The sequence below is a fragment of the Streptomyces sp. NPDC043853 genome (assembly GCF_056436025.1).
The window spans coordinates 439,076-494,971 of sequence record NZ_JBWKDJ010000003.1 but is presented as its reverse complement, the minus strand read 5'-3'; the positions used below and the strand labels follow the sequence as shown (position 1 = coordinate 494,971).

Below are 55,896 nucleotides of genomic sequence, written 5' to 3'. Positions count from 1 at the left end.
GTTCCTGCCGGAGGAGGGCGCCGGGGGCGCCCCGCAGGCCGGTGTGGACTCGGGCGACCGCTCCTACGAGGAGTGTGCGGCGACCGCGGCACTGGACATGGTGCGGCAGTCTGCGCTGCCGGCCCGCCCGATCGTGCTCGATGTCCGGGGCATCGGCACCCGGGCCACGATGAACCGCTTCACCGAGGCCGGCCTGCCCGTGCTCGCCCGGATCGAACCCGGCACCCGGCTGCTGGTCACCGACCCGGCGCTGCCCGGGCACGGCGCCGGCACCCTGGCCGCGCGGGACGTGCTGCGCAACGTACGGGGGCTGCGGCTGCCGGTGAAGTGGGCCGATCCGCTGAGTCAGGGGCGGTGGCGGACCTCCTGGGTGTCCGCCGTGCGCGTGATGATGCCGGACCCGTCCCCGGCCCGGCGCCGCCACCTGATGCTGGTCGGCGACTGGGTGGACCCGACGCATCCGCCCACCGAGCTGTGGCTCACCGACATGCTGCGGCCGCCGGCGGCCGCGCTGCTGCGCATGACCAAGCAGACCCGCCGGGTCACGGCCGCGTCCCGGCACAGCGCGCAGGAGATCGGTCTGCGGGACTTCTCCGGGCGTTCGCTGCCCGGCTGGCACCGGCACGTGACGATGGCCTCGGTGGCGCACGCGGCCCGGATGCTGGCCGAGATCGAGTAGGCCGTTCCGGGGATCAGAAGGACGGCCGGCCCGCCCGGCTGCGGTGCAGGGCCTCCCGGGTGCGCCGGAGCCGTAGCGCCATCTGGATCTCCAGGGCGCGGGCCGGTTTCTGCCAGTCCTCGCCGAGGAGCTCCGCGATCCGTTCCAGCCGCCGCGAGACGGTGTTGGGATGGACGTGGAGCGCGTCGGCCGAGTGCATGGGGCTGCCGCCGGACTGGAAGTAGGCCTCCAGCGTGCGGGTCAGCTCGGTGAGGCGGGCCGCGTCGTACTCCAGCACCGGCCCGATGGCCGAGCGGACGAACGCGTCCACGTCGTGGTCGGCGGAGAGCAGCAGGCCGACGAAGCCGAGGTCGCGCATGGACGCCGTGCCGCCCGCCCCGTCGAGCGCGGTCAGTACCTCCAGGCAGCGCACGGCTTCCTCGTAGACCCGGGCCACCGAGGTGATCCCGGCGCCCGGTCCGGCCGCCCCGGCGGAGACGGGGTGGCCGAGCAGCGGGGACAGCTCCGCCGAGGCCCGGCGGGCGACGGCGGAGGCGTCGGTGCCGGGCAGCAGCAGCACCACGCAGCCGCGGCGGACCGCCCGCAGGCCGCCCATCCGGTACGCGTAGGACCCGGCCCAGGCCACCGCCTTGCCGAGGTCCCCGCCCTCGGGGCGGGCCACCACGACCACGTGGGGCGCGTCCGGGTCCATGCCGAGCCGCACGGTGAGGTCTCGCAGGTGGGTGTCCGCGTGCTCGGCGTAGCCGGAGTGGTCGAGCAGCTCCTGCAGCAGTTCGTCGCGTACGGGGCGTTCCACGGCGGCCGTACCGCGCTGGATCAGGGTCAGCGAGGCCACCGACAGCGCGGCCAGCTCCAGCAGCCGTACGTCCTCGTCGGTGAGCGGCGCGGACGCGCACAGCACCAGGACCCCGAGGTCCTCGGCTCCGGCGGTCACGGCGGCCACCCACACGTCGCCGGGCAGTCCGACGGGCCGACCGCCGGTGTGCGCGCGGAGCACGGCACGGGCGACGGCCTTCTCGTCCAGGTCGGGGAGGTCACCGGTGGCGGTGAGCGGCCGGCCGCCGGGATCCCGCACCTGCAGTACGCCGTCCAGCGCGTCGGCGGCGGCCCTGGCCAGGGTGCCCAGTCCGGCCCCGTCGATGACCAGCCGGGCCAGTCCGGCCTGGCAGTCCCACAGGTGGCGGATCCGGGTGAGGGCGGTGCCGGCGGTGGAGCCGAACCGCTCCAGTTCGGCAGCCTCGGCCCGGCCCCGCTCGGCCCGGGCCGCCTTGTCGATGGCGACGGCGGCGAGGTCGGCCAGCGGGAGCAGGGCCGCGATCTGGTCGGGGGTGAAGCGGCGGACGGTCCGGCCGGCGCCGTGGAGCACGCCGAGCACGGCGTCGCCGTGGCGGATCGGGACCGCGACCACGGCGCGGAGCCGCTCGTCCCGCACCAGCTGGTCGAGGCCGGGGCTGCGCGGGACGGCCGGGTCGGCGGTGTAGTCGGCGGTCCAGGCGGGGGCGCCACCGCCGTGGCCGGTGCCGAGGTCGAGGCCCAGGCGGTAGGGGACGGTCTCGCCCTCGCTGACGCGGAGGTACGAGCCGCCGTCGGGGCGGGCGCAGCCGACCCAGACCATGTCGAGGTCCAGCAGGCGGCGGGCCCGGCGGGCGATCACCCGCAGCAGGGTGTCGAGTTCACAGGGGGCGGCCAGGTCGTGCACCGTGTCGGTGAGCGCGCCCAGGGCGGCCTCGCGGTCGGCCAGCAGGGTGCGGGCGTGTTCCAGGGCTCGGGCCAGCCTGTCCCGTTCGGCCTCGGCTGCGGGCCCGTTCCCGTCCCCGTACCCGCCGTGGTCCCCGTACCCGCCGTGGTCCCCGTCCCCGCACCCGTCCTGGTTGCCTGCCGCGGCTGCCGGTGCCCCTGCCGGTGCCCGTGCGGGCTCCGCCGCCGGCACCTCCGTGCTTCCGGCCCGTCCCCCGGCCGTGGTGTCCGTACCGCAGGCCGGATGCGCCGTCGCCATGCCCCCGCTCCCCGTTTCCCGTCCCCCCGTTCCATGGCAAAGCCACGGAAAATCAGTCCGTTGAACGTAGGTTGCTCACGCGGCGTGGTCAAGTGGGGACTCAGCGGGGGCGGATGGCCGGTTCGGGGCGCAGGTCGGCGCGTGCCGGCGGGCCTCCCGGGGCGTCCCGGAGGGCCAGCGCGACGAGGGCGCCGAGGCGGCGGACGGAGTCAAGGGCGTCCTCGTTGGCGCAGGACGAGTACCAGCCGGGCAGCGGGCCGGGGCGGATCCGGCGCATGCCGAGCCGGCGTACGGTGGCGGCCGCGGCGGGCGCTCCGTCGAGGAAGACCGTGGCGGGCTTGCCCTCCCAGGCCGCGCGCCGGGCCTCCGCGGCGTCCGGGAGGGGCGCCCCCAGGACGTAGCCGTCGGCCGACTCCAGCGCCGCCCACTGCGCCTCGGCGATGCCCTCGGCGCCGATCAGGACGCTGCGCACACCGCTCTCGGCGACCCCGTCGCGGGCCGCGAAGGCCAGCGGAGAGGCGCTGCCCTGCGGGCCGTTGTGGACCACCGCGATCAGCGGCGTCTTCCGTGCCATCCGTTCCGTTCCTCGCCGCCTCGGCCGGAGCCGGCCGGCCACCGGCCGGAGGCGTCCCCGACGCCGCCCATACCGCATGTAGCTCACTTCGCATAGAAAGATATCCGCCGAATTTTCGGAGCTCCAGCCCTGCGGCGCCCCTTGTCAACTCACCCTGTGGATCGGCAACCGATCACGTGTCACTCGACATTGACACTGCGTCACGCCCACGGCCCGGCCACACCCTTCGGGCCTGCGGGTACGAGCGGGCGGCGGCTCAGACGGCCACCCCGCGCAGCAGGACGCGCCGCACTTCCCGGGCCACGTCGGCGCCGACCGGTCCGGATGCCCCGCCGACACGGCCCCCGCCGCCCGCCGCGGAGCCGGCGCCGAGCGCGTCGGCGAGTTCCCGGTACGTTTCGAGCGCGCTGCCGATACCGCCCGTACGCAGCTCGGCGCGGAGCTCCCGGTGCCGGCCCAGCGCCAGTTGGCACTCCACCCACTGGGTCAGCACCGCGCGCCGGGTGCGGTCCAGCCCTTCGATCCGCTCGGTGAGCCGGGGGCCGGCCGTGATGCCGTCGAAGGCCGGCCCCCGCCACAGCCCGAGCGCGTCGCGCAGTCGTCCGGCCGCGGCCTCGAAGTCGCCCCGGGCCATGGCGCGGTAGCCGGCCCCGGCGTCCCGGGCGAACTCGTCCAGGTCGCTCCGGCCCCCTCCGGTGTCGAGCAGGTATCCGCCGGGGCGGGAGACCAGTACGGCCTCGGGGGTGCGCCGGCCGCGCGGGTCCGCGGCCCCGGCCAGCAGGTCGCGCAACTGGCGTACGCAGGTGTGGAGAACGGCGCGGGCGCGCTCGGCCGGTGTGTGGACGGCGAGTTCCGCGGCCAGCACGGAGGCGGGTACGAGCTGGTCGGCGTAGGCGGCGAGCACCGCGAGGACCTGTCTCGCGTGTGGGGTGGCCGGGGCCAGCGGCAGGCCGTTCTCCCGGACCCGCAGCCCTCCGAGCACTTCGATGTCCACGGCTCTCCCCCCGTACGCGCCCTCGGACACGCTCGCCGACAAAAAAGATACCGCTATCCTTTTTCCCAGAACATACCCATCGTCCGGATTTCGGACATCGGGGACGATCCAGGCGGTCATTCCCCGGCCGGCCGTACCAGCCGATCTCCTCCACAGGCGCACGACCGTGCCCCGTCCGGCCCGTACGACCCGCCCCCGGGCCCGTACGACCCGCCCTCCGGTCCGTGCAGGGCGCGCGAGCCGCGGTCGGGCGCGGTGTCCAGCCGGACCGCCACCGCCGGGAGCACCAGGCTGGGCACGACCGAGGAGTAGAGCGCCGACACCTCCCGGTCCAGGTCGAGCCCGAGGGTGTGCGACATGACGTTGAGTCCCGCGAAGGAGCCGACGACCATCCGCGAGGGCTGCGCCGGATCCACGTGCGGGAGCAGCTCGCCACGGGCCTTGGCCTCGGTCAGCAGCCGGGTGTGCAGGTCGATCCAGCCCTGGTAGGGGGCGGCCCGGTCCAGTCCGGGACCGGCGTTCTCCAGGGTGAGCCGCGCACTGCCGCGCAGCAGCACGTCGCGCCGGAGCCGGTGCGAGAAGATCATGCCGACGTCGACGAACTCCTGGACCCTGAACTCCTGCGGCACGTACACCGGCTCGATGGACACCTGGGCCTCGATGACGGCCTGGGCGAGCTCCTCCTTCGAGTCGAAGTGGAAGTACAGCGCTCCCTTGGTGACCCGGGCTAGGGCAACGATGTCCGAGAGCTTCGCCGCGTCGTAACCGCGCTCCTCGAAGACCACGGCGGCCGCCTCCAGGACGGCCTGCCGGGTCCGTACTGCCCGGTCCTGCCTGGCCTGGGGCCGTTCCGTACTCATGTGCCGCGTGGCCCCTCTCCGCACCCCGCCGAATAGATACCCGCAGGTATGATTCCACACGCTCCGAAGCCGCGATCCCATGACCGCCGACGCACACGCGACTCCGAAATGGCCTTACGGCCCGCAGATGAGACGTGAACCTTTCGCCCCGGGTGCTCGGCAAACCCCGAAGTATGTTTCACTACGATCATGAACGCGTAAGGGCCCTGTCCCGCCCGTCGGGGGACAGGCGGGCCAAGGCCCTTACGCGAACGACCCGGCAGGGTGGCTGACGCCGCCCCCCCCCAGTCGGTTACTTCAGCTTGGTGCCCGTGGAGCGCAGGTTCGCGCAGGCCTCGGTGACACGCCGGGCCATGCTCGCCTCGGCCAGCTTGCCCCAGGTGCGCGGGTCGTAGGTGGACTTCTTGCCGACCTCGCCGTCGACCTTCAGCACGCCGTCGTAGTTCTTGAGCATGTGGTCCGCGACGGGGCGGGTGAAGGCGTACTGGGTGTCGGTGTCCAGGTTCATCTTCACGACGCCGTTCTCCAGCGCGGTGGCGATCTCCTGCTCGGTGGAACCGGAGCCGCCGTGGAAGACGAAGTCGAACGGGCTGGTCTTGCCGTACTTCTCGCCGACGCCCTGCTGCAGGTCCTTCAGGAGCTCCGGACGCAGGACCACGTTGCCCGGCTTGTACACGCCGTGCACGTTGCCGAAGGAGGCGGCCAGCAGGTAGCGGCCCTTCTCGCCCAGGCCCAGGGCCTCGGCGGTACGGAGCGCGTCCTCGACGGTGGTGTACAGCTCGTCGTTGATCTCGTGGGTGACGCCGTCCTCCTCGCCGCCGGTCGGGGTGATCTCGACCTCAAGGATGATCTTGGCGGCGGCGGCGCGGGGCAGTAGCTCCGCGGCGATGGCCAGGTTGTCGGCCAGGGTCTCGGCGGAGCCGTCCCACATGTGCGACTGGAACAGCGGGTTGCGGCCGGCCTTGACGCGCTCCTCGGAGACCGCGATCAGCGGGCGGACGTAACCGTCCAGCTTGTCCTTGGGGCAGTGGTCGGTGTGCAGCGCGATGTTGACGTCGTACTTGGCCGCGACGATGTGCGCGAACTCGGCGAGGGCGACCGCGCCGGTGACCATGTCCTTGCTGTGCTGGCCACCCAGGAACTCCGCACCACCGGTGGAGATCTGGATGATGCCGTCGCTCTCGGCCTCCGCGAAGCCGCGCAGTGCAGCGTGCAGGGTCTGGGAGGAGGTCACATTGATGGCCGGGTAGGCGAACTTGCCTGCCTTCGCCCGGTCGAGCATCTCGTTGTAGACCTCGGGAGTTGCGATGGGCATCTGTCCGCTCCTTGGATGTGCGGGAGTGTCTGGTTACTGGCCCTGACCTGGGGGCGACGTCGCCGTCGGGGCTATCTTTCCAGACTCCGCCAGGCAGTCGACCCCGCCTGGGCGGAGTGTTTCACGTGAAACACTCCGCCCCTCAAGCAAAGGAGCAGGTCAGCACGGACCAGCGGCGGCTCAGGCCAGGCCGAGGTCTTCCAGCTGGTAGCCGGTGAGGTACGACAGGCCCGCCTCGGCGATCGCACCGGCGGCACCGCGATCCACGATCGTGGCGACGGCGACGACCTCGCCGCCGGCCTCGCGGACCGCCTCGACGGCGGTCAGCGGGGAACCGCCGGTGGTGGAGGTGTCCTCGACGACCAGGCAGCGGCGGCCCTTGACGTCGGTGCCCTCGATGCGGCGCTGCATGCCGTGGGCCTTCTGCGCCTTGCGGACGACGAAGGCGTCCAGGCGGGAGCCGCGCGCGGCGGAGGCGTGCAGCATGGAGGTCGCGACCGGGTCGGCGCCGAGGGTCAGACCGCCGACGCAGTCGTAGTCGAGGTCCTTGGTCAGATCCAGCATGACCTGGCCGACCAGCGGGGCCGCCTCGCCGTCGAGGGTGATCCGACGGAGGTCGATGTAGTAGTCGGCCTCGCGTCCCGACGAGAGAATCACCTTGCCGTGGACCACGGCCTTGTCCTTGATCTGCTGGAGCAGCTCACCACGCACGTCACTCATGGTTATGAGCTTAGGCCCTACCTGTCCCCGTCGAGTCGGCGCCAGGTCCAGGTGGCCGAGATCTCCAGCGGGTCGACCGGTGTGACGAGCCGCGGCAGGGTGTTCAGCCCGTTGGGCGGGCCGCTCTGCGGCTCCACGCACACGGCCTCCGGCTGCTCGTCGTACACGACCACCCATTCGGCGCGGCTGGTGATCCGCAGCTCCAGGAGGGCCGGCCAGGTGAGGGTGACGTCCACCCCGTAGGGCATGCCGAAGCAGTCGTCCCAGGGGCCGGGAAGCGGGTCGATCCGGCGGCCGGTGGGGAGGTGGTCGTCGCCGCGCTCCTCCTGCCACTGGGGGTCGAAGTCGAGGCGTACGTCCTCCCCCTCGCCGAGGTTGCGGCGGAACCAGGGGTGCCAGCCGGCCTGGGCCGGGAAGGAGTCCCCGTAGGTCTCGACGCCCATGCCCAGGGTGAGCGAGGACTCGGTGAGCTGGAAGGTCTGCGTGACCCGGCCGGGGTAGGGCCACGGCTCGGCCAGGTCGTAGAAGAAGGCGGCCTCCGCCTTGTCCACCCGGGCCGGCTTCCATGAGGCGTCGCGGCCGAAGCCGTGGATGGCGTGGGGCGGCGCGTTCACCGGCATCTGGTGGCGCACCCCGCCGTTGCGGAACTGCCCCAGCTCGATGCGGCCGCACCAGGGGACCATCGGGAACGCACCGTACTTCTCACCCTGGCGCAGCAGCTCCGTGCCGTCGATGCGGAGGCTGCTGACGCGGCAGCCGTTTTCCTGGTCGACGGTCACTTCGGCACCGCCGGCGCTGAGTTGCGTAGTCATGCGGTCGAGCCTAGGGGGTGAGCCGACGATCGGGCCGGATCAGCGGGCCGCGTGCGTACTGGTCACGCGGGTGCCGGGGACGGCGGCGGGTTCGCCGGGCGGGCGTGTACCGGGCACGTGTGTGCCGGGCACCTGTGCCGGGCACGTGTGTGCCGGGCACCTGTGCCGGGCACGTGTGCCGGGCGGGCGTGCTCGCCCGGTCAGGCGCGGCGGCGCAGGGCGCGGCCCACGACGACGGCACCGGCGAGTGCGAGTGCGGCGGCCGGAGCGAGCCAGCGGAGGTTCCCGCCGGGCACGGAGGTGTCGGGCGCGGGGACCGGGGCGTAGCGGCCGCGCGGGGGTGCGTGGTCGACCTCCTCGGCGCTCCGGCCGATCATCGTGCGGCGGGCGTGGGCGGCTTCGGCGGGGGGACGGGTGGATTCGCCGAACTCACCGGGGAACTCGTCGTCGCGGAAAGGATCGTGAGAGGCGTCGAGGGAGGGGTCCAGGGAAGGGGGCGGGACCTCGGCGTCGAAGACCGACCCCCGGCCGCCGGTTCCGGTGCGCCCCTCGGACCCGGCCTCGCCGGCCGTCCGGTCCGTGTCGTCTCCCTTACGGCCGTCCTCCCGGTCCGTGGTGCCGTGGCCCTCCGCCGGGGCCGTCGCGGCGGCGGCCAGCTTGGCCGAGGCCCGGTCCAGGAGCCGCTGCACCGCCGTGACCAGGGCCTCCGGATCGAAGGCGGCGGCGCGGCCGTCGGCGGTCGCGGTGGCGGTGAACTCCAGGCGGGTGCCGTCCTCGGCGGGAGCCAGCCGGAGGGTGAGGCGGAACTTCACCGTGCCGGTGCCGCGGGCCTCGGTGCCTTCGCCGTCGACGGCGAACGTGTCCTCGTCCTGTTCGGTGACGATCAGGGCGCCCCGGTAGGTCACGGTGTTGCCGCCGACCCGCAGGCGGAGGCGGCCGGCGAGGGGGCCGTCGGGCTCCGATCCGGCGTCGTGCTGGAGGCCGGGGACACAGCGGGCGAGGTGTGCGGGGGCGCGCAGCACGGTGCGGAGGGCGGAGGCTTGGACCGGGACGAAGACCTGATGCTCCATGGGGTCGAGGGTAGCGGGGTGGGGGCGGGTTGCGCCTTGTGCTGCGCACTGCTGGGGGGTACGGGGCTCCCGGGGCCGGGGGCCGGAGCTGGATGGCTGGCTGCGACCACTCGCGCGGGGCTGGGGGCGAGGCCCTGGCGGGGGCTCGGTGTGGGGAGGCTGCGCGAGCGACGCGGGGCCGGTGCCGTGTGCCCACCCGTGCCGCCCTGCGGCACGCCTGCCCACACGGCGGGTGGGTGGGTGGGTGGGGGGGGTGGGCGGGATGCCTGCCCACACGGCCGGGTGGGTGGGCGGGTGGGTGCGGGACGCCTGCCCACACGGCCGGGTGGGTGGGCGGGTGGGTGCGGGGCGCCTGCCTGCGCGGTGGGTGGGTGTGGGGCGCTTGTCGGCGCGAGCCCGCGGCGGGGCAGGTCACGAGTACGTGCCGTAGCGGGGGTGGGGGAGGGTGGACGGGGGGAGGTTGGGGATGCGCAGGCGGGCGGTGTCCTGGGCGGCGGCGCGGAGGGCCGGGGTGGTGAGGGAGCGGAGGCTCGCTTCGGGGCCGACGCGGAGTTCCGGGGTGCGCCCGGAGGCCGCCAGGACGAAGCCCCAGTCCTGCGGGGAGGGGGCGGAGGGGCCGGGCCTGCGGTCCGGGCCCGCGGGGAAGCCGGACAGCCGGCCGCCGGCCGCGTACGGGGCGGTGCGCAGCCCCGCGGCGCGGAGCGTGGCGTCGACCGTCCAGTAGGTGCGGGGCCGGGCGGAAGGGGATCCGGCGTGGACGGCGATCCGGCCGCCGGGGCGCAGCGCCCGTGCGGCCAGCCCGTAGAACTCCTGCGAGTACAGCTTGGTGCTGGGGGTGATGCCCGGGTCCGGCAGGTCCGAGACGATCACGTCGTAGCGGCCGTGGGCGCCGGCTCCGCGGAGGAAGCGGAACGCGTCCGAGTTGCTCACCCGGACGCGCGGATCGGCGTACACCCGGCCGTTGAGGGCGGACAGCATCGGGTCGGTGCGGGCCAGCCGGACCACCCCCGGGTCGAGCTCGACCACGGTGACCGTCTCGACGTCCCGGTACCGCAGCACCTCCCGCGCGGCCAGACCGTCGCCGCCGCCGAGGACGAGGACCCGGGCGTGCCGCCCCTGCATCGCCGGGTGCACGAGCGCCTCGTGGTAGCGGTACTCGTCGTAGCCGCTGACCCGCAGCCGGCCGTCGAGGTACAGGTCGAGCGAGCGCGGTGAGCCGCTGCCCGGCCCGGTCACCACCAGTTCCTGGACGCCGGTCTGCACCGCCACCCGCACCTCGCCGCCGTAGACCGCGTTCCGTGCGATCCGCTCGAAGTCCTCGGCGAGGACGGCGGCCGAGGCGAGGACGGCCAGGACGGTCGCGTTCACCACCACCAGCAGCCAGCAGGTCCGCCGGCTCAGGTCGCGGCGGAAGAGCCACAGCACCAGCGCCCCGCCGGCGGCCGCGTTGACCATGCCGGTGAGCATCGCCCCGGTCAGCTGGCCGAGCACGGGCAGCAGCAGGAAGGGAAAGGCCAGGCCGCCGACGAGCGCGCCGACGTAGTCCGCCGCGAAGAGGTCCGCGACCGCCCCGCCCGCGTCCTGCCGGCGGATCCGCTGGATCAGGGTCATCAGCAGCGGGATCTCCGCGCCGATGAGCACGCCGATGGTCAGGGAGAAGGCCACCAGGGCCGGGCGGGACTCCCCCAGCCAGGCGAAACTCGCGTACAGGGCGGTGGCCGACATACCGCCGACCAGGGCCAGGGCGGCCTCGACCGCGACGAAACCGGCGGCGGGCGCGCCCCGCAGGCGTTTGGCGAGCAGCGAGCCGACGCCCATGGCGAAGACCATGACGGACAGGACGACGGACGCCTGGGTGACCGAGTCACCGATCAGGTAGGAGGCGAGCGCGAGCAGCTCCAGTTCGTACACCAGCCCGCAGGCGGCACAGACGAACACGGTGGCCAGGACGAGCAGTCGGCCGGTCCGGGGCCGTACGGGCAGGGCGGCCGGACGCGCTGCCGCACTCCGCGGCTCCGGCGCCGGGAGCACCCCGCCGGAGGTGGAACGGTCGATCATGCAGCGAACCGTACGTCACGCCGCGCGCACATCCCGTCACCCACATGGGTGCAACTGGGGTGCCCGTACGGGCAGTTGGAGTAACCGTGCAGAAACGATCGCGCACTACAGCGCCGGGGCCGCCATCCGTACGCCCACCCTGGTGCGGGTGGCCACCAGCTGGCCCTCCTGCGGGTACGCGTGCCAGGTGCGCCACCGCACCTGCCCGTCGTGGCGCTGGGCGAGCATCGCGGTGAACGCGTGCGGACTGCCCGGAAAGGTGCCGGCCAACCCGTTCGGGTGATCCGCCACCAGGGCGAGCAGTTCCTGGGCCCGGCCGGCGAACGACCCCCGCGAGAGGGTCTCCACACGGGCGGCGAACTCGTACTCCCAGTCGCCCACGCGCTTGGCGACCCCGAGCGGCAGCGGGGTACTGCTGCCGGGGATGCAGGCGACCGTCTCCGAGCAGAGCACCTCACCCTCCTCCAACAACACCTGGTGGGAGGCTCCGAGCAGGCGCAACTCCACTTTCGCGCCCACCAGTTCGAGGTTCAGTACGGCCAGGGCGGGCAGCCTGTCCCGGCCCAGCGCCCAGGCGAGATCGGCGGCACGCGTGTCGGTGTAGGTGGTCTGGAGGGTCGTGAGCATGAGTCGGCTCCGCAAACGCGCGAGGGAGAGGGCCGGTCACCCGCCCCGGCCGGATCGCGTGTGTGGGGGGCGGGCCACCGGCTCGGGTCCACAGGAAGTCCCGGCAGGTCCGGGGACTGGTCTACTCAACCGAGGGAATCATGAAGGGCACGGCACTCACAGCGTTTTTACCCAACTTGCTGGGGTTTACATCCCTCCGGGGGCTACCCAGTTCACGTGTTCAACAGGAAGGCCCAACGCGAGGGCGCCCGACGGAAGTTGCCCCCCGCCGGGCACCCTGTCCCGGCGGCGCCGGCTGCCCCGTGTCAGCCGCCGCCGGCCACCCGCGCGTCAGCTTCCGCCTCCGCCGCCGCAGCCGCCCCCTCCGCCCCCTCCGCCCCCGCAGGAGGACGAGGACGACCCGCAGGACGAGGAGGTGCCGCCACAGCTGCTGCCTCCCGTGGACCACCAGCTGGACTCCGACCCGCTGGAACCGCTCCGCGAGCTCCGGCGCACCGAGTGGACCCGGTCGTGACGCCCGGCGGTCCTGACGGCCACGCTCAGAACGCCGCCGATGACGAGCACGGTGAAGATGACGATGGAAATGACGGCGCCGTCTGACATGTGCGTCGCCCCTTTCGCTCTGCCCCGGTTCTCCCGGGTGCGGGACCCCCCGTCCCGCGTGACATGGGGATGCCCGCCGCCCGCCCGGGCCAAAGCGCACTTGAGCAAGTCCAGAGGTTCGCCGGAGGATGGCCGTCATGAGCGCACCCGTGGGCGGCAGCCGCCCCTACCTCAACCGCCGCCTGGCCGCCTTCGGTACGACCATCTTCGCGGAGATGTCCCAGCTGGCGACCCGGACCGGGTCGATCAACCTGGGCCAGGGCTTCCCGGACACCGACGGCCCCGCCGAGATCGCCGAGGCGGCGGCCCGCGCGGTCCGCGAGGGCCTCGGCAACCAGTACCCCCCGGGCCCCGGCATCCCGGAGCTCCGCACCGCGATCGCCGCCCACCAGCGGCGCTTCTACGGGCTCGCCCCCGACCCGGACACCGAGGTGCTGGTCACCGCCGGCGCGACCGAGGCCATCGCCGCCTCCCTGCTCGCCCTCCTCGAACCGGGTGACGAGGTCATCGCCCTCGAACCGTTCTACGACTCCTACGCGGCCTGTATCGCGATGGCCGGCGCCACCCGGGTCCCGGTCACGCTCCGGCCCCGCGACGGAGCCTTCGCCCTCGACCTCGACGAACTCCGCGCCGCCGTCACCCCGCGCACCCGCCTGCTGCTCCTGAACACCCCGCACAACCCGACCGGCGCCGTCCTCGGCCCCGCCGAGCTCGCCGCGATCGCCGCGCTCGCCGTCGAACGCGACCTGCTGGTGGTCACCGACGAGGTGTACGAGCACCTGGTCTTCGAGGGCGCCCACACCCCGCTCGCCGGCCTGCCCGGCATGCGCGAACGCACCGTCACCATCTCCTCCGCCGGCAAGACCTTCTCCTTCACCGGCTGGAAGGTCGGCTGGCTGACCGCCTCCCCCGCCCTGGTCTCGGCGGTCCGCTCGGCCAAGCAGTTCCTCACCTACGTCTCCTCGGGCCCCTTCCAGTACGCCATCGCCGAGGCCCTGGCCCTCCCCGACGACTACTACGACGGCTTCCGCGCCGATCTCGCGCACAAGCGGGACCTCCTCGCGGACGGACTGCGGGCGGCCGGGTTCGAGGTCTACCGCCCCCAGGGCACGTACTTCATCACCACCGACATCGCCCCGCTCGGCGAGAAGGACGGTCTCGCCTTCTGCCGGGCCCTCCCGGAGCGCTGCGGGGTCGTGGCCATCCCCAACGCGGTCTTCTACGACGACCCGGACGCGGGCCGCACGCAGGTCCGCTGGGCCTTCTGCAAGCGCGCGGACGTACTGGAGGAGGCGGTCGACCGCCTGCGCCGGCTGTGACCGCGACGGGGGAGATATCCGGCGCCGTCCCGACCGGACGGCGCCGTGGGGGGAACGGGAACGGGAACGGGAACAGGACCGGGGCCGGGACCGGGACCGGCATCGGGAACGGGGGCGGCACCGGGAGCAAGGACGGCACGGGCGTCGCGGTGCCCGCGGCACTGTTCGCCGTGGCGGTGTTCGTCGCGGTGCGCGCCCTCGGGGTGCTGGTGGTGGCCGTGTCGGCCTGGTGGGCCGGGAAGGACCCGGTGGCGGTGCTCGGTGCGTCCTGGGACTCGGTCTGGTACATCGGGATCGCCGAGCACGGGTACGGCCGGACCCAGGTGTGGGTGGACATCGGATCGGTGCAGAGCGATCTGGCGTTCTTCCCGCTCTACCCGGGGCTGATGCGGGCCCTGGACGTGCTGCTGCCGGGGGTGGGCCCGGCGGGGGCCGGACTGCTGGTGGCCTGGGCGGCCGCGGTCGCCGGTGCCGTCGGGGTGTACCGGGTCGGGGAGCTGGTGGCCGGGGCCCGGGCCGCGGTGCTGATGGTGGTGATGTGGGGGGTGCTGCCGCACTCGGTGGTCCTCGGCATCGCGTACACCGAGGCGCTGCTGGCGGCGCTGGCCGCCTGGGCGCTGTACGCCGTGCTGCGCGGGCGCTGGCTGTGGGCGGCCGGGCTGGCGGTGCTGGCCGGGGTGACCCGGCCGAACGGCATCGCGGTGGCCGCCGCCGTGTCGGTGGCGGCGGGGTACGAGCTGCTGCTGAAGCCGGACGCCCCGGTCCGGGTGTGGGCGGCGGGACTGCTGGCGCCCGCGGGCTGGACGGCGTACCTGCTGGCCGTGGGGGTGCGCCGGGGAGATCCGCTGGGCGGCTATTTCGCGGTGCAGCGCAGCTGGGGGTCGTACTTCGACTTCGGGTGGGGCGTCGCGGGGTCCGTGCGGCGGGTGCTGACCAAGGGGACTCCGCTGGTCACTACCGTGGTGCCGCTGGTGATCCTGATCGCGCTGGTGCTCGCGGTGCTGCTGGTGCGGGGCTGGGCGCCACTGCCGCTGCTGGTCTACACCGGGACGCTGCTGGTGATCACGCTGGGCGGGGCCGGGTTCTTCGAGTCCAAACCCCGGTTCCTGCTGCCCGCGTTCCCGCTGCTGCTGCCCGCGGCGGCCGCACTGGCGCGAGCCCGGCCGCGGACGGCGGTCCTGGTGACCACCGCCCTGGCCGGGCTCTCCTACGGCTACGGGACGTATCTGGTGCTCGCCGCCCCACTGCCGCTGTGAGGTGCCGGGGGACGCCGGGAGGCGCCGCGGGGACCGCGACGCCGCGGCCGACCGTGGGGCCGGCTACTCGGCGTCGTCGCCCTTGTCCTCGCCGTCGGCGGAGTCGATCTCCTTCTCCAGGCCGAGCTGCTCCACGAGCCAGTTGTCGAACTCGATGGAGGCACGGACCCAGCTGACCGTGGAGGAGACGAAGTGCTCCAGGGAGACGCCGGTGCCGATCAGCATCTGCGCCTCACCGATCAGGCGGACGGAGCCGTCGTCGTGGGTGTGGGTGTAGACCTTGGGCCACAGGGTGCGGCGGTTCCAGTCGTCGATGGACTCGAGCAGCTGGGGCTTCTCCTCCAGGCCGTGCGGGCGGTCGTAGAACGTCCGCACCGAGAAGACCTGCTGCTCGCCCTCGCCGCGGAACATGAAGTAGGTCCGGAACTCCTCCCACGGCGCCGCGAGGTCACCCTCGTCGTCGAGGACGTACTTGAGCTCCATCTGGTCCAGCAGCTGCTTGACCAGGTCCTGGTCGGGGACGACGGGGCCCGCCGGTCCTGTGGGCTGCGGTTCGGGCTGCCCCCCGAAGTTCGGAATCGAGGCCGGGTCGATGCTCACCGTGTTTTTCCCTTCGTGCGGATGCAGCCATCCTCTCCCATCGCTCCTACCCCGTGGCAACCCCCGCACCGGTCGATCAGCTCCGGGCGGACACGATCCACCCGGAGCCGGTCGTACGAACCTCTTACATGGCCTTCCCGACCAGCAGGTCGTCGCCCGCGACGTCGACCCGGACGGTGTCCCCGTCCCTGACCTCGCCGGCCAGGATCTCCCGGGCCAGCCGGTCGCCCACGGCCGTCTGGATCAGGCGGCGCAGCGGGCGGGCGCCGTAGGCCGGGTCGTTGCCCTTCTCCGCCAGCCAGGCCAGCGCCTCGGGGGTGACGTCCAGGGTGAGCCGGCGGTCGGCCAGCCGCTTCGCGAGCCGCCCGACCTGCAGCTCGGCGATGTGGGCCAGCTCGTCCTGGCTCAGGGCGGAGAACACCACGATGTCGTCGAGGCGGTTGAGGAACTCCGGCTTGAAAGTGCCGCGGACCACGTCGAGGACCTGGTTCCGCTTGAGTTCCTCGCTCGTGGTGGGGTCGATGAGGAACTGGCTGCCCAGGTTCGAGGTCAGGATGAGGATGGTGTTGCGGAAGTCCACCGTCCGGCCCTGGCCGTCGGTGAGCCGACCGTCGTCCAGCACCTGGAGCAGGATGTCGAAGACCTCCGGGTGGGCCTTCTCCACCTCGTCCAGCAGGATCACCGAGTACGGGCGCCGGCGGACGGCCTCGGTCAGCTGGCCGCCCTCCTCGTAGCCGACGTAGCCGGGCGGGGCGCCGACCAGCCGGGCCACGCTGTGCTTCTCGGCGTACTCCGACATGTCGATCCGGACCATGGCCCGCTCGTCGTCGAAGAGGAAGTCCGCGAGTGCCTTGGCCAGCTCGGTCTTGCCGACACCGGTCGGGCCGAGGAAGAGGAAGGAGCCCGTCGGGCGGTCGGGGTCGGCGATGCCCGCACGGGTGCGGCGGACCGCCTCGGAGACCGCGCGCACGGCCTCGCCCTGGCCGATCAGGCGGCGGCCCAGCTCCTGCTCCATGCGCAGCAGCTTCTGGGTCTCGCCCTCCAGCAGCCGGCCGGCCGGGATGCCGGTCCAGGCGGCGACCACCTCGGCGATGTCGTCCGGGCCGACCTCCTCCTTGACCATGCTGCTCTTGGAGTCGGCGGTCTTGGCGGCCTCCTCCTCGGCCTCGGTGGCCTCGGCCAGCTCCCGCTCCAGCGCGGGGATCTCCCCGTACAGCAGCTTGGAGGCGGTGTCGAAGTCGCCGTCGCGCTGGGCCCGCTCGGCCTGGCCGCGCAGCGCGTCCAGGCGTTCCTTGAGCTCGCCGACCCGGTTGAGGGACTGCTTCTCCTTCTCCCAGCGGGCGGTCAGGCCGCGCAGCTCCTCCTCCTTGTCCGCGAGGTCCTTGCGCAGCTTTTCCAGCCGTTCGACGGAGGCCGGGTCGGACTCGTTCTTGAGGGCCAGCTCTTCCATGCGCAGCCGGTCCACCGCGCGCTGCAGCTCGTCGATCTCCAGCGGAGAGGAGTCGATCTCCATGCGCAGCCGGGAGGCCGCCTCGTCGACGAGGTCGATCGCCTTGTCGGGGAGGAAGCGGGAGGTGATGTACCGGTCGGAGAGGCCGGCCGCGGCGACCAGCGCGCTGTCGTTGATCTGCACCTTGTGGTGCGCCTCGTAGCGGCCCTTGAGACCGCGGAGGATCGCGATGGTGTCCTCCACGGTGGGCTCGGCGACCAGCACCTGCTGGAAGCGCCGTTCCAGCGCCGGGTCCTTCTCGATCCGCTCGCGGTACTCGTCGAGGGTGGTCGCGCCGACCATCCGCAGTTCGCCGCGGGCCAGCATCGGCTTGAGCATGTTGCCCGCGTCCATGGCCGAGTCGCCGCCGGCGCCCGCGCCGACGACCGTGTGCAGCTCGTCGATGAAGGTGATGATCTGGCCGTCGCTGGACTTGATCTCGGCGAGGACGGTCTTGAGCCGCTCCTCGAACTCGCCCCGGTACTTGGCGCCGGCCACCATGGCGCCGAGGTCGAGGGCGACCAGGCGCTTGTTCTTCAGGGACTCCGGGACGTCGCCCTTGACGATCCGCTGGGCGAGGCCCTCGACGACGGCGGTCTTGCCGACGCCGGGCTCGCCGATCAGCACCGGGTTGTTCTTCGTACGGCGCGAGAGGACCTGTACGACCCGGCGGATCTCGTGGTCGCGGCCGATCACGGGGTCGAGCTTGCCCTCGCGGGCCGCGGCGGTGAAGTCGGTGCCGAACTTCTCCAGGGCCTTGTACTGGCCCTCGGGGTCGGGGGTGGTCACCCGCCGTCCTCCTCGTACGTTCTCGAAGGCGTCGAGCAGCTTCTTCGCGGTCGCGCCCTGCTGCGACAGGACCTCACCGGCGGCGCCGCCCTTGGCGGCGGTCGCGATGAGGAGGTGCTCGGTGGACAGGTACTCGTCGCCGAGCTTGCCGGCCTGCGCGTCGGCCTCGGCCAGTACGGCGAGCAGGTCGCGGCTGGGCTGCGGCGGGGCCACGGTGGACCCGGTGACGCTGGGCAGGCCGGCGAGGATCCGTTCGGCGCCGGTGCGGACGACGGCCTGGTCGGCCTCGACGGCGGCCAGCAGGTCGATGATGTTCTCGTTGTCCTGGCCGGTGAGCAGGGCCAGCAGCAGGTGGGCCGGGGTCAGGTCGGGGTGGCCGTCCTTGACGGCCCTGCTGGTGGCGGCGTTGAGTGCGTCCCGGCTCTTGTTGGTCAGCTCGGCGTCCACGTGCGGCTTCTCCTCTCCGTCTCCGTACAGGTACTGACAAGGTCAACGTGCACAAAGTTGAGTCTATTCCACTCAAGATGCTTTCGGGGCCGTCACGTACGCTTCGCCGCATGGCCCATGACGTACTCAACCCGACGCCGGAGTACCTCGCCTTCTGGCGGGAACGGCACGTGTGCACCCTGACCACCCTGCGGCCGGACGGCACCCCCCACGTGGTGCCCGTGGGCGTGACGTACGACCCGGAGGCGGGGGTGGCCCGGGTGATCAGCAACAAGCACAGCAAGAAGGTCCGCAACGTGCTGGCGGCGCAGCCGGGCGGGGCCAGGGCCGCGGTCTGCCAGATGGAGGGGCGCCGCTGGGCCACGCTGGAGGGCCACGCGGCGGTCCGTACGGACGAGGCGTCGGTCGCCGACGCGGTGGCCCGCTACGCGGAGCGCTACCAGCGGACCCCGTCGCCGAATCCGGACCGGGTGGTCATCGAGATCGCACTGGACCGCGCGATGGGGCGGGCCTGAGAAAAGGCAGCGGCAATGTCCGGTTCGGGTATGGACGCGGACATCACAGCGGCGCCATCGTGTTCAGGTCCACGATGGCGCCGCTGTGTGGGGGAAGCACCTGAGCGATCTGCAACGACGGGGGGATCGCGTCAGGCACTGCGGGGGGTGGCGGTGGTGATATCGGGCTCGAAGAGCTGGTGGTCACGCTGATCCAGATTGACGAAGACCATGCCGTACCGGACCTCGCAACGAACGGGCTGCGGGGCGCCCCGGGGGCGGCGCAGGCAACGGTAGGCGCGGACGTCCTCGTCCTCCTCGCGCACGATGACGATGGGCTGGCCGAAAAGGGTGACCATCAGGGAGTCGCCGGCGTGGGGGATCGCCGTCGCCAGGTCGATGAACTGCCACCCGGAGCGGTAGGCGGAGGCCATTTCCCGCCGGAAGTCGCGGTCGTCGGGGGTCACGCGGCAGCCCTCGCAGGGGTGTTGGTCCAGCCGCTGTCCGCCGGCGCGTTCGTCCAGCCACTGTCCACCGGGCTGCTGGTCCAGCCGCTGTCGTCCGCCGGTATCGCCGTCCGGCCACCGTCCTCGGGAGCACTGGTCCAGCCGCTGTCCACCGGGGCCGACGTCCAACCACTGTCCAGTGACACCGAGTTCCATCCGCTGTCGGCGGGTGTACTCGTCCAGCCACTGTCCTCGGGTACGCCCCCGGCGTGAGCCAGGCCACCGCCCGCCACCCCGTAAGCCACAACGCCGGAGAGAGCAACGGCAACCACCGAGCGAAGCAGTTTCTTATACATGGTCGACTTCGTCCTCACTGGATGGATTCCTCTCCCCCGCATCACAGACGATGACTTATCGAGCCACACCGATGCCACCGTGGCGGTGCATCATGTTCCTGAAGATGCAAGACCCTGGGGGTGGGAGCAATGGTGAATAAAGGTGCAGAACAGACACATCCCCACCCAGTGACGGAGCTCTGCAGCCCAGGCGCGGAGCTCTACGCCACCGCTCTCAGCTCCGGGCGGATCGCCCGCACAGAGGTCGAATACACCCCCTGCCTGCTGGAATTCGCACTGCTCCATCCGGACCCTGATGACGCGAACTGGCTCCGCCCGGTTCCCCCCACCGTGGCACTCGCACAGAGACTGCACCCCATCGAGAGAGAGATCCTGCAACGTCGCAGGGCTTCCATCGAGCTGGCCGAAGCATTCGAGCCATTCATGGCAATAAGTGCGCTCACCCCTCCGCCGACCCACGCCATCACCGTTTTGGAGGGGTTCGACCGGATCAACGCGGCACTGAACCTCGCGACCGCCGAATGCCATACGGAGATGCTGACCATCCAGCCCGGCGGCGCCCGCCCCATCGACGCCCTCACCCAGGCCCTCGAACGGGACCAGCCGCTGACCGACCGCGGCGTCACCATCCGCACGCTCTACCAGCACACCGCACGGCACAGCCAGGGCACCCTGGCGTACGTCGACCGGATATCGGCGGGCAAGGTGGAGATCCGCACCCTGGAGGAGCTCATCGAGCGCCTCATCATCTTCGACCGCGCGGTGGCCTTCATCCCGGCCAGTGACGACCGGAGCGTGGCCCTGGAGCTGCGCCACCCCGGACTGGTCGAATACCTCATCAAGGTGTTCGAGCAGCTGTGGCACCGGGCCACGCCGCTGCAGGAGGAGATCCCGTACGATCCGATGCCCTCCGGCATCTCCGGAGTCCAGCGGTCCATCGCCCAACTCCTCATCGAGGGGCACGTGGACGAGGCCATCGCCCGCCGGCTGGGCATGAACGTACGGACCTGCCGGGCGCACATCGCCAAGCTGGCCGGAACCCTCGGCAGCGGCAGCCGGGCTCAACTGGGCTACCTCATCGCACAGTCGGGGATCCTGGACCACCCCGAGGGGTGACTCGCGCGCGAGAGGCCCCCGCCCGTTCCCGGGCGAGGGCCTCTCGCGTCATCGGCTGGCTGCTGCGGCCGGCCAGTCCTGCGACTCGCCGTCCTGCTACCGGTCAGTCCTGCGGCCGCTTGGGCCGCCACACGACCAGCGCGCCGGTCTGCTGGACGTCCTGGTACGGAACCAGGTCGCGCCGGTACGAGGCGTGGACCTGCGCCTCGCGCTGCTGCATGGCCAGGGCCGCGCCGTCGACCGCGGCCGCCAGCTCGGCGACGCGCTGCTGGAGCGCGGCCACCTGGTTCTGCAGTTCGATGATCCGCTTGATGCCGGCCAGGTTGACGCCCTCGTCCTGGGACAGCGCCTGCACCGTACGGAGCAGCTCGATGTCCCGGGCCGAGTAGCGGCGGCCCCGCCCGGCCGTGCGGTCCGGGGAGACCAGCCCGAGCCGGTCGTACTGGCGGAGGGTCTGCGGATGCAGGCCGGAGAGCTGAGCGGCGACCGAGATCACGTAGACCGGAGTCTCATCGTTAAGCTCGTAGGGACTGCGTCGTCGGCCGTCCATCTCATGCTCCCTTCGCTGCCTCGAACAGGGCGGACCTGGGGTCCTCGTCCGCCGTGGCTTCCCGGTAGGTCTCCAGGGCCTCGCGCGCCTTGTCGGACAGTTCCGCCGGAACCGCCACCTCCACCGTGACCAGCAGGTCGCCGCGGGTGCCGTCCTTGCGGACCGCTCCCTTGCCGCGGGCCCGCATCGTACGCCCGTTCGGGGTCCCCTGGGGGAGTTTCAGCGTGACCGGCGGGCCGCCCAGGGTGGGCACCCGCACCTCGCCGCCGAGCGTGGCCTCCACGAAGGACACCGGAACGGTCACCGTCAGGTTGTCGCCCTTGCGGCCAAACACCGGGTGGGCGTCCACGTGCACGACCACGTACAGGTCGCCGGCCGGGCCGCCGCGCTCGCCCGGGGCGCCCTTGCCGCGCAGCCGGATCTTCTGGCCGTCGGTGACGCCCGCCGGGATCCGGACCTGCATGGTGCGGGAGGAACGGGCCCGGCCGCTGCCCTTGCAGACCTCGCAGGGGGTCTCGGCGATCAGGCCGCGCCCCTTGCAGTCGGCGCAGGGGTCGGTGAGCGAGAACCCGCCGCCGCTGCCCCGGGAGACCTGGCCGGTGCCCACGCAGGTCGGGCACACGCGGGGCGTGCCGTTCGCGTCGCCGGTGCCGGAACACGCCTTGCAGGGGGCCTGGGAGGACATCCGGAGCGGGACCGTGGCCCCGTCCACCGCCTCGGTGAAGCTGAGCGTCACCTCGGACTCGATGTCCTGGCCGCGGCGCGGCTGGGTACGCGTACCCGGGCCGGGACCGCCGCGGTTGAACAGCCCGCCGAACATGTCGCCGAGGCCGCCGCCACCGAAGCCGCCGCCCGCTCCCGCGCCCTGGCCGCCCCCGAAGAGGTCGCCCAGGTCGAAGTTGAACGAGCCGCCGCCGGCACCCGGACCGGGACGGAAGCCACCGTTGCCGAAGAGGGCGCGCGCCTCGTCGTACTCCTGGCGCTTCTTGGCGTCGCCGAGGACGTCGTTCGCCTCGGAGATCTCCTTGAAGCGCTCCTCGGCCGCGGCGTCGCCCTTGTTGGCGTCCGGGTGGAACTCGCGGGCGAGCTTCCGGTACGCCTTCTTGATCTCGGCCTCGGTGGCGTCCTTGGGGACGCCGAGAACCTTGTAGTAGTCCTTCTCCACGAAGTCCTTCGTGCTCACCGGCGTCCCTCCTCCCAGGTCCTGCTGCGGGTGTTACTCACTGTCCTTCTTGTTGTCGGACGACTCCTCGGAGTCCTCCGACTTGGGGGCCGACGCCCCCGGCTGGGGCTCGGCCACGGCGACCCGCGCGGGGCGGATCGTGCGCTCCCCGATCCGGTACCCCGGCTGCAGGATCGCCACGCAGGTCGTCTCGGTGACGTCCGGCGCGTACGAGTGCATCAGGGCCTCGTGGATCGTCGGGTCGAAGGGCTCGCCCTCCTTGCCGAACTGCTGCAGCCCCATCTTGGCGGCGACCGTCTCCAGCGATTCGGCCACCGACTTGAAGCCGCCGACGAGCTCGCCGTGCTCACGGGCCCGGCCGACGTCGTCGAGGACGGGCAGGAGCTCGGTCAGGAGGCTCGCGACGGCGATCTCCTTGACCGTGACCCGGTCCCGGTCGACCCGGCGGCGGTAGTTCTGGTACTCGGCCTGGAGCCGCTGGAGGTCACCGGTGCGCTCGGCGAGCGCCGTACGGGCCTGGTCCAGCTGCGCCAGCAGAGCGACATCCTGTGCGGTGTCGTCCCCGGCCGGGGCCGCCTCCTCCGCCTTGTCGGCGGAGTCGGCGGCCTTCGGCTCCTCGGGCGTGCCGTCGGCGGGGACGTCCGGCTTCTCCTCGAAGCCCGGGGTCTCCTCCGACATCAGACAGCGCCGCCCTTCGGCTTGTCCTCGTCGACGATCTCGGCGTCGACGACGTCGTCGTCGGCCGCCTTGGCACCGGCGTCACCGGCGGGACCGCCGGCGGCCTGGGCACCCTGCGCGTCGGCGTAGATCGCCTGGCCCAGCTTCTGGGAGACGGCCGCGACCTTCTCCGTGGCGGTGCGGATCTCGGCGGCGTCCTCGCCCTTGAGCTTCTCCTTCAGCTCGGCGACGGCGGCCTCGACCTCGGACTTGACCTCGGCCGGAACCTTGTCCTCGTTGTCCTTGACGAACTTCTCCGTCTGGTAGACGAGCTGCTCGGCCTGGTTGCGGGTCTCGGCGGACTCGCGGCGGCGCTGGTCCTCCTCCGCGTACTGCTCGGCCTCCTGGCGCATCCGGTCGACCTCGTCCTTGGCGAGCGAGGAGCCGCCGGTGACGGTCATCTTCTGCTCCTTGCCCGTGCCGAGGTCCTTGGCCGTGACGTGCATGATGCCGTTGGCGTCGATGTCGAAGGAGACCTCGATCTGCGGGACACCGCGCGGGGCCGGCGGCAGGCCGGTCAGCTCGAACATGCCGAGCTTCTTGTTGTACGCCGCGATCTCGCGCTCGCCCTGGTAAACCTGGATCTGCACGGACGGCTGGTTGTCCTCGGCCGTGGTGAAGATCTCCGAGCGCTTGGTCGGGATCGTGGTGTTGCGCTCGATCAGCTTGGTCATGATGCCGCCCTTGGTCTCGATACCGAGGGACAGCGGGGTGACGTCGAGGAGCAGGACGTCCTTGACCTCGCCCTTGAGGACACCGGCCTGCAGGGTGGCGCCGATCGCCACGACCTCGTCCGGGTTCACACCCTTGTTGGCCTCCTTGCCGCCGGTCAGCTCCTTGACGAGCTCGGCGACGGCGGGCATACGGGTCGAACCACCGACGAGCACGACGTGGTCGATGTCGGCCAGGGCGATGCCGGCGTCCTTGATCACGTTGTGGAAGGGGGTCTTGCAGCGCTGCAGGAGGTCCTCGGTCAGCTGCTGGAACTGAGCGCGGGTGAGCTTCTCGTCCAGGTGCAGCGGGCCCTCGGCGGAGGCCGTGATGTACGGCAGGTTGATCGTGGTCTCCGTGGAGGAGGACAGCTCGATCTTCGCCTTCTCGGCGGCCTCGCGCAGGCGCTGGAGCGCCATCTTGTCCTTGGACAGGTCCACGCCGTGGCCGTTGGCGAACTGCTTCACCAGGTAGTCGACGACGCGCTGGTCCCAGTCGTCACCACCGAGGTGGTTGTCACCGTTGGTGGCCTTCACCTCGACGACGCCGTCACCGATCTCCAGGAGGGACACGTCGAAGGTGCCGCCACCGAGGTCGAAGACGAGGATGGTCTGGTCGTCCTTGTCGAGGCCGTAGGCCAGGGCGGCCGCGGTCGGCTCGTTGACGATGCGCAGGACGTTGAGGCCCGCGATCTCGCCGGCTTCCTTCGTCGCCTGGCGCTCGGAGTCGTTGAAGTACGCGGGAACGGTGATGACCGCGTCGGTGACCTTCTCACCCAGGTAGGCCTCGGCGTCGCGCTTCAGCTTCTGCAGGATGAAGGCGCTCATCTGCTGCGGGTTGAAGTCCTTGCCGTCCAGGTTGATCTTCCAGTCAGTGCCCATGTGGCGCTTGACCGAGCGGATCGTCCGGTCGACGTTGGTGACGGCCTGCCGCTTGGCGACCTCACCGACGAGGACCTCGCCGTTCTTGGCGAAGGCGACGACGGACGGCGTGGTCCTGGCGCCCTCGGCGTTGGTGATGACGGTGGGCTCGCCGCCTTCGAGAACGCTGACGACGGAGTTGGTGGTGCCCAGGTCGATGCCGACCGCACGAGCCATTTTGATTCCTCCATTGGACTTGAGTGGAACAGACTCAACCATGCCATTCCGCTGCGCGCGCGTCAACAGACCTGAGTCGAGTGGGCTCAACTCTTACGCGGCCCTTACGCGCAACCCGGATCCGCGAAGGTGTGTGCCCGCCCGCAGCGGGGCGGGGCCGCCCGGGGGACCCTGCAGCGCGGCACCACGCGGCGCGGGCGCGGCGGAGGCAGAGTGGCGCCATGCGTCTGCCGCAGCTCAGCCCGCCACCGGCCAAGCGGGTGTTCGACCTGCTCGGCGCGGCCGCGCTGCTGGCCGTGCTCGCGCTGCCGCTGCTGGCGGTCGCCGCAGCCCTGCACATGACGCGCCTCGACGGGGCCATCCTGCGCGAGCCCGCGCTCGGGCTCGGCGGACGGCCGTACCGGACCTGGAGGTTCCGTGCGGCCCCGGGCGGGCGCCTGGCGCGCCGCCGTCTGGACCGGCTACCCCAGCTGCTCAACGTCCTGCGCGGCGAGATGTCCCTGGTCGGCCCCCGCCCCGAGCCGCGCACGGACCACCCGGAGCGTCTTTTCGTGCGCCCCGGAATGACCGGACTCTGGCAGGTCAGCACCCGCTCGGGGCTCCCCTGGGAAGACATGGACCTGCTCGACCGGCACTATGTCGGGGAGCACTGGCTGGGCATGGACCTGGCCGTGCTGGCCCGCACCCCGCGGGCCGCCTTCCGGCCCCGCACGGCGCCCGGAGGCGGCGAACGTGGAGGTGAGGGGGGCCTGAGCGACACAGATCACCGCGTACGCGGCTACAGTGCGGCCGTATAAGTGGGTAACCTCAGGCTTGACTGAATAAGTTACCGCTTAGTAACGGCCCGCCCGAGGAGCCCGTCATGCAACTCGCCGCGATCATTGTGTCGCTGACCCTGACCGTGGTCGGCGTTGCTCTCTTCGCCCGAGCCATCGCCCAGATCTACCGGTTCGTGAAGATCGGCCAGCCCGTTCCCGCGGGCAGCCGCACCGACAACTGGAAGGCCCGCACGGTCACGCTGACCAGGGAATTCCTCGGCCACAGCCGGATGAACCGGTGGGGCATCGTCGGCTTCGCGCACTGGTTCGTGGCGATCGGCTTCCTGACGCTGCCGCCGACGCTGGCGCAGGCGTACGGCCAGCTCTTCCAGGCGGACTGGACGCTGCCGGTGATCGGCGGCTTCCTGCCGTTCGAGCTGTACATCGAGTTCATCGGCGTGATGACGATCCTGGGCATCCTCGCCCTGATCGTGATCCGCCTGCTGAGCCTGCCGTCCAGGGCCGGCCGCAAGTCGCGCTTCGCGGGCTCGAAGGCCTGGCAGGCGTACTTCGTCGAGTACGTCATCCTCACCATCGGCCTCGCCATCTACGTGCTGCGCGGCCTGGAAGGAGCCATCCACCACGTGGACTCCTACGAGGCCGCGTACTTCGCCTCGTACCCGCTGGTCCTGGCCTTCGACGGACTGTCGACGGACACCCTGCAGAACCTGCTCTACTTCACCGCCATGGTGAAGATCAGCGTCTCCCTGATCTGGATGATCACGGTCTCGCTCAACACCAACATGGGTGTCGCCTGGCACCGCTTCCTCGGCTTCCCGAACATCTGGTTCAAGCGGAACGCCACCGGCGAGACCGCCCTCGGCGCGCTCCAGCCGATGACCTCGGGCGGCAAGGAGATCGACTTCGAGGACCCGGGCGAGGACGACGTCTTCGGCGTCTCCCAGGTCGAGCAGTTCTCCTGGAAGGGCATCCTCGACTTCTCCACGTGCACCGAGTGCGGCCGCTGCCAGTCGCAGTGCCCCGCCTGGAACACCGGCAAGCCGCTCTCCCCCAAGCTCCTGATCATGTCGCTGCGCGACCACGCGCACGCCAAGGCCCCGTACCTGCTGGCCGGCGGCGGCAAGACCATGGAGGGCGAGGAGAAGGCCTCCGAGGAGCAGCTGAAGGACGTCCCGGCCGAGGCGATGGCGGAGGCCGAGCGCCCGCTGATCGGCACGGTCGAGGAGAACGGCGTCATCGACCCGGACGTGCTGTGGTCCTGCACCACCTGCGGTGCGTGCGTGGAGCAGTGCCCGGTCGACATCGAGCACATCGACCACATCGTCGACATGCGCCGCTACCAGGTGATGATCGAGTCCGCGTTCCCGTCCGAGGCGGGCACGATGCTCAAGAACCTGGAGAAGAAGGGCAACCCCTGGGGCCTGGCCAAGAAGCAGCGGGTCGAGTGGACCAAGGAGGTCGACTTCGAGGTCCCGATCGTCGGCAAGGACGTCGAGGACCTCACCGAGGTCGACTACCTGTACTGGGTCGGCTGCGCCGGCGCCCTGGAGGACCGGGCGAAGAAGACCACCAAGGCCTTCGCCGAGCTGCTGCACATGGCGGGCGTCAAGTTCGCGATCATGGGCGGCGAGGAGAAGTGCACGGGTGACTCCCCGCGCCGTCTGGGCAACGAGCCGCTGTTCCAGCAGCTCGGCCAGGAGAACGTCGCGATGCTGAACATGGCGTTCGGCGAGGACGACGAGGACCCGGAGACCAAGAAGCCGAAGTCGGCGAAGAAGATCGTCTCCACCTGCCCGCACTGCTTCAACACCATCGCCAACGAGTACCCGCAGCTCGGCGGCGAGTACGAGGTCATCCACCACACCCAGCTGCTCCAGCACCTCATCGACGAGGGCAAGCTGGTCCCGGTGACCCCGGTGGACGGCCTGATCACCTACCACGACCCCTGCTACCTGGGCCGGCACAACAAGGTCTACACGCCGCCGCGCGAGATCATGGACGCCGTCCCCGGCCTGCGCCAGCAGGAGATGCACCGCCACAAGGAGCGCGGCTTCTGCTGCGGCGCCGGCGGCGCGCGGATGTGGATGGAGGAGCGGATCGGCAAGCGCATCAACAACGAGCGCGTCGACGAGGCCCTGTCCCTGAACCCGGACATCGTCTCCACCGCCTGCCCGTTCTGCCTGGTCATGCTGACCGACTCGGTCAACGGCAAGAAGAACGACGGCCAGGCGAAGGAGTCGGTGCAGGTCGTGGACGTCGCCCAGCTGCTGCTGGAGTCGGTGAAGAAGCCGGTGACGGAGCTCGTGGCGGAGCCCGCCGAGTAGCCGTACGCGCCCGACGGCCGGAGGCCGGTCCCCTCGTGGAGGGGGCCGGCCTCCGGCTTTGTGCAGGTGCCTGCGGCGGGCACTCGCCGTCGACAATCGGACATCCGGCTGGTTCCCGCCCTGAGGACAACCCCACCGGGAACCCCTAGGGGATGTCACAGCTCAGCCGCAAAGGGGGGCACTTCGGGCCGCGTGTCCCCGACTCCCCACGGGACCAGGTACGTTCGATCACGTGGCTGGATTCAGGAACGGACGCGGCCGGGACAACAACCGAGGCCCGCAACAACCCCCGCGGCAACAGCCGTACGGTCAGCAGCACCCGCAGGCGCCGTACGGCGGTCAGCCGTACCCGCACGCGGCCCCACCGCCGCACCAGCAGGCGTGGCCGCAGCAGACCGGGGGGCAGGGCGAGCCGGAGTACTTCGACCCGCACGGCTACCCCGGACCGGGCGGCCACGGCGGCCACGGCGGCCACGGCGGCCACGGCGGCCAGGGATACGGCTACCCGCAGCAGCAGGGTCCGGGCCCGTCCTCGTACGCGAACGACCCGGGGCACACCCAGGCGTTCGCCATCGGCGAGGAGCCGTACGCCCGCGACCCGTACGGTCACGACCCGTACGGCCACGGTACGGCCTACCAGGCCGGCGGCCAGGCTGCCGTGCCCACGGGGCCCCGGCTGCCCTGGAAGGCGCTGCTCCGGGGCATCGTGGTCCAGCCGGGCCAGACCTTCCTGCAGATGCGGGACCACGCGGTCTGGGGTCCGGCGCTGATCGTCACCTTCCTCTACGGCCTGCTGGCGGTCTTCGGGCTGGACGAAGCCCGCGAGGACGCGCTCAACGCGACGCTCACCAACGCCGTCCCGATCGTCCTGTCGGCCGGCGTGGCCTTCGTCATCTGCGGCCTGATCCTGGGCGGCGTCACCCACACCCTGGCCCGGCAGCTGGGCGGCGACGGCGTCTGGCAGCCCACGGTGGGCCTGTCCATGCTGGTCATGTCGCTGACGGACGCCCCGCGCCTGCTCGTCGCCGTGTTCCTCAGCGGCGACAACACGGTGGTGCAGATCCTGGGCTGGGCGACCTGGGTGGCGGCCGGCTTCCTCTTCACCAGCCTGATCAGCAAGTCGCACGACCTGCCCTGGCCGAAGGCGCTGGGCGCGTCCGCGATCCAGCTGATCGCCCTGCTGTCGATCATCAAGCTGGGCACGCTGTAGCACGGTGGCGCCGTAGCGCTGTTGCGCCGTTGCGAGGCGACACGAGAAGAGGGCCCGTGCTCGGCACGGGCCCTCTTCTCGTCACATCCCCCTCGCGCCAGCGCGTTCAGGCGTCGAGGACCTGGCCCTCACGCTGAACGACGGGGCGCTCCGTGCTCCACGGGAATTCGATCCAGTCGTCGGTCTTCTTCCACACGTACTCGCACTTCACGAGCGAGTGCGACTTCTCGTAGATCACGGCCGACCGGACCTCCGCCACATGCCCCAGGCAGAAGTCGTGCACCAGCTTCAGCGTCTTGCCGGTGTCGGCGACGTCGTCGGCGATCAGCACCTTCTTCTCGGAGAAGTCGATCGCGTCCGGAACCGGCGCCAGCATGACCGGCATTTCCAGGGTGGTGCCCACTCCGGTGTAGAACTCCACGTTCACCAGGTGGATGTTCTTGCAGTCGAGCGCATAGGCGAGCCCGCCGGCGACGAAAACACCGCCGCGGGCGATGCTCAGGATGATGTCGGGCTCGTATCCGTCATCGGCGATGGTCTGCGCCAGCTCGCGCACGGCGCGCCCGAAGCCCTCGTAGTCGAGGTTCTCGCGTACCACGTCACTCATTCCGGTCGCCTACCTGCGTGCGGTGGAAGTTCTGGAAGGACCGCGAAGCGGTGGGGCCGCGCTGGCCCTGGTACCGGGATCCGTACCGCTCACTGCCGTACGGAAACTCGGCGGGCGAGCTGAGCCGGAACATGCACAGCTGCCCGATCTTCATCCCGGGCCACAGCTTGATCGGCAGCGTCGCGAGGTTCGACAGCTCCAGGGTCACGTGACCGGAGAACCCCGGGTCGATGAATCCGGCGGTCGAGTGGGTCACGAGCCCCAGGCGCCCGAGACTGGACTTCCCCTCCAGTCTGGAGGCAATGTCCTCGGGCAGCGAGATGACCTCGTACGTCGAGGCGAGGACGAACTCACCGGGGTGCAGGATGAACGCCTCGTCCCCTTCCGGCTCGACCATCCTGGTCAGATCGGGCTGCTCGATGGCGGGGTCGATATGGGCGTAGCGGTGATTCTCGAACACCCGGAAATACCGGTCGAGCCGCACGTCGATGCTGGAGGGCTGCACCATCGACTCGTCGAACGGGTCGATGCGCACCCGTCCGCTGTCGATCTCGGCCCGGATGTCCTTGTCTGAGAGAAGCACGTCCCGAGGATACGCAGAGCGCGCGGGCCGCCCCAATCGAGCACCCGCGCGTCCCGCTCCGTCGCTGCGGCTATCGCTTGATCGCCATCACGGGCACGGCGTGCCGCAGCCGCGCGCACCGCGGACACCGGATGAGCCGCCCGGGCCCGATCCGACCGGCACCGAGGTGCCGCATCGGAAACGAAGCGGTACTGAAAACGTGCCCTTCGGCACAGCGGACGACGGTGTGCTCCATCGAGTCCCTTTCCCCAACGAGCCGTACTGCGACGAATCGCCACATTAGGGGATGATCGGGACCCGCCCAAGCCGCCGCTCCGCCCACACGGTACGCCCCAACTCCCGTCCGCACACGCGCAACTGCGACGCACACACGACGACGGCCCCACGGCTCGTACACCGGGGGCCGATCATGGGGTACAGTGTGCAACGATGCGGAATCCAGACAACTGGACCGCCGCGCGGATGTAGTTTAATGGTAGAACATGAGCTTCCCAAGCTTATAGCGCGGGTTCGATTCCCGTCATCCGCTCCATGACAAAGCCCCAGGTCAGCGACCTGGGGCTTGTTCGTTGTCTAGACCTCCCGGGTCTCATGTGCATTCGCGTGCCACAACTGCCTTCACAGAGCTTCGGATTAGGCACCGGGTCGCCACTCGCGGACACTCCGCGCCGAGCCGTCCCGAATACCGAGACCGCCGGTCAGGGCTTGACGTGGTGGTTGAGCCGGAACAGGTCGTCCGGGTCCCAGTGCCGCTTCAGGGAGACCAGACGGTCGTAGTTCTGCCGGTAGTTGGCCCGTACGCGGGCCTGGTCGTCGGCGTCCATGAAGTTGACGTACGCGCCCCCGGCCGAGTGGGGGACGAGCGCGGCTTCGAAGGCGCGCGCCCAGCCGACCGCCGCCTCGCAGTCCTCACGTGTCGCCAGGGCCGGGCTGATCGCGGTCGCGAAGCCGGCATCGCGGTAGGCGAAGGCCGTCGCGTCGGCTGCGACCCGGTGCACAGCGCCGTCGATCGGGAAGACCACGGTCGCGCTCTGGATCGAAGGGGTCGTCTCGCCGTACTCGACGTACGCGTCGATCGCTCCGTCGGGAAGGTCACGGCTGAAGGTGCCTTTCCAGTAATGGAAGAGGCCCGCGGGCAGCAGCTCGTCGAACAGCGTGTTGATCACCGGGTACGGCATGCGCCCGACGTGCCTGCCGATGACCGGCCCGAGGGTGTCGAGGCGGGCACGGATCCGCTCGTCCTGGTCCTCGGGGCCGGTCCAGCAGACGATGACCCCGCACAGCGGCCGCCCGTGCCAGCGCTCGGGCAGGAAGGGCACGGGCGGGCCGAGCCCGACGACCAGCACCGCGCCGAACTCCTCGGGGGAGTCGGCGATCAGTTCGCGGTAGCGGCGCAGGACGTCCGGGTCGAGCGGATAGAAGGTCGGTCCGCCGAGGACGTCGGCGATCGGGTGAAGCCGGTACTCGAGGGACGCGAGGACACCGAAGTTGCCGCCGCCGCCGCGTACGGCCCACAGCAGGTCGGCGTCCTGCTCGGCCGAGCAGGACACGAGCGAGCCGTCGACCGTGATCACGTCGGCCGAGATGAGGTTGTCGCAGGCCAGGCCGCATCGGCGGGCCAGGTAGCCCAGACCGCCGCCCGTGGTCAGGCCGCCGATGCCGGTGGTGGAGACCATGCCGCCGGTGGTGGCCAGGCCGAACGCGTGGGTGGCGTGGTTGACGTCGGCCCAGGTGCAGCCACCCTCGGCGCGGGCGGTGCGGGTGCGGGGGTCGACGCGGATGCCGCGCATCCGGCCGAGGTCGAGGACGACTCCGCCGTCGCAGGTCCCGTAACCGGCAACGCTGTGGCTGCCGCCGCGGACGGCCAGGGACAGGCCCTCGTCACGCGCGAGGCCGACGGTGGCGATGATGTCGCCGACGTCGACGGCGCGGACGACCACGGCCGGGTACCGGTCGTGCATGGCGTTGTACACCGCGCGGGCGGCGTCGTAGCCCGGGTCGGAGGGGCGGACGATCTCGCCGTGGACGGCGGCACGCAGCCGCTCGGTCTGCCGGCCGTCCAGGGTGAAGGGTGTGGCCGTGGTCATGGCTTCCACCGCCTTTGAGTGCTGGTTCCCCCGAGTCCGTACGGGTCCGTTGTACGGCGCTGGCCTTCCTCAGCTCGTCGCCTGAATCAGCCATTGCGCGGTGTGGGCCGTTCTGCCCATGCCTCCGGACGCGTCCTATGCCAGCCCGTGCCGGTACGCGTACGCCGTGGCGGCCGTCCGCGACGAGACATCGAGCTTGGCGAAGATGTTGTTCAAGTGCCGGGCCACGGTGTGCTCGCTGATGAAGAGCTCGGCGGCGATCGCCCGGTTGGTACGGCCGACGGCCACCAGCCGCAGCACCTGGATCTCCCTCCCGGTGAGGGGGCCGGAGGCCCGGGCCGCGGGCGGCCGGACGTGGGCGGCCAGCAGCGCCGCGGCCCGGCGGGCATCCGGTACGGCGCCCAGCCGCTCGAAGACGGCCACCGCCGCCCGCAGCTCCAGCCGGGCACCTTCCGCGTCCCCGACCGCACGGTCCGTGGCGGCCAGGGTCATCCGTGTCTGCGCGGCCTCGTAGGGGATGCCCAGCTCCAGCCACAGCGCCAGCGCCCGGTGGAGCAGCGGCAGCGCGGCGGCCGGGTCGTGGCGGGCGTACGCGACGGCGCCCCGGGCGCCCGCCGCCGTCGCGTGCAGGACGGTGGCATCGGAGCCACAGCACCCCTGCCACGCCCGCGCCAGCTCCTCCAGGCCCGCCGCCGCGGCCTTGGCCTGGTCGATGTCCCCCAGCGCGAGGGCGACCTCGACCTGTGCGGCGAGCAGCCGACTCCGCTCCAGGAGCCCGGCTCCGGCTCCGGCCGGCTCCCCGCCGCCCCCTTCGGCTTCCGCCGCCAGGGCGCGCCGCAGGCCGGCCGCGCCGGCTTCGGCCTTGCCCTCCGCCAGGTGGAGCAGGGCCAGGCCCGGCTGCGGGTCACGGCCGAGGGCGTGGGCGCGGGCGTAGGAGGCACGGGCCGCCGCAAGTTCACCGCGCCGGCGTTGGATGCCGGCGGTCAGGTAGACCGCCTCCGCCGCGATCCGGGATTCGTACGGCAACAGCTCGGCGCAGGTCAGCACGGCCTCGTCGGCCGCGCGCCGCCAGTCCCCGGACAGTTCCGCGACCTCGACCCGGTGGACCCGGCACAGCCCCCGGTAGTTGTTCTCCTCCGGCATCGACGCGCACCAGGCCATGGCCGCGTCCGTCCACTCGCCCGCCCGGCGCAGGTCGGCGCACGCCATGCAGGCCTGCAGCCCGAGGCAGTACACCCACCCGGTGAAGAACGAGCCGAGCTCACCCGCCATCGCCGCGCACATGGCCTCGTCCAGCCGGGCGAGCCCGTCGGGGACGCGGCCTTCGGCCAGCAGTACGCCCGAGCGGGCCAGGGTGCTGAGCGCCAGCAGGTCGGCGCTGCCGCAGCGCCGGGCGATGGCGGCCATCCGGTCGGCGCAGGCCATGGCCTCGTCGAAGGCCCCGCGCGCCTGGGCCTCCTCGGCATCGGCCCAGGCCAGGTAGCAGTGCTCGACGCATTCCGGCTGTCCGTCCAGGTGCCGGCGGGCCCGGGCCAGCCATCCGGCGGCCGCGCCGGTCCGGCCGGCGAGCTGGTACTCGTAAGAGAGCATCCACGCACTGAATCCGGCCTCCCGGTCGGCGCCGGCGGCCGCGTACCCGGTGTACGCCCTGGTACGGGCGGCGACGGATTCCTCGACCCTGCTGGTCCACCACGCGGCGTCGGCGAGCACGGCGAAGTCGGCGGCGGTCAGGCCGTCCGGGAAGAGCGGGTGGAGGAGGGCGTATGCCTGAGCCCACGCCTCACCCTCGGCGGCGGCCCGGGCCTGGTGGATGGCCCGTTCAGCACCGGCGATCACACATCTCACGATACGCCGGCCACGGCAGCGGGGCTTTCAACAGCCTCCCCCGCCCCCGCGCGCTCAGGCCGGCCGGGGGACCGGGACGGACACCGTCGTCACCGGGAACGACACCAGCCAGGTCAGGGATGTCGCGTTCGTGCTCACCGTTCCGTAGGGACATGCCACAACGTGCCAGTAGGGGCGGTAAACAGCGGTCAACACGGGCTCCGAGAGCCAGCGAGAACAGGGCCACCAATGGACATTTCAGCAGGTCAGTCGCTATGCGCCTACCCAAGTGTCGGGTGATTCCCAAGCTTATAGCGCGGGTTCGATTCCCGTCATCCGCTCCATGACAAAGCCCCAGGTCAGCGACCTGGGGCTTCTGTGTTGTCTAGAGCCCGAAGGCCACCACCACTGGCGGCGGCCATGCTCCTCCGGGGGCACAGCAGCGATTCGTCACTGGGCTCGACGCCGCCGCCCGGGAGGACCCAGTACTCGGGGACGCCGGGCTTGGTCGGCGGATGACCAGCATCGTGTCGTCAGCGGTGACGAGGACGGCGCGGATTCGTTCGGGTCTGCCGCACGACGGGTGACGTCTGAACTGGCTTGCCCTGTGGGGCAGGTGGGAAGGATGTCGCTGCGCCCAAGCCTTATCCGGAGGAGTTCCGCCAGGACGTCGTGCGGGTCGCGCGGAACCGCGGCCCGGGTGTGACGGTCGAGCAGGTCGCCACCGACTTCGGGGTCCACCCGATGACGTTGTGGAAATGGATGCTCAAGCTCGCCAGACAGCCCTACTACCGCTGGCTCGACCAGCCGGTGGCCGACGCCGTCCTCGCTGAGGCGTATCGCGCGAACGCTCTGTTCGACGCCCACCGCGAGGACCCGGAGTTCGGCTACCGGTTCCCGGCCGACGAAGCACGCGATGCCGGGGCCCGGGTGGCGGACCGGGCCGCGTGGCGGATCTGCCGGGAGAACCGCTGGTGGAGCGTGTTCGGCAAGAAACGCGGCCGGGGTAAGAAGGCCGGCCCGCCGGTGCACGACGATCTCGTGAGCCGCAGCGTCACCGCGAGCGGCCCGAACCAGCTGTGGCTCACCGGCATCACCGAGCACGCCACCGGCGACGGCAAGCTGTACCTCTGCGCTGTCCACGGAGCTGCGCTCGGACCGTTGCGGTGGTGCGAGGGCAGCTCCGTCATGAATACCTGTGCTCGCGGCCTGAGGTTTTGACGACTATCGCAGAGAGGCTTTTTGCTGGCGACACCCGGGGAAAATATTCGACGCACAAATAATACGGGGACGTGCTACTGTCTGTCTCAGTTGCAGTTTTGGTACCCAAAGACTTCGAGCACTCCCGTCGGCCGCGTGCCGCACGGAGGTGCTCTGTATTTTCCGGTCATTTTCCGGGCAGGGCATCATCGCGGCGACACGGCGTCCGTACGGTACGGATGCCGGTGTACTGCCCCAAGGAGATACGACATGGCTACTGGCACCGTGAAGTGGTTCAACGCAGAAAAGGGTTTCGGCTTCATCGAGCAGGACGGTGGCGGCGCTGACGTGTTCGCCCACTTCTCGAACATCGCCGCCTCTGGCTTCCGCGAGCTGCAGGAGGGCCAGAAGGTCACCTTCGACATCGCGCAGGGCCAGAAGGGCCCGACGGCCGAGAACATCGTCACCGTCTGACGCTGACGCGCATCTTGCAGCTGGGGCCCGCATCCCTCGGGGTGCGGGCCCCAGCTGCATTCATTTCCGCAGTGATTTCCCCTGCGGGAACACCGCCTCAAGGTACGCCACCCCCTCTTCGGATCCGTACCCCTTGACGCCTCGGATTCGCTTTCACGCGCATCCCTTTTCCGCCTGCGTCTCCACAAATTTACCGTGAGCCACGTTCGCCGTAGCTTCTCGAATTCAATTCGGCCCGTACCCGCGATTCCGCATACTGCTCTCGTGCTGCGGAACTCCTCGATACGTGCCGTATCAAGGAAGGTTCTTTATGAACCGCACACGTACGAACAGCCGCTCCTCCCACGCCCGCCGCAGCAGCCCTCCCGCCTTCGGCGCCCCCTCCGGTTCGACCCGCGGCGGTCGCTTCGGTGGGTCGTCCGCCCCGAGCCGTTCGGGTGCTCCCCGCCCCTCGGGAGGTCAGGGCCGACGGCCCGCCCCGGTGCAGGGCGAGTTCGCCCTGCCGAAGACGATCACTCCGCCGCTGCCCGCCGTCGAGGCGTTCGCCGATCTCGACATGCCGAGGCCCCTGCTGGCCGCGCTCACCGCGCAGGGCGTGTCCGTACCGTTCCCCATCCAGGGGGCGACACTGCCCAACTCCCTGGCCGGCCGTGACGTCCTCGGCCGCGGCCGGACCGGCTCCGGAAAGACCCTCGCTTTCGGCCTGGCACTGCTTGCCCGCACCTCCGGACAGTTCGCCGAGCCCCGACAGCCGCTGGCCCTGGTCCTGGTCCCGACGCGGGAGCTCGCCCAGCAGGTCACGGATGCCCTCACCCCGTACGCCCGCGCCGTGAAGCTGCGCCTGGCCACCGTCGTCGGGGGCATGCCGATCAGCAGGCAGGCGAAGGCGCTGCGGAACGGCGTCGAGGTCGTCGTGGCCACCCCGGGGCGCCTCAAGGACCTCATCGAGCGCGGCGACTGCCAGCTGAACCAGGTCGGGATCACCGTCCTGGACGAGGCCGACCAGATGGCCGACATGGGCTTCATGCCGCAGGTCACCGCGCTGCTCAACCAGGTCAGGCCCGAGGGCCAGCGGATGCTGTTCTCCGCGACCCTGGACCGCAACGTCGACCTCCTGGTCCGCCGCTACCTCACCGACCCCGTCGTCCACTCCGTGGACCCCTCCCGGGGCGCGGTCACGACGATGGAGCACCACGTCCTGCACGTACACGACACCGACAAGCAGCGACTGACCACGGAGATCGCGGCGCGCGACGGCCGGGTGATCATGTTCCTGGACACCAAGCACGCCGTGGACCGCCTCACCGCGGACCTCCTCGGCAGCGGCGTGCGGGCCGCCGCCCTGCACGGCGGGAAGACGCAGCCGCAGCGCGCCCGCACCCTGGACTGGTTCAAGACCGGGCACGTCACCGTGCTGGTCGCCACGAACGTCGCGGCCCGCGGCATCCACGTCGACAACCTCGACCTCGTCGTCAACGTGGATCCGCCGACCGACCACAAGGACTATCTCCACCGCGGCGGCCGCACCGCCCGGGCCGGCGAGTCCGGCAGCGTCGTCACCCTCGTCACACCCCAGCAGCGCCGTGGCACGAACCGTCTCATGCAGGACGCAGGCATCGTCCCCAAGACCAGCCGGGTCCGCTCGGGTGAGGCGGAGCTGACCCGGATCACCGGTGCCCAAGCCCCCTCCGGCATCCCGGTCACCCTCACGGCACCGGCGCCCGAGCGCCCCAAGCGCAGCACGTCCTCCTCCCGCGGCCGCCGCGGCCCCGCCCCGGCCGCCCGGCGCGCCGGCGCCCGTCGGCCCGCCTTCGCCGCGGCGGCGGCCTGAGAACCACGTGATCCGGAGATTCGCCCATCTGTGCAGGAGGCAAATTGTGACGCTGGTCCGGATGCAGTCCGACTCGACGAGCACCAGTACGGGACCCCAGACGGTCAACGACGTCATGGAGGTGGCCGGACCACAGGTCTGCGATGACATGACGGTGGAAGTCGCCCTGGCCGTGATGGCCAGTGCGCGCACCGACCATCTCCTCGTCTGCGACGAGCACGGCCTGTGCACCGGGCTGGTCACCCGGGCCCAGCTCATCTCTGTCCGCGACAGCGCCGCCTACAGCGACCAGATCCGGCTGCGTGCTGTCCCTGGGGACCGCGGGTTCTTCACCTCGCCCCTGACCACGACGGACGAAGCCGAACGCGCGATGCGCCACCGCCGGCTCGACGTGCTGCCCGTCATCGACGAACAAGGCAGCGCGCTGGGCGTCCTCGCCCTGGCGCGCTGAACCGCCTCACCACCGCAGAACCCGCCCTCCCTCTTCCTGTGAGGCATCATGCGCTGTGTCATCGCCCGCTTCCCCTTCGACCTCACCAAGAGCGGCGTCCTGCAGTCCATGCGGGGTGTCAAGCCCGAGCCGGCCGTCGGCGAGATCGTGATCATCGGCCGCCGCACGTACCCCGCCAAGCAGGTCGGCCAGGTCATCACCGGCCAGGACCGCCGTGACTTCAGCGCCGGTGAAGTCCTCCGCGCCATGGCCAAGCTCGGCTTCAGCTGCCGCACCCTCCCCCTGAACACCGGGCCCGCCCGCGGCCTCGGCCCCCTCCGGCATGCTTCCGCGGTGCTCGGCTCCCCGGCCGTCTGACCGGGAATCGGCAGGCGCCGGTACCGGCGTGACGAGGGAGGGGCCCGACCGGCGCGTATGCCGGTCGGGCCCCTCCCTCGTTGCATGGGGTTTCAGGAACGGTCCCGGGTCGGGTGGCGAGCTCTCCTGCCGGGTGGAGCGGGGGCACGGTGCGGACCGTCCCCGGCATCACCGTTCGGCATCGATTACCTCGTCGCGAGACGCACAAAAATCTACATCGGCCGGAGTAGACATTAGACGGTGGTCTCGTTATGGTTTCTCACGTAGCCGAGAAGGACAGCAGGGCCTGGCAGAGACGAACTGCCGGCAAGCAGTGCAGTTGGTTGCAGTTCGAAGGACGGTGCGGCGGTGGAGTTTCGAAGCCAGGGTTGTTGCAGGACGGCGACGGGACTGGCGGCCGGACCGGGCGGCCCGCAGTGATCAGGGGACGCCACACCGGAATCGCGGTCATGGCAGATGCGGTACCGGTAAGTGCAGTGCGCGGTACACCGCAGTGAAGTCATCGAGCAGTGCCCCTGGTGAAGGCGTCGGCTGCGGACGCGCGCACCGGGAAGTTCGGCAGTGAGCAGTACCCCGAAGTAGGTAGTTGATCACCGAGGGAAGAACGGAGGAACGGAGCACCATCAGGATCGCCTGGACGGAAGTCTCAGGTCCGGGTACCGCAGGACATCGATAGTGGGGTGGTCTCCGGTCAAGCAACCGCGATCCCCGCACACCCGGCAGCAAGCAGGCCGGGTACGCGGACACAGAAGGCCGACGTGTTATCAGGGTCGGCACGTGGTGTAGAAGTTCCTTCGGGGCCCTGGTGCCGTACGGCACCAGGGCCCCTCCGCGTGTTCCAGAGAGAGGTGCAGATGACAGCAGACGACTCCTACGGCCGTCTCGACGACGACGACTACCCCGCCTACACGATGGGCCGGGCCGCCGAGATGCTCGGGACCACCCCCGCCTTCCTGCGAGCCCTGGGCGAACACCGTCTGATCACCCCGCTGCGTTCCGAGGGCGGCCATCGCCGCTACTCCCGCTACCAGCTGCGCATCGCCGCACGAGCCCGTGAAATGGTCGACCAGGGCACCCCCATCGAAGCCGCCTGCCGCATCATCGTCCTCGAAGACCAGCTCGAGGAAGCCCAGCGCATCCACGCCGAGTACCGCCGCGCCGCCGAAACGCCCCGCCCGCCGACCGTGGCCTGAGGCGGTTCCGACCGCCGCCGGCATCGACCGGCGGTTGCGACTCGAGGTCATGGCAGAGGGTCGACCCACCTGCTCCGGGTGTTGCCCGGGCTTACGGCGAGGGTTCGATCCCCGACGTCCGTTCTACAGCGAAGCCCCAGGTCAGCAGCCTGGGGCTGTTGTCTGAACGAAACCTTCCAGCTGCTGCGCCGCGGACGTGAACGGCGCAGTGAAGATATGGGGGCGCATACTGGCAGCAATGACAAAGCCCAGTGCACCGAAGCGCTATTTGCCCACCAGCCCCTTCAAGGCCCCGGTCACGCTGCCTCCCAAGCAGTTCGCCGTCGGCGACCAGGTCACACACGACGTGCACGGCCTCGGCCGGGTCACCGGAATCGAGGACGGGATAGCGGTGATCGTGGATTTCGGCTCGACACAGCAACGGATCCTGAGCCCGTACGCCAAGATGAGCAAGCTGTAGGACCACCGCACCCGGTCACGGCACACCGGATCCGTTCACGGACCGCCGGGAAGAGGACCCCTCTCATCGACTTGACCGCCTGGAAGGGCTGGGTGGTCGGATACGGGGATGCTGCGGCGGCGCAGGGTAATACCTCTCCCGGAGCGGAGAAAGGCGAGGCGGCCCCAGGTCAGAGACCTGGGCCTTCGTCGTCGTCCCGGGTGCTGCCGACCAACGGGAGCGCGGGGTGGGGGAGTTCGGCGAGGAGGATCTCGGCGGCCTGGGTGACGTTGTCGGCGTGGACGGCGCGGGCCATGGCCGCGCGGGCGGCCTCGGGTGTCGTTGCCGGCGGGACCACCATGAGGGAGAAGTGGTCGTTGTCGCCTCGGGTGATCAGAACGGTGTCGTCGCCGACGGGGAAGGAGTCGAGGTGCACGACCCGGTCGTCGACGACCAGGCGGGTCGGGATGCCGTTCCAGCCGGAGGCGTCCAGGCCGACCCGGGTGATGGGCCCGAGGTGCTTGGACAGGGCCGTGATCAGGGGCGGGATCTCCCGCTCGACGTCACGCGAGCGGGGCCACCAGGCGCCGTCGAGGAGGCTCTGCCGGGACCCCGTCGTCTCCAGTCGGAGCAGCGCGGTGCCCGGTCCGACGGCTTGGTGGACCTTGTCCGGCAGGAGGCCCGGGGGCGTGGGGACCTGGTGGGGGGAAATGCCTGCGTCGGTCATGGTCGGTCCGCCCGTCCACGGGTGGTGCCGCTGCCGCCCGGACCGGTGCCGCGGCGGACGCCGGGCCGGCGGGCGGGGCGACGGCCCCGTTCCTTCACCGTACTCCGGGAGGACCCGCGGACGTGCCGCTTTCGCCGGGAAACAGATCGGTGCCGGGCTTCGGACGTACCGTGGACGTACGGAGAGCTGACCAGTCCGGCCTCCGACAGGTAAGGACGGTGGCGCCTTGGACCGCAACGAGCCGGGGGCGGAAGCCCTGCCGCCGCCGGGATACGCCGAGGTCCGCATCGTCGCGGCCACCCCGGACGCCGCCCGGAGGGTGGCCGATGTCCTCCGTCGCTGCTTCGCCGGTGGCGAGCAGCGCAGCTATCCCGCCCCGGGCGGGGGTACCCGCCTCCACCTCACCCTCGACACCGCCCACCCGGCCGGGCCGGCACGGTCCTGGCTGGCCACCAGCAGGCCACCGAGCGGCACCGGGCCCCACTCCCAGGAACCCTGACCAGCGGCGGAGCCTACGGTGCGCGGCGCCGCGCCCAGGCGTGCCACAACGTGCCGGTAGGAGGGGTGAACACCGGTCAAGACCGGCTCGGAGAAGGCACCCCAGAAGCCCCCTGCCGACACACGTTTACGCAGGTCAGAGGCCATCGGCCCAGGTGCCGGGTGATTCCCAAGCTTATAGCGCGGGTTCGATTCCCGTCATCCGCTCCACGACAAAGCCCCAGGTCAGCGACCTGGGGCTTTGCTTTCGGCTATTCCGGCCGCGGTCGGTGTCGTGCGGGGTCTCAGTCCTGATCTTCACTGTCGGGGTGTTCCTGTTCCGTGGTGGTGGTGGTGGTCGTGGTCGGGTGCTGCCGTGGGCGGGGCGCGGGTGCGGGTGTGCCCCGCCGGAGGCCGCCGCGGCCGGGTCCCAGGCTGAGCAGGGCGCGGCCGGCGTGCTCGGGGTCGGCGAGGGGTCTGAGGGCGAGGCGGATCAGGGCGAGCGGGTTGTCGTCGCCGGCGATGCGGTTGGCGCTGAGCTCGCCGCAGGAGGCGCACTGGTGGATGATCATCCACTCGCCGTCGGTGCGGACGGACAAGCCCAGTGCCTCCATCCGGCCGCGGCAGTCCGCGTCGTGGTCGCCGGGGATCTTCCGGTCGACGTGCAGGCTGGCCCGGCAGTTGGGGCAGTGGTTGCGGTGCGCGGTGCCGGGCGCGTCCAGGGACACGTCGAGCCGGCAGGAGGTGCAGCGGAAGTCGTTCGCCCGGTGTCCGTCCCGGGTGTGCAGGACGTCCCTGTGCCGCTGTGGACGGCGCCGTCGCCCGCGACCGCTGCGGTTGTTGCGTGACATGGCGGCGCTCCTTCCCTGTCGGGCGGTCAGAGGTTTCCGAACGCTTCGAGAGGGAAGGGCGGTTGGGCCAGTGGGCGGACCGCCATGCGCATCAGGATGAGCTGGTTGTCATCGGCGCGGACCGGGTTCGAGGTGAGCTCGTCGCAGCGCACGCAGCGGTGGATCACCATCCAGTCACCGGTGCGGAGCACGGCGATGGCGATCGGGGACATCCGGCCCTCACAGTCGCTCCGACCGCCCTGGACGTGGTCGAGGACGTGCCGGGAGTGCAGGCAGGAACGGGAGTGCAGGCAGGAAGGGCAGTGGTCGCGCGGGAACGACCCCGGCAGGCTAACAGGACGCCTTCCGGGGGCGTCAACGCATTATTCGACGCACCCGGACGTGGTCGGCACGTCATCCGGACCGGTTCCGAGTCGGAGTTCGCGCCGCAGGTCGCGTCAGAAGCGGAACACTCCGAGGTCCCGCACCGTGTCGGCCAGAGCGCGGATGAGGTCGTTCTCGGCTTCGGTCCGCCAGACCAGGGCGAAGGTCATGGTCGTCAGGTCGGGGATGGGGAGCCATCGGATGTGCGACATGCCCCAGTACCTCGTGACATGGCCCGGGAAGGTGTGGATGATCTCGCCCATGCCGACCATGCCGATCAGCTCATCGGCGTTGTCCGCGGCCGCGATGCGCTCGATCGGCCGCCCCCGTGGGGTGTGGAAGGGCAGGTAGCTGTCCTCCCAGTAGTCCGGCAGTCCGAGAGCAGTGGCGTGCGGGAACTCGGCGAGCAATTCCACCGGCACGGAGTCCAGTCCCGCGAGCCCGTGGTCGGCGGCCACGGCGAGGATCCGGGAGTCGGTGCACAGGCTCGGGCCGACCGTGAAGTCCGGCTCCTCCACGGGCAGCCAGGCGACCACGACGTCCATGGCACCGCTGCGGAGCTGACCGAACACGTCGGTGAAGGTCGCCTGGCGGATCTGGAGTCCCCACTGCGGGTGGCGCGCGCGGAACGCCTTCCAGTAGGGGTGCAGATCGGCCATGTTGAAGGGCATCAGGCTGACGCGGAGCTGGGCCGTGATGCCGCGGGCCGCCAGCCGGGCGCGTTCCAGGGACTCGTGGAGGCCCACGTACACCGGCTGCAGGTCGTCACGGAATTGCCGGCCGACCTCCGTCAGGCACACCGAACGGCTGGTACGGGTGAAGAGCTCGGCACCGATGCGCCGCTCCTGCTTCTTGATGGCCTGGCTGACGCGCGCCTGGGAGACGTTCAGCCGCTGTGCCGTCCGGCCGAAATGCAGTTCCTCCGCCAGCACCAGGAATATCTCTATGTCCCGCAGCTCCACAGGCTCCCCAGCCCCCATCGATAACCCTGCGGTTATCGAACCGCGCGGAAGTTTACATTGATCATGATTGCGATCCGCACGAAGGTTGAGGGCATGCAATCAGGCGTGAAGGACCCGGCGCTCGTACTTCCGGACGAGCTCTGGACATGTTCGACTGCCGCCCCACTGCGGCCCGTGAACCGGCCGGAACGTCCTGGAGCCGACGCCGACCATGAGCGATGACATCGACCTGACCGCCCTGTACGCGATGCACGACGCCCTGCGCCGGGAGCTGGCCCATCTGGACCGGATGACCACCGGCGCGGACCGAGACCCCCGGCAGTTACCGGCCACGGCCGGATGGACCCTTTTCAAGAAGGCTCTGCGCGCCCACCACACTGCCGAGGACGACGCGCTGTGGCCGGCGCTGCGCCTACGTCTGGCCGGCCGGCCGAAGGACCTGGCACTTCTGGCGGCGATGGAGGCCGAACACGCCGCCATCCACCCGCTGATCGAGGCCATCGACGCGGCGCTCGCCGACCCCGAGGTCGACCGGCTGCGGTTGGGCGTGCTGACCGACGCGCTGGTCACCGGTCTGGCCGGGCACCTCAAGCACGAGGAGGACGCTGCCCTGCCGCTGATCCGGCGGGCGTTGACGGCCGCGCAGTGGGGCCACTTCGGCCGGCTCCACGCCCAGCTGATCGGCCCGGACGCACCACTGCTGCTGCCGTGGCTGCTGGACGGCGCCGACGAGCCGACGGTGGAGAAGCTGCTCGCTCCCCTGCCCGCGTCCGTTCGCGCCGCCTACGCCGCCGAGTGGGCCCCGGCCTACACCGCTCTGGACCGCTGGAGTCCCGGCGCTGTTCCGACGCTCTGACACCGGCAGGCGTACGCGACGTCCGGAGCCCGGACCTATGTTCCCCTCAGAAGATCCCTGGAGTCATCGCTTGTCCGAGCACATCCGCCTCACTCCGCTCCACGACATCTCGGCCACCGACGCCGCCGCCTGGCACCGGGTCGTCGCCGCCTCGATGGCCCGCGACCTGCCCGGAGTACCACCACCCGGCCCCGAGCAGATCCAGGCCCGGCTCACCAAGCCCACCCTGGACAGCCGCCGGCTGACCTGGCTGGCCACCGGGGCGGACGGCACCCCGGTCGGAGTCGCGGGCCTGCGCCTGTTCACCTCCCCGGGGCGAGATCACCTGGCCGAACTGGAACTCCACGTCGACCCCGCGCACCGGCGCCTGGGCACCGGCTCCCTCCTGCTGTCGGCGGTCGTGGCGGCCTGCCGCGCCGAGGACCGGCGCAGCCTGATCGTCGAAGCGGCGGCCGACAGCCCGGGCGAAGCCTTCTGCGAACAGCGCGACTTCCGCCAGGCACTGGCCCTGGACCATCTGGTCCTGGACCTCGACCAGTTGGACGAGGTCGCGGTCCGCCGGGTCGCCGAGGCCGAACACCCCGGCTATCGGCTGACGGGGTGGACCGGTACGGTGCCCGACGGCCTCGCCGCCGCCTTCGCCGCCGCCAAGAACGCCATGAACGACATGCCCGTCGGAGACCTGGACTACGGCATCGAGAACTGGGACGCCGACCGCGTACGGACCATGGCGCAGGTGGTCGCCGACCGCGGCGACACCCTGCTGACGCTCGCCGCCGTCCACGCCGACGGCACCATGGCCGGATACACCGAGATCCTGCTCCCGCAGGGCACCGCGCCCCGGGCGCAGCAGTACGACACGGCCGTCGTGCCCGTGCACCGCGGACGCGGGCTGGGGTTGTGGGTCAAGGCCGCCATGGTGTGCCGGCTGCGCGTCGAGCACCCCGGTGTCGTCGAGATCGAGACGGACTGCGCCGAGGACAACGTCCACATGCTGGCGGTCAATCACGCTCTGGGCTTCCGCTCCTACCGGCGCACCCGCGAGTTCCAGCTCGACGTGCCCTCGGCTTGATCACCGCCTCCGTGCCCGGCACCGAGGGCACCCGCGAGCTTCCGTGGGCCCGGTGACCGCGACGGCCGCACCCGAGCTTGTCCCCCCTCGACGGCTTCCGGACCCCAGTGAACGATCCGGAACCGTCCGGCACCATCGCCGGCCGAGGCCGGAATCCACAGAAACGAGAATGACGAAATGCGTGTGCTGATCATGGCCTACGGGTCACGCGGCGACGTCATGCCCCCGGCCGCACTCGGGGCACAGCTGCGGAAACTCGGCGCGGACGTACGGGTGTGCGCACCGCCGGACGAGGAGTTCGCCCAGCTGCTGGCCGGTGTCGGCGTGGAACACGTGCCGTTCGGCCGCCCGGTGCGCCCGCTGGTGACCGGCGCGCCACCGTCCCCCGACTTCGCCACCGGGTTCGCGGCCGAGCTGGTCGCAGAGCACTTCACCACCATCGCCAAGGCGGCCGAGGGATGCGACGTGCTGGTGGCGAGCGGCCTGATGCCGGCCGGCGTACGGTCGGTGGCCGAGAAGCTGGGCATCCGCTACGTGTACGCCTGCTTCCACCCGTTCGAGATGCCGTCGACGTCCTACCTCCCGTCGCCGCGGCCGGGCCCGGGGATCTCCGCCGACGGGATCGACCCGACCGACAACCGTGCCCTGTGGGACCTGGACGTCCAGAAGATCAACGCCCTGTACCTCGCGCCGCTCAACGCCCACCGGACGGAGATCGGGCTGCCTCCGGTGGACAACGTCCGTGACCACGTCTTCGGCGACCGGCCGTGGCTGGCGGCGGACCCGGTCCTGGGGCCGTGGCAGGAACTGACGGACCTCGAACTCGTACAGACCGGCGCGTGGATCCTGCCGGACGAACGCCCGCTGCCGGCCGACCTGGAGGAGTTCCTGGACGCCGGCACGCCGCCGGTGTTCGTGGGCTTCGGCAGCATGCCCATGCGCACGGCGACGGACGTCGCCAAGGTGACCGTCGAGGCGGTCCGCGCGCAGGGCCGCCGCGTACTCGTCTCGCGCGGCTGGGCCGAGCTCGGTCTGGTCGACGACGCGGACGACTGCTTCGCCGTCGGTGATGTCAACCACCAGGCGCTCTTCCGCCGGGTGGCAGCGGTCGTGCACCACGGCGGCGCGGGCACGACGACGACGGCCGCCAGGGCCGGTGCGCCTCAGGTCGTGGTGCCGCAGTTCGTGGACCAGCCGCACTGGGCCACCCGCGTCGCCGAACTGGGCATCGGCGCCGCCCACGACGGCCCGGTCCCGACCTTCGAGTCCCTGTCGGCCGCGCTCGGCACGGCACTGACTTCCGAGACCGCGGCCCGCGCGAAGGCCGTCGCGGGCACGGTCCGGGACGACGGGACCGCGGTGGCCGCGAAGCTGCTCCTCGACACGAGCGAGCCGCTCCGGTGAACCGCGAACAGATCTCCGGCACTGCCCATGCCGACCACCCGACGCAGTGGCCGCACGGGGACCGGAACGGCTTCGGCTTCGGCTTCGGCTTCCTCTGCCTGGCCCTGCGTCAGACGCCCCAGACCTCCGGAAAGTGAGTACACAGATGCAACCGACGTTCGTACTGGTCCACGGAGCCTTCGCGAACTCCTTCTCCTTCGCGCCCCTCCAGGCCGAACTCGGCCTCCTCGGGTACCGTTCGGTCGCCGTCGACCTGCCCGGCCACGGGTTCCAGGCGACCTTCACCCCCGCCTACCAGTCGCCGCAGGACCCCGCGGGGCTTGCCACCGCTCCCGGCTCGATCAAGGGCGTCACGCTCGCCGACAACGTCGCGCACCTGATCGGGATCCTCGAACGGGCCAAGCGGAACGGCCCCGTGATCCTCGTCGCCCACAGCCGCGGCGGCATCACCGTCACGGCCGCAGCCAACGCCCGCCCCGACCTGATCGACCGCGTCGTCTACGTCGCGGCCTGGTGCCCGGTCGAGCTCGACGTCAACGACTACTACGCCGAGCCGGAGATGGCCACGGTCGATCCCGGCGCGTTCGCCTCGGCGCTGGCCGGAAACCCCGCGGAGCTCGGCCTGCTCCGCGTCAACTTCCGTACCGCGGACCCGGACACGCTCGGCGCGTTCAAGGCCGCCTTCCTCGCCGACGGCACCGGCGAGCAGTTCCTCACCTTCCTGAACACCTTCCAGCCCGACGAGAACCTGGACGTCGGAGGCTACGCCGACCGGGCACAGGCCGCGACCTGGGGCCGCGTCCCCAAGACCTACATCCGCCTGGCCGACGACGCGAGCCTGCCCCTCGCCGCGCAGGACCGGCTGATCCGAGAGGGCAACGACCTGACGCCGGACAACCCGTACGACGTCCACACGCTGGCGGGCAGCCACCTGAAGTGGCTGGTCGACCCGGCACCGGCGGCCCGCATCCTGGGCGGACTCGCCACCCTCCCGGCCCCGTCCACAGCGGTCGGCACAGGGTGACGACCGTCAGCCGGAGGCGGTGAACTGGCCGGTGCCCACCACCTTCAGGAGGGCGAGGCGTTCGGCGGTGTCGCTGCCGACGGGCGGGGTGTACAGGACCACCCGCTGGTCCCCCTCCGGAGCCAGCAGGACCTGGCAGTCCAGTTCGACCGGTCCGATCAGCGGGTGGAGGACGCGCATGCGCGAGGCCCGGCGTACGGAGACCTCGTGCAGCTCCCACAGGGAAGCGAACTCCTCCCCGAGCCCGAGGAGCCGCTCCACCAGGCGCGCCGCCGCCGGGTCGCCGGCCCGTCGGCCCACGGCCGCCCGCAGGTCCGCCACGTGCAGCCGGCTGTAGTACGCGTGCTCCTCCGCCGGGTACGCGGCCCGCTGGGCCGGGTCGGCGAACCAGCGCCAGACCACGTTGCGGCCGTGCTCGGACACCGAGCACACCCCGCCCAGCAGGGCCTCGGCCATCGCGTTCTGGGCCAGGACGTCACCGAGGTCGCCGAGCACCTGGACCGGCGTGCCCGGCAGCTGGTCCAGCAGGTGCAGCAGCCCCGGGGCGACGTGGTCGCCCGAGGTCCGGGCGGCCGGCGGGCGGCGGCCGGCGAGGAGGTGGAGGTGGTCGCGTTCGTCGTCGGACAGGCGCAGGGCGCGGGCCAGGGCGGCGAGCATCTCCGGCGAGGGCTGCGGACCGCGGGCCTGTTCGAGGCGGATGTAGTAGTCGGCCGACATGCCCGCGAGTTGGGCGACCTCCTCGCGGCGCAGGCCCGGCGTGCGCCGCCGGGGCCCGACGGGCAGACCCGCGTCCTGGGGCCGTACCCGCTCGCGCGAGCGGCGCAGGAAGTCGGCGAGGGCCTCACGGTCGATCTTCATAGGGTCATCCTGCCGGACCGTCCACGGCCCAGCCAGGGACTGCGGATCCCAGGGTAAGGAGGTCTCTCCCCGCCGCTGCCGAGCACCGGCACCGTTGGTCCGGCCGGAGCACGAACGCCCCGGCCGACCACGGGAACCGGGGAGCATTCGATGGCCATCGTCAACGTCAACGGCGCGCAGGTGCACTACGAGAAGACCGGCTCGGGCCCCGCCCTGGTCCTGGTGCACGGCACCGGATCGGCCGGTGCGGCTGTCAACTGGGGGCAGACCACGCCCCGGTTCACCCCGCACCGCACGGTGATCACCCCTGACCTGTCCGGCACCGAGGCCACCCTCGACGACGGCGCCCCGCTGACCGCCGAGGGCCTGGCCGCGCAGGTCATCGCCGTCATCGAGGACGCGGTGGACGCCGCGGACGGGCCGGTGGACCTGCTGGGCTTCTCCATGGGCTCCACCGTCGCCGCCACCGTCGCGGCCCTGCGCCCCGACCTGGTGCGGCGCCTGATCCTGGTGGCCGGCTGGGCCCACACCGACAGCGACGAGTACCTGCGCAGCCTCTTCACCCTCTGGCAGGGCCTCGGCACGAGCGACCCCGCCTCCTTCGGCCGCGCCGTGGCGATGACCGGCTTCAGCCGCGGCTTCCTCAACTCCATCGGCCGCGAGGCCTTCGAAGCCCTCATCCCCAACATGCCGCCCACTCCCGGCACCCTGCGCCACATCGCCTATGACCTGCGGGTGGACATCCGCCCCCTGCTCCCCCGCATCCAGGCACCCACCCTGGTGATCGGGGGCACCCAGGACATCACCGTCCCGGTCGAGCACAGCCGCGCCCTGCACGCCGCGATCGCGGACAGCTCGTACGCCGAGATCGACGCGGGCCACGTGATGTTCTTCGAGCAGGAGGACACCTTCGTCAAGCTCGTGACCGAGTTCGTCGAGGCGCCCTCCACCCCCGGCGTGCGCACCGCCCGGTGACCGGGCGCCGCCGCGGTCAGCCGATGAAGGACTCGGGGCCGAACCGGCCCCAGGCCACGAAACCGGCCAGGACGAGGTAGACCAGGTCCACCACCAGGAAGGTGGTCTCGCGGCGCCGTAGGCGCGTGATCGCCGCACCGGTCATCATCAGCCCCAGGCCGAGGGCGGCCAGCGGCACCAGAACCGGCGCGACGTCGAGTACGGCCGGCAGGACCAGACCCACCGCGGCCAGGACCTCCAACGCCCCGATGGCCTTGACGGTGCCGACGCCGAAATCTTCGACCCATCGGGCGCTGGACCCACTGGCGGCGATCTTCTCCTTCGGCGTGATCACCTTGAAGGCGCCGCCGAGCAGGTAGGCGACGGCGAGCAGTCCGGTGACGATCCACAGAGCGAGGTTCATGGCTGCCTTTACAGGGTTGGAGGGCTGTCAGGTCGTGCGGCCGACGGGGCGATCGGGTTATCCGTGCTGACCGGTCCGGTAGTCGCCGGCGGGCTGCCGGGTGACGACGTTGGCGCGGTTGAAGGCGTTGATGACGGCGAGCTGGACCACCAGTTCGGCGAGCTGGTCCTCGTCGTAGTGCTTGGCGGCGTTCGCCCAGACTTCGTCGCTGACACCGCCGGCCGCGTCAGCGATGCGCGTGCCCTCCTCGGTCAGTTCCAGGGCGGCGCGCTCGGCCTCGGTGAAGACCGTGGCCTCCCGCCAGGCCGCAACCAGGTGGAGGCGTACGGCAGTCTCACCTGCTGCGGCGGCGTCCTTGGTGTGCATGTCGATGCATCCGGCGCAGCCGTTGATCTGGCTGGCGCGGAGCATCATCAGTTCCCGCGTCGCGGCCGGCACGGTCGACTCCGCGAGTGCCTGGTGAGCGGCGACGATGTGCTTCATCGCCTTGGCTGCGACGGGGCTGGCCATGAAGTTAAGACGGGCGTTCATCGTGCGCTCCTTGTCGTTGTCTGCTTTCGCCCCTCTCAGACAAGGCACCCGAACGATCTGTGACGCCGGCGGATGTGACGCGCGTCACTGCGCCGGGCGCCGGGTCGCCCACGGCGGGCCGAGGCCGGGCCGGGCGCCTCGGATACGCGCCCACGCCTTGGGGATCATGAAACGAGCAGAGCAGGCGGCAAGCCGAACTGTCCGCCGCAATAAGAGAGTCGGGGGAAATTCCATGTCCGGATCGACAGGTGTGACCAATGAGGCCGGATACCGGCCGCTGATGTTCTCCATCGCCTACGGGATGACCGGATCGGTGGGCGACGCCGAGGACATCGTGCAGGACGCCTTCCTCGGCCTGACCCGTGCGCAGCAGGCGGGCACCGCGATCGCCGCGCCGAAGGCGTACCTGACCACGGCGGTGACGAGGCTGGGCATCAACCACCTGAGTTCGGCACGGGTACGGCGGGAGACCTACGTGGGGAACTGGCTGCCCGAGCCGGTCGTCGTGACCGCCGACCGGCCGGGCCCGGCCGAGCACGCCGAGCTGGCGGACTCGCTCTCGCTGGCGTTCCTCGTCCTGCTGGAAGCCCTCTCCCCGATGGAGCGGGCGGTCTTCATCCTGCGGGAGGTCTTCGGGTACGGATACCCGGACGTGGCGAGGACCACCGGCAAGTCCGAGGCGAACTGTCGGCAGATCTTCGCCCGCGCCAAGAAGCACATCGCCGCCGGCAGACAGGACGGCACCGACGCCCCGCCCCCGGCGCGAAGGGCGGAGGGCGAGGAGCTGGCCCGTACGTTCTTCGAGGCAGCCGGGGGTGGCGACCTGGAAGCGCTGCTCGGCATGCTCGCGCCCGACGTCGTCTTCCACGGGGACGGCGGCGGCAAGGCGCGGGCGACCAGGAACCCGGTGGCCGACCCGCGGCGGGTCGGCCAACTGCTCGTCGGCGGCATCCGCCGGGTCCGGACGCTCGGCGCCACCCTCCGGCCCGCCTTGGTCAACGGCCGGCCGGGCGCCGTGACGTACGACGCCGAAGGGCGGGTCGTCAGCGTGGTCGCGCTCGACATCGCCGACGGCGTGATCCGCGCGGTCCGCTCCGTGTCCAACCCCGACAAGCTCGGCCACCTCGGACCGGTGTCCGACATGGCGCGACTGCCGGAAACCGGCTGAGCCCTCCATGGCAAAGCCCCAGGCCAAGGACCTGGGGTCATCGTGCTGCCCAGGCCTCCCGCCCGTCCGACGTGCCAGGGGGCACGGCACACATGAGGTGTGCCGTGCCCCCTGGCGTGCGGTCAGTCCAGGTGGTGGGTTTCGTTGAGGGCCTGCACCGTGCCGGTGCCGTCCTCGGTGTACGTCACCGTCGACAGGGAGGCCGCCGCGACCTCCATGCGGAACAGGCTGTGCGGTGGGGCCTGGAGGGCGAGGCGGAGCAGGGTCCTGACCGGTACCACGTGGGAGACGACCAGGACCGTGGCGCCGGCGTACCGGGCCAGGAGGCCGTCTCGTACGGCGGCGACCCGGCGGATGACCTGTTGCATGGTTTCGCCCGCGCCCGAGGGAGCACTCTCGGGCGAGGCGAACCATGCGCTCAGGTCGTCCGGGTAGCGCTCGCGGACTTCGGCGAAGGTCAGGCCTTCCCAGGCGCCGAAATCCGCTTCCCGCAGGTCCGCCTCGACCTGGACGCTCAGGCCGAGGCGCGTGGCCGCGGCCTGAGCGGTCTCCCGGCAGCGCCGCATCGGTGACGTGACGACCGCCTCGATGCCGCCGCGGTGGGCGAGGGCCTCTGCTGCCGCCCGGGCTTGGCGTCGTCCGGCCGGCGAGAGTCCCGGGTCGGTTCCTCCGCTGCCGGAGAGCCGCCGCCCGGGGGTGAGCAGGGTTTCGCCGTGCCGCAGCAGTACGAGCGTCGTCACGTCGCTCACTTCGAGGTCTGCGCGAAGTGGTCCCGTACGGCGTCGGTCTGCTTCTCCATGACGTCGATGATGCGCTCGACCACGTCCAGGTCGGCATCGTCGGCGATCTCCAGGACCCGCGACCAGTCGAAGAAGCTGCGGGTCGGGTCGTTGGTGATGGAGAACACCCGGATGGTGGCCTCGTACTTGGCGACTCCGCTGGTGGGGGCGACGGCCCGGTAGGACTGGGTCTTGTTGATCTCGTCGCGGGCGGCGATCTCCTGCTGGACGAGGCGGCCGTTGAGCGTGAGCTTGAAGTCGTAACGGGCCGGGACGGTGTCGACGGAGCCGCCCTCCACCCAGCTGACGTCCCGGTGGATGTCCAGGTCGCCCGGGGACACGATGTCCAGGATCTGCATGGCGTCGCGGACGGTCGCCCACACGGTGTCCGGGTCGGCGTCGAGGATGGTGGAGTGGTACATGGTGTGCTTGCGCTGGATCGGCACGGAGTGCTCCTTCTTGCGGTGGTTGACGGTCATCGCTTGGCGACGAGGTGGTTCCCGAGGATCAGGTAGTCGATCTCGGTGCCCAGGAAGCAGTTCAGGGCGTCGGTGGGGCTGCAGACGATGGGTTCGCCGGCGACGTTGAACGAGGTGTTGATCAGGCAGGGCGTGTCGGTGAGTTCGATGAACTTCCGCAGCAGTGCCGTGAGCCGCGGGGTGCCCTCGTCCGTCAGGGTCTGGATGCGGGAGGTGCCGTCCACGTGCACGGCGCCGGGGATGCGGTCCTTGTACTCGTCGCGGACGGGGAAGACGAACGTCATGTACGGGGAACTGGTCTTGCGCCCCATGTCGAAGATCTTCGGCGCCTGCTCCTCGAGGACGAGGGGAGCGAACGGGCGGAAGGGTTCGCGGTGCTTGACCCGGGTGTTGATGATGTCCTTGATGTCGCCGAAGCCCGGGTTGGCGATGATGCTGCGGTGCCCCAGCGCGCGCGGCCCGTGCTCGACGCGGCCTTCGAACCAGCCGATGACGACCTTCTCGGTCAGCAGCTTCGCCACCTGCTCGACGACCTCGTCATCGTCCAGGCGCGAGGCGACCACGCGGCCGGTGAAGCCCTGGAGGGCCTCCTCGATCGCGGCCTCGTCGTAGGACGGGCCGAGGTAGGGGCTGACGGGTGCCGAGGCGGCGAGGATGTCCGCGGGGCCGGTGTCGGGGTGGCCGAGCCAGGCGTGGGCCGCGGCTCCGATGGTGATGCCGGTGTCGGAGGCCCCGAAGCTGACCTGCATGTCCTCGAAGCGGGAGCCTTCGAACATCGGCGTGTTGTTCAGGCAGTTCAGGGCGACGCCGCCTTCGAACAGCAGCCGGTCGAGATCCGTCCGCTCCTCCAGGTGGCGGACCTGGTGCGCGGTGGCGACGTTCAGCATCTCCTGCGCGGCGGCGGCGACCCGGGACGTGTATTCGAGGGTGTCCTCGAAGGGTCCGAAGTACTCCTCGAACAGGGCGTCGTGACTGTGCAGGTTGTCGGTCTGAAGGGGCTTGGTGAAGGAGTAGCGACCGTCGTCGTGCAGCCTCAGGAGGTTGTCGACGAACGGGTTCGGAGTCGGCGGGTCGGCGTATCCGGCCAGCCCCATCACCTTGTACTCGTCGTTGTTGGGGACGAAGCCCAGGAAGCGGGTGATGGAGGAGAACAGGGTGCCGATGGAGTACTGGGCGCCGGTGGCGGTGTCGTCGAAGACGGTGATCCTGCCGGCGCGGATCTCGCCCGTCAGGGTCGAGAAGCGTTCGGCGCGGCCGTCGCTGACGAGGAACGCCGAGTCCTTCATGCCGGCCAGGTAGTAGCCGGTCGTGGCGTGGGCCAGGTGGTGCGGAACGAAGCGGACCTTGGCCGGGTCGGGACGGTGTCCGGTGCGGGCCTCGAAGTCCGCGAGGATCGCGTCGTGGCTGACGACCTGGTCGAACAGGTCGGCCATGTCGCCCGCGAGGCGGGTCTTCGCGTCCTGTGCCAGCGGCGAGGTGCGGATGCCGTCCAGGATCTCGTCCAGAACCTCGGTGGTCCAGTTCCAGGGGAAGGCGAACAGGTCGACGTCGTCGAACGTGATCCCGGCCTCCTTCAGACACCAGTCGATCGCGTTCACGGGGAAGTCGGTGGTCTTCTTCTCCCGGTTGAGGCGCTCTTCCTCCACCGCGGCGACCAGGCGGCCGTCGATCAGGAGCGCGGCGGCGGCGTCGTGGCCCAAGAGGTAGTGCTTGTTGATGCCGGTCGCACCGAGGCGTTCGGAGAAGAACTCCGACACCCGGCTGAAACCATTACATCCAAGAACAATCACGGCATTCTTTCCTGTTATGGGGCTACTTGACGATCAACAGGTCGCGGAGCTTCTCCCCGGCCGCAGGTGCCTGGCACAGTCCCGCGCCGGTGAATCCGGCCGCGTACAGGAAGCGGCGGGTGGGGTGTTCCCCGATGAGGGCGGTGTTGTCGGGACTGGCGTCGAAGTCGCCGCTCCACGCACGGTGCAGGCCGATGCCGTCCAAGGCGGGGAACAGGGTGCCCAGATGGCCCGCGATGCGGCCGAGCCAGGCTTCCCGTGATTCACCGGCCTTGGGCGCGCCCATGGCGAGGAGCACGCGGTCCCTCCATGAGCGGATCCGCAGACCGGACGCACCATGCATCGTCATGGGCATGTCGTGGTGCGGGGAGGGCGGGACGTCGGTGAACAGCATCTCCATCACGTGCGGTGTCAGCGGCAGGTCGACCGATGCCATGGATGCCACCTCGCCGGACCAGGGCCCGGCCGTGCACACGATGCTGTCCGCCTTGATGCTGCCCTGCGGGGTGTGGACGGTGTTGTCGTCGTCGATGCGTATGACGGGTGTGTGGGTGAACAAGCGGGCGCCGTGATTGCGGGCGGCGGCGGCGTAGCCGCGCACGATGTCGAGGCCGTCCACGTGGTACGCCTCGGGCGCCCAGGCGGCGGCCAGGATGGCGCCCTCGTTGACCAGCGGGTTGAGTCCGGCCGCTTCGCGGGCACTGATCAGGCCGACCTGGACGCCGACGGCCTGCTGGGCCTGCCGGTCGGCCTCGAATGCGGCGATCTGCTGTTCGTCGGTGAACAGCACCATGAACCCGAGCCGCTTCAGGGCGAGCGGGGCCTCGGTGTGGCGGGCGAACTCGTGATAGGCGTTCAGGCTGCGCACGGCCCGCTGCCCGGTGGCGGGGTTGCCGGGGAAGTAGGTGCGGACCATGCCCGCCGTGTGCGCGGACGCCCC

Annotated in this window: 54 protein-coding genes, 1 tRNA gene and 2 pseudogenes (2 of these 57 only partly in view); 25 read left to right on the top strand and 32 right to left on the bottom strand. The window is 71.1% G+C overall.

Annotation, left to right across the window (positions count from 1 at the left end; genetic code table 11):
• On the top strand, positions 1-679 hold the 3' portion of the coding sequence (locus AC067U_RS11100; RefSeq protein ID WP_478829584.1) for an IS701 family transposase. Its footprint begins 473 nt before the window's first position; only the last 679 of its 1,152 coding nucleotides appear in the window; its start codon lies off the left edge, out of view; its stop codon occupies positions 677-679.
• Positions 680-692: 13 nt separating this feature from the next.
• Here AC067U_RS11100 and AC067U_RS11095 read toward each other — a convergent pair whose 3' ends face one another.
• The 10 genes from AC067U_RS11095 to AC067U_RS11050 form a co-directional block, all read right to left on the bottom strand.
• Positions 693-2,675, bottom strand: coding sequence for a helix-turn-helix domain-containing protein (locus AC067U_RS11095; RefSeq protein WP_478829349.1), 1,983 nt, complete (start codon positions 2,673-2,675; stop codon positions 693-695).
• A gap of 100 nt (positions 2,676-2,775) precedes the next feature.
• The gene (locus AC067U_RS11090) at positions 2,776-3,249 is read right to left on the bottom strand and encodes a hypothetical protein (RefSeq protein WP_478829348.1); all 474 of its coding nucleotides are present in this window, start codon (positions 3,247-3,249) and stop codon (positions 2,776-2,778) included.
• 256 nt (positions 3,250-3,505) lie between these two features.
• The gene (locus AC067U_RS11085; RefSeq protein ID WP_478829347.1) at positions 3,506-4,243 is read right to left on the bottom strand and encodes an AfsR/SARP family transcriptional regulator; all 738 of its coding nucleotides are present in this window, start codon (positions 4,241-4,243) and stop codon (positions 3,506-3,508) included.
• A gap of 116 nt (positions 4,244-4,359) precedes the next feature.
• The gene (locus tag AC067U_RS11080) at positions 4,360-5,103 is read right to left on the bottom strand and encodes a ScbR family autoregulator-binding transcription factor (RefSeq protein ID WP_478829346.1); all 744 of its coding nucleotides are present in this window, start codon (positions 5,101-5,103) and stop codon (positions 4,360-4,362) included.
• A gap of 292 nt (positions 5,104-5,395) precedes the next feature.
• Entirely contained in the window at positions 5,396-6,418 is a 1,023-nt protein-coding gene (gene fbaA / locus AC067U_RS11075) for a class II fructose-bisphosphate aldolase (protein WP_478829345.1), read from the bottom strand.
• Between the two features lie 180 nt (positions 6,419-6,598).
• On the bottom strand, positions 6,599-7,138 hold the full coding sequence (gene pyrE, locus AC067U_RS11070) for an orotate phosphoribosyltransferase (protein WP_478829344.1): 540 nt from the start codon (positions 7,136-7,138) through the stop codon (positions 6,599-6,601).
• A gap of 17 nt (positions 7,139-7,155) precedes the next feature.
• On the bottom strand, positions 7,156-7,950 hold the full coding sequence (locus tag AC067U_RS11065; protein ID WP_478829343.1) for an aldose epimerase family protein: 795 nt from the start codon (positions 7,948-7,950) through the stop codon (positions 7,156-7,158).
• Positions 7,951-8,150: 200 nt separating this feature from the next.
• Positions 8,151-9,020 (bottom strand): SRPBCC family protein, encoded by an 870-nt coding sequence (locus tag AC067U_RS11060; protein ID WP_478829342.1) that lies wholly within the window; start codon positions 9,018-9,020, stop codon positions 8,151-8,153.
• Between the two features lie 411 nt (positions 9,021-9,431).
• On the bottom strand, positions 9,432-11,078 hold the full coding sequence (locus tag AC067U_RS11055) for a polyamine aminopropyltransferase (protein WP_478829341.1): 1,647 nt from the start codon (positions 11,076-11,078) through the stop codon (positions 9,432-9,434).
• A 105-nt stretch (positions 11,079-11,183) separates the two neighbouring features.
• Positions 11,184-11,705 (bottom strand): DUF2617 family protein, encoded by a 522-nt coding sequence (locus AC067U_RS11050; RefSeq protein ID WP_478829340.1) that lies wholly within the window; start codon positions 11,703-11,705, stop codon positions 11,184-11,186.
• Between the two features lie 731 nt (positions 11,706-12,436).
• Between AC067U_RS11050 and AC067U_RS11045 the strand changes: the two genes are divergently transcribed.
• Both AC067U_RS11045 and AC067U_RS11040 read left to right on the top strand, forming a co-directional pair.
• Complete coding sequence (locus AC067U_RS11045; protein ID WP_478829339.1) at positions 12,437-13,627, top strand: pyridoxal phosphate-dependent aminotransferase; 1,191 nt, start codon at positions 12,437-12,439, stop codon at positions 13,625-13,627.
• Positions 13,628-13,776: 149 nt separating this feature from the next.
• Positions 13,777-14,883, top strand: coding sequence for a hypothetical protein (locus AC067U_RS11040; protein WP_478829338.1), 1,107 nt, complete (start codon positions 13,777-13,779; stop codon positions 14,881-14,883).
• A 63-nt stretch (positions 14,884-14,946) separates the two neighbouring features.
• On the opposite strand, the gene AC067U_RS11035 is transcribed toward AC067U_RS11040, so the two are convergent.
• Positions 14,947-15,483, bottom strand: coding sequence for a YbjN domain-containing protein (locus AC067U_RS11035; RefSeq protein ID WP_478829337.1), 537 nt, complete (start codon positions 15,481-15,483; stop codon positions 14,947-14,949).
• Positions 15,484-15,607: 124 nt separating this feature from the next.
• Positions 15,608-18,208: an ATP-dependent chaperone ClpB gene (clpB, locus tag AC067U_RS11030; RefSeq protein ID WP_478829336.1), complete on the bottom strand. Its 2,601-nt coding sequence runs from the start codon at positions 18,206-18,208 to the stop codon at positions 15,608-15,610.
• 110 nt (positions 18,209-18,318) lie between these two features.
• Between clpB and AC067U_RS11025 the strand changes: the two genes are divergently transcribed.
• Complete coding sequence (locus tag AC067U_RS11025; RefSeq protein ID WP_478829335.1) at positions 18,319-18,723, top strand: pyridoxamine 5'-phosphate oxidase family protein; 405 nt, start codon at positions 18,319-18,321, stop codon at positions 18,721-18,723.
• A gap of 131 nt (positions 18,724-18,854) precedes the next feature.
• Here the strand turns inward: AC067U_RS11025 and AC067U_RS11020 are convergent, their stop codons facing one another.
• On the bottom strand, positions 18,855-19,136 hold the full coding sequence (locus AC067U_RS11020; protein WP_478829583.1) for a (2Fe-2S)-binding protein: 282 nt from the start codon (positions 19,134-19,136) through the stop codon (positions 18,855-18,857).
• A 51-nt stretch (positions 19,137-19,187) separates the two neighbouring features.
• Between AC067U_RS11020 and AC067U_RS11015 the strand changes: the two genes are divergently transcribed.
• Together AC067U_RS11015 and AC067U_RS11010 are read left to right on the top strand one after the other, a co-directional pair.
• Positions 19,188-19,421, top strand: coding sequence for a hypothetical protein (locus AC067U_RS11015; protein ID WP_478829334.1), 234 nt, complete (start codon positions 19,188-19,190; stop codon positions 19,419-19,421).
• Between the two features lie 212 nt (positions 19,422-19,633).
• Positions 19,634-20,620, top strand: coding sequence for a helix-turn-helix transcriptional regulator (locus tag AC067U_RS11010; RefSeq protein ID WP_478829333.1), 987 nt, complete (start codon positions 19,634-19,636; stop codon positions 20,618-20,620).
• A gap of 103 nt (positions 20,621-20,723) precedes the next feature.
• Here the strand turns inward: AC067U_RS11010 and AC067U_RS11005 are convergent, their stop codons facing one another.
• Genes AC067U_RS11005 through dnaK form a run of 4 tightly spaced genes read right to left on the bottom strand, consistent with a single transcriptional unit; the run spans position 20,724 to position 24,878 of the window.
• Positions 20,724-21,170 (bottom strand): heat shock protein transcriptional repressor HspR, encoded by a 447-nt coding sequence (locus tag AC067U_RS11005; protein ID WP_478829332.1) that lies wholly within the window; start codon positions 21,168-21,170, stop codon positions 20,724-20,726.
• Position 21,171: 1 nt separating this feature from the next.
• On the bottom strand, positions 21,172-22,353 hold the full coding sequence (gene dnaJ, locus AC067U_RS11000; protein WP_478829331.1) for a molecular chaperone DnaJ: 1,182 nt from the start codon (positions 22,351-22,353) through the stop codon (positions 21,172-21,174).
• A gap of 33 nt (positions 22,354-22,386) precedes the next feature.
• Positions 22,387-23,031: a nucleotide exchange factor GrpE gene (grpE, locus tag AC067U_RS10995; protein WP_478829330.1), complete on the bottom strand. Its 645-nt coding sequence runs from the start codon at positions 23,029-23,031 to the stop codon at positions 22,387-22,389.
• A complete protein-coding gene (gene dnaK, locus AC067U_RS10990; protein ID WP_478829329.1) occupies positions 23,031-24,878 on the bottom strand; it encodes a molecular chaperone DnaK in 1,848 nt (615 codons plus the stop codon). Before dnaK ends, grpE begins: the two co-directional genes overlap by 1 nt.
• A 221-nt stretch (positions 24,879-25,099) precedes the next feature.
• Between dnaK and AC067U_RS10985 the strand changes: the two genes are divergently transcribed.
• From AC067U_RS10985 to AC067U_RS10975, 3 genes are all read left to right on the top strand, one after another.
• Positions 25,100-25,675, top strand: a complete 576-nt coding sequence (locus tag AC067U_RS10985) for a sugar transferase (RefSeq protein WP_478829328.1) — start codon at positions 25,100-25,102, stop codon at positions 25,673-25,675.
• Positions 25,676-25,740: 65 nt separating this feature from the next.
• Positions 25,741-27,981, top strand: coding sequence for a (Fe-S)-binding protein (locus AC067U_RS10980; protein ID WP_478829327.1), 2,241 nt, complete (start codon positions 25,741-25,743; stop codon positions 27,979-27,981).
• A gap of 232 nt (positions 27,982-28,213) precedes the next feature.
• Positions 28,214-29,191 carry a Yip1 family protein gene (locus tag AC067U_RS10975; protein WP_478829326.1) on the top strand — a complete coding sequence of 326 codons (978 nt, stop codon included), beginning with the start codon at positions 28,214-28,216 and terminating at the stop codon, positions 29,189-29,191.
• Positions 29,192-29,297: 106 nt separating this feature from the next.
• Here the strand turns inward: AC067U_RS10975 and AC067U_RS10970 are convergent, their stop codons facing one another.
• Both AC067U_RS10970 and dcd read right to left on the bottom strand, forming a co-directional pair.
• On the bottom strand, positions 29,298-29,798 hold the full coding sequence (locus AC067U_RS10970; protein ID WP_478829325.1) for a phosphoribosyltransferase: 501 nt from the start codon (positions 29,796-29,798) through the stop codon (positions 29,298-29,300).
• Positions 29,791-30,381 (bottom strand): dCTP deaminase, encoded by a 591-nt coding sequence (gene dcd, locus AC067U_RS10965; protein ID WP_478829324.1) that lies wholly within the window; start codon positions 30,379-30,381, stop codon positions 29,791-29,793. Before dcd ends, AC067U_RS10970 begins: the two co-directional genes overlap by 8 nt.
• Before the next feature lie 458 nt (positions 30,382-30,839).
• On the opposite strand from dcd, the gene AC067U_RS10960 reads away from it, so the two are divergent.
• Positions 30,840-30,913, top strand: a tRNA-Gly gene (locus tag AC067U_RS10960).
• A 166-nt stretch (positions 30,914-31,079) separates the two neighbouring features.
• Here the strand turns inward: AC067U_RS10960 and AC067U_RS10955 are convergent.
• Positions 31,080-32,468, bottom strand: coding sequence for an FAD-binding oxidoreductase (locus AC067U_RS10955; protein WP_478829323.1), 1,389 nt, complete (start codon positions 32,466-32,468; stop codon positions 31,080-31,082).
• A gap of 135 nt (positions 32,469-32,603) precedes the next feature.
• On the bottom strand, positions 32,604-34,304 hold the full coding sequence (locus tag AC067U_RS10950) for a LuxR C-terminal-related transcriptional regulator (RefSeq protein WP_478829322.1): 1,701 nt from the start codon (positions 34,302-34,304) through the stop codon (positions 32,604-32,606).
• 690 nt (positions 34,305-34,994) lie between these two features.
• Between AC067U_RS10950 and AC067U_RS10945 the strand changes: the two genes are divergently transcribed.
• The 7 genes from AC067U_RS10945 (at position 34,995) to AC067U_RS10915 (ending at position 40,258) form a co-directional block, all read left to right on the top strand.
• The gene (locus AC067U_RS10945) at positions 34,995-35,513 is read left to right on the top strand and encodes a hypothetical protein (RefSeq protein ID WP_478829321.1); all 519 of its coding nucleotides are present in this window, start codon (positions 34,995-34,997) and stop codon (positions 35,511-35,513) included.
• A 249-nt stretch (positions 35,514-35,762) separates the two neighbouring features.
• Positions 35,763-35,966 (top strand): cold-shock protein, encoded by a 204-nt coding sequence (locus AC067U_RS10940; RefSeq protein WP_150208878.1) that lies wholly within the window; start codon positions 35,763-35,765, stop codon positions 35,964-35,966.
• Positions 35,967-36,276: 310 nt separating this feature from the next.
• A complete protein-coding gene (locus tag AC067U_RS10935) occupies positions 36,277-37,797 on the top strand; it encodes a DEAD/DEAH box helicase (RefSeq protein ID WP_478829320.1) in 1,521 nt (506 codons plus the stop codon).
• Positions 37,798-37,843: 46 nt separating this feature from the next.
• Positions 37,844-38,248 carry a CBS domain-containing protein gene (locus AC067U_RS10930; RefSeq protein ID WP_478829319.1) on the top strand — a complete coding sequence of 135 codons (405 nt, stop codon included), beginning with the start codon at positions 37,844-37,846 and terminating at the stop codon, positions 38,246-38,248.
• Positions 38,249-38,296: 48 nt separating this feature from the next.
• A complete protein-coding gene (locus tag AC067U_RS10925; RefSeq protein WP_478829318.1) occupies positions 38,297-38,605 on the top strand; it encodes an SCO5918 family protein in 309 nt (102 codons plus the stop codon).
• Between the two features lie 854 nt (positions 38,606-39,459).
• The gene (locus AC067U_RS10920; protein WP_478829317.1) at positions 39,460-39,798 is read left to right on the top strand and encodes a helix-turn-helix domain-containing protein; all 339 of its coding nucleotides are present in this window, start codon (positions 39,460-39,462) and stop codon (positions 39,796-39,798) included.
• A 238-nt stretch (positions 39,799-40,036) separates the two neighbouring features.
• Positions 40,037-40,258 (top strand): hypothetical protein, encoded by a 222-nt coding sequence (locus AC067U_RS10915; protein WP_478829316.1) that lies wholly within the window; start codon positions 40,037-40,039, stop codon positions 40,256-40,258.
• 169 nt (positions 40,259-40,427) lie between these two features.
• Here AC067U_RS10915 and AC067U_RS10910 read toward each other — a convergent pair whose 3' ends face one another.
• On the bottom strand, positions 40,428-40,964 hold the full coding sequence (locus AC067U_RS10910; RefSeq protein WP_478829315.1) for a DUF5994 family protein: 537 nt from the start codon (positions 40,962-40,964) through the stop codon (positions 40,428-40,430).
• A gap of 226 nt (positions 40,965-41,190) precedes the next feature.
• On the opposite strand from AC067U_RS10910, the gene AC067U_RS10905 reads away from it, so the two are divergent.
• Positions 41,191-41,463: a hypothetical protein gene (locus AC067U_RS10905; RefSeq protein WP_478829314.1), complete on the top strand. Its 273-nt coding sequence runs from the start codon at positions 41,191-41,193 to the stop codon at positions 41,461-41,463.
• Between the two features lie 409 nt (positions 41,464-41,872).
• Here the strand turns inward: AC067U_RS10905 and AC067U_RS10900 are convergent.
• From AC067U_RS10900 to AC067U_RS10890, 3 genes and pseudogenes are all read right to left on the bottom strand, one after another.
• Positions 41,873-42,292 (bottom strand): annotated as a pseudogene (locus tag AC067U_RS10900) (RNHCP domain-containing protein); the annotation flags it as partial.
• Between the two features lie 26 nt (positions 42,293-42,318).
• Positions 42,319-42,621, bottom strand: a complete 303-nt coding sequence (locus AC067U_RS10895) for an RNHCP domain-containing protein (RefSeq protein ID WP_478829582.1) — start codon at positions 42,619-42,621, stop codon at positions 42,319-42,321.
• Positions 42,622-42,729: 108 nt separating this feature from the next.
• A complete protein-coding gene (locus AC067U_RS10890; RefSeq protein WP_478829313.1) occupies positions 42,730-43,635 on the bottom strand; it encodes a LysR family transcriptional regulator in 906 nt (301 codons plus the stop codon).
• A 193-nt stretch (positions 43,636-43,828) separates the two neighbouring features.
• Between AC067U_RS10890 and AC067U_RS10885 the strand changes: the two genes are divergently transcribed.
• The 5 genes from AC067U_RS10885 (at position 43,829) to AC067U_RS10865 (ending at position 47,973) form a co-directional block, all read left to right on the top strand.
• Positions 43,829-44,473, top strand: coding sequence for a hemerythrin domain-containing protein (locus AC067U_RS10885; protein ID WP_478829312.1), 645 nt, complete (start codon positions 43,829-43,831; stop codon positions 44,471-44,473).
• A 70-nt stretch (positions 44,474-44,543) separates the two neighbouring features.
• On the top strand, positions 44,544-45,545 hold the full coding sequence (locus AC067U_RS10880; RefSeq protein WP_478829311.1) for a GNAT family N-acetyltransferase: 1,002 nt from the start codon (positions 44,544-44,546) through the stop codon (positions 45,543-45,545).
• 177 nt (positions 45,546-45,722) lie between these two features.
• Positions 45,723-46,949 (top strand): glycosyltransferase, encoded by a 1,227-nt coding sequence (locus AC067U_RS10875; protein ID WP_478829310.1) that lies wholly within the window; start codon positions 45,723-45,725, stop codon positions 46,947-46,949.
• Positions 46,946-47,086 (top strand): hypothetical protein, encoded by a 141-nt coding sequence (locus AC067U_RS10870; protein ID WP_478829309.1) that lies wholly within the window; start codon positions 46,946-46,948, stop codon positions 47,084-47,086. The genes AC067U_RS10875 and AC067U_RS10870 overlap by 4 nt, the downstream gene beginning before the upstream one ends.
• 8 nt (positions 47,087-47,094) lie before the next feature.
• Positions 47,095-47,973 carry an alpha/beta fold hydrolase gene (locus AC067U_RS10865; RefSeq protein WP_478829308.1) on the top strand — a complete coding sequence of 293 codons (879 nt, stop codon included), beginning with the start codon at positions 47,095-47,097 and terminating at the stop codon, positions 47,971-47,973.
• A gap of 6 nt (positions 47,974-47,979) precedes the next feature.
• On the opposite strand, the gene AC067U_RS10860 is transcribed toward AC067U_RS10865, so the two are convergent.
• Complete coding sequence (locus AC067U_RS10860; protein WP_478829307.1) at positions 47,980-48,831, bottom strand: helix-turn-helix transcriptional regulator; 852 nt, start codon at positions 48,829-48,831, stop codon at positions 47,980-47,982.
• Between the two features lie 150 nt (positions 48,832-48,981).
• Here AC067U_RS10860 and AC067U_RS10855 point away from each other — a divergent pair, with 150 nt between their 5' ends.
• Positions 48,982-49,806: an alpha/beta fold hydrolase gene (locus AC067U_RS10855; protein WP_478829306.1), complete on the top strand. Its 825-nt coding sequence runs from the start codon at positions 48,982-48,984 to the stop codon at positions 49,804-49,806.
• A 16-nt stretch (positions 49,807-49,822) separates the two neighbouring features.
• Here the strand turns inward: AC067U_RS10855 and AC067U_RS10850 are convergent, their stop codons facing one another.
• Both AC067U_RS10850 and AC067U_RS10845 read right to left on the bottom strand, forming a co-directional pair.
• Positions 49,823-50,209, bottom strand: a complete 387-nt coding sequence (locus tag AC067U_RS10850) for a DoxX family protein (protein ID WP_478829305.1) — start codon at positions 50,207-50,209, stop codon at positions 49,823-49,825.
• 57 nt (positions 50,210-50,266) lie between these two features.
• The gene (locus AC067U_RS10845) at positions 50,267-50,740 is read right to left on the bottom strand and encodes a carboxymuconolactone decarboxylase family protein (protein WP_478829304.1); all 474 of its coding nucleotides are present in this window, start codon (positions 50,738-50,740) and stop codon (positions 50,267-50,269) included.
• Between the two features lie 232 nt (positions 50,741-50,972).
• Between AC067U_RS10845 and sigJ the strand changes: the two genes are divergently transcribed.
• Positions 50,973-51,908 carry an RNA polymerase sigma factor SigJ gene (gene sigJ / locus AC067U_RS10840; protein WP_478829303.1) on the top strand — a complete coding sequence of 312 codons (936 nt, stop codon included), beginning with the start codon at positions 50,973-50,975 and terminating at the stop codon, positions 51,906-51,908.
• A gap of 122 nt (positions 51,909-52,030) precedes the next feature.
• On the opposite strand, the pseudogene AC067U_RS10835 reads toward sigJ, so the two are convergent.
• From AC067U_RS10835 to AC067U_RS10820, 4 genes and pseudogenes are all read right to left on the bottom strand, one after another.
• Positions 52,031-52,642, bottom strand: a pseudogene (locus AC067U_RS10835) (histidine phosphatase family protein); the annotation flags it as partial.
• An 11-nt stretch (positions 52,643-52,653) separates the two neighbouring features.
• Positions 52,654-53,166, bottom strand: coding sequence for an SRPBCC family protein (locus tag AC067U_RS10830; protein WP_478829302.1), 513 nt, complete (start codon positions 53,164-53,166; stop codon positions 52,654-52,656).
• Positions 53,163-54,923: a carbamoyltransferase family protein gene (locus AC067U_RS10825; protein ID WP_478829301.1), complete on the bottom strand. Its 1,761-nt coding sequence runs from the start codon at positions 54,921-54,923 to the stop codon at positions 53,163-53,165. The genes AC067U_RS10830 and AC067U_RS10825 overlap by 4 nt, the downstream gene beginning before the upstream one ends.
• A gap of 55 nt (positions 54,924-54,978) precedes the next feature.
• Positions 54,979-55,896: the 3' portion of an NAD(P)/FAD-dependent oxidoreductase gene (locus AC067U_RS10820; RefSeq protein ID WP_478829300.1), read on the bottom strand. It continues 129 nt past the right edge of the window; 918 of the gene's 1,047 nt are visible here — the last part of the coding sequence; its start codon lies off the right edge, out of view — the gene reads right to left on this strand; it ends in the stop codon at positions 54,979-54,981.

Bases quoted from the DNA above. Each gene is read 5' to 3' on its own strand.
- AC067U_RS10845 (WP_478829304.1), bottom strand. From the start codon at position 50,740: ATGAACGCCCGTCTTAACTTCATGGCCAGCCCCGTCGCAGCCAAGGCG.
- AC067U_RS11050 (WP_478829340.1), bottom strand. From the start codon at position 11,705: ATGCTCACGACCCTCCAGACCACCTACACCGACACGCGTGCCGCCGAT.
- AC067U_RS11090 (WP_478829348.1), bottom strand. From the start codon at position 3,249: ATGGCACGGAAGACGCCGCTGATCGCGGTGGTCCACAACGGCCCGCAG.
- grpE (WP_478829330.1), bottom strand. From the start codon at position 23,031: ATGTCGGAGGAGACCCCGGGCTTCGAGGAGAAGCCGGACGTCCCCGCC.
- sigJ (WP_478829303.1), top strand. From the start codon at position 50,973: ATGTCCGGATCGACAGGTGTGACCAATGAGGCCGGATACCGGCCGCTG.
- AC067U_RS11055 (WP_478829341.1), bottom strand. From the start codon at position 11,078: ATGATCGACCGTTCCACCTCCGGCGGGGTGCTCCCGGCGCCGGAGCCG.
- AC067U_RS10830 (WP_478829302.1), bottom strand. From the start codon at position 53,166: ATGACCGTCAACCACCGCAAGAAGGAGCACTCCGTGCCGATCCAGCGC.
- AC067U_RS10970 (WP_478829325.1), bottom strand. From the start codon at position 29,798: ATGAGTGACGTGGTACGCGAGAACCTCGACTACGAGGGCTTCGGGCGC.
- AC067U_RS10850 (WP_478829305.1), bottom strand. From the start codon at position 50,209: ATGAACCTCGCTCTGTGGATCGTCACCGGACTGCTCGCCGTCGCCTAC.
- dnaK (WP_478829329.1), bottom strand. From the start codon at position 24,878: ATGGCTCGTGCGGTCGGCATCGACCTGGGCACCACCAACTCCGTCGTC.
- AC067U_RS11020 (WP_478829583.1), bottom strand. From the start codon at position 19,136: ATGGCCTCCGCCTACCGCTCCGGGTGGCAGTTCATCGACCTGGCGACG.
- AC067U_RS10910 (WP_478829315.1), bottom strand. From the start codon at position 40,964: ATGACCGACGCAGGCATTTCCCCCCACCAGGTCCCCACGCCCCCGGGC.
- AC067U_RS10935 (WP_478829320.1), top strand. From the start codon at position 36,277: ATGAACCGCACACGTACGAACAGCCGCTCCTCCCACGCCCGCCGCAGC.
- AC067U_RS10890 (WP_478829313.1), bottom strand. From the start codon at position 43,635: ATGGGGGCTGGGGAGCCTGTGGAGCTGCGGGACATAGAGATATTCCTG.
- AC067U_RS11060 (WP_478829342.1), bottom strand. From the start codon at position 9,020: ATGGAGCATCAGGTCTTCGTCCCGGTCCAAGCCTCCGCCCTCCGCACC.
- AC067U_RS10885 (WP_478829312.1), top strand. From the start codon at position 43,829: ATGAGCGATGACATCGACCTGACCGCCCTGTACGCGATGCACGACGCC.
- AC067U_RS10915 (WP_478829316.1), top strand. From the start codon at position 40,037: ATGACAAAGCCCAGTGCACCGAAGCGCTATTTGCCCACCAGCCCCTTC.
- AC067U_RS10925 (WP_478829318.1), top strand. From the start codon at position 38,297: ATGCGCTGTGTCATCGCCCGCTTCCCCTTCGACCTCACCAAGAGCGGC.
- AC067U_RS10940 (WP_150208878.1), top strand. From the start codon at position 35,763: ATGGCTACTGGCACCGTGAAGTGGTTCAACGCAGAAAAGGGTTTCGGC.
- AC067U_RS10955 (WP_478829323.1), bottom strand. From the start codon at position 32,468: ATGACCACGGCCACACCCTTCACCCTGGACGGCCGGCAGACCGAGCGG.
- AC067U_RS11025 (WP_478829335.1), top strand. From the start codon at position 18,319: ATGGCCCATGACGTACTCAACCCGACGCCGGAGTACCTCGCCTTCTGG.
- AC067U_RS10920 (WP_478829317.1), top strand. From the start codon at position 39,460: ATGACAGCAGACGACTCCTACGGCCGTCTCGACGACGACGACTACCCC.
- AC067U_RS11010 (WP_478829333.1), top strand. From the start codon at position 19,634: ATGGTGAATAAAGGTGCAGAACAGACACATCCCCACCCAGTGACGGAG.
- AC067U_RS11005 (WP_478829332.1), bottom strand. From the start codon at position 21,170: ATGGACGGCCGACGACGCAGTCCCTACGAGCTTAACGATGAGACTCCG.
- AC067U_RS10985 (WP_478829328.1), top strand. From the start codon at position 25,100: ATGCGTCTGCCGCAGCTCAGCCCGCCACCGGCCAAGCGGGTGTTCGAC.
- AC067U_RS10980 (WP_478829327.1), top strand. From the start codon at position 25,741: ATGCAACTCGCCGCGATCATTGTGTCGCTGACCCTGACCGTGGTCGGC.
- AC067U_RS10865 (WP_478829308.1), top strand. From the start codon at position 47,095: ATGCAACCGACGTTCGTACTGGTCCACGGAGCCTTCGCGAACTCCTTC.
- pyrE (WP_478829344.1), bottom strand. From the start codon at position 7,138: ATGAGTGACGTGCGTGGTGAGCTGCTCCAGCAGATCAAGGACAAGGCC.
- AC067U_RS11080 (WP_478829346.1), bottom strand. From the start codon at position 5,103: ATGAGTACGGAACGGCCCCAGGCCAGGCAGGACCGGGCAGTACGGACC.
- fbaA (WP_478829345.1), bottom strand. From the start codon at position 6,418: ATGCCCATCGCAACTCCCGAGGTCTACAACGAGATGCTCGACCGGGCG.
- AC067U_RS11065 (WP_478829343.1), bottom strand. From the start codon at position 7,950: ATGACTACGCAACTCAGCGCCGGCGGTGCCGAAGTGACCGTCGACCAG.
- AC067U_RS10855 (WP_478829306.1), top strand. From the start codon at position 48,982: ATGGCCATCGTCAACGTCAACGGCGCGCAGGTGCACTACGAGAAGACC.
- AC067U_RS11045 (WP_478829339.1), top strand. From the start codon at position 12,437: ATGGCCGTCATGAGCGCACCCGTGGGCGGCAGCCGCCCCTACCTCAAC.
- AC067U_RS10875 (WP_478829310.1), top strand. From the start codon at position 45,723: ATGCGTGTGCTGATCATGGCCTACGGGTCACGCGGCGACGTCATGCCC.
- AC067U_RS10860 (WP_478829307.1), bottom strand. From the start codon at position 48,831: ATGAAGATCGACCGTGAGGCCCTCGCCGACTTCCTGCGCCGCTCGCGC.
- AC067U_RS11095 (WP_478829349.1), bottom strand. From the start codon at position 2,675: ATGGCGACGGCGCATCCGGCCTGCGGTACGGACACCACGGCCGGGGGA.